Genomic DNA, 56,171 nt, shown 5'->3' with positions numbered 1-56,171 from the left:
ACTCCCGGTCGCGGTCCTGCACGCGGCGCTCGAGCGCGGCACGGAGCCGGTCGTGCGCGGCGAGCGACGGGTCCTCCGCGAGGAGCCGCTCGGCCAGCGCCCGCGCCTCCACGATCACGTCGGCGTCCTGCACCACCCGCAGCAGGCGGAGCGACGAGCGCCCGCCGGACTGCGAGTCGCCCAGCACGTCGCCCTCGCGGCGCAGCTCCAGGTCGACCTCGGCGAGCGCGAAGCCGTCGAGCGTCGCGGCGACCGCCTCCACCCGCTCGCGCGCGACCGTCCCCGCCTCCGCCGCCGTCACGAACAGGCACACCCCCGCGACGCCGCCGCGCCCGATGCGCCCGCGGAGCTGGTGCAGCTGCGAGACCCCGAACCGCTCCGCGTCGAGCACGACCATCATCGAGGCGTTCGGCACGTCCACGCCGACCTCGATGACCGTCGTCGACACCAGGACGTCGATCTCCCCCGCGGCGAAGGAGCGCATCACGGCGTCCTTCTCCTCCGTCGTCATCCGCCCGTGCAGCGCGGCCGACCGCCGCTTCCCGAGCAGCGGATGCGCGCGCACGCCCTCCAGCGTGGCCGCGACGGTCGTGAGCGGCGCGGCGGCGTCCTCCTCGGGCGGCTGCGCGCCCTCGGCGGGCTCCCCCGGCTCGATCGCCGGGCAGACGAGGTAGACCTGGTGGCCCGAGCGGATCTCCTCCTCGGCGCGCTCCCACGCCCGCGCGATCCACGCGGGATGGTCGGCGAGCGGGACCACGTGGCTCGTGATGCCGGGGCGCCCGGCGGGCAGCTCGCGGATGGTCGAGGTGTCGAGATCGCCGAAGACCGTCATGGCGACGGTCCGCGGGATGGGCGTGGCCGTCAGCACCAGCACGTGCGGCGGGGTGGCGCCCTTCCTGCGCAGGGCGTCCCGCTGGTCCACGCCGAAGCGGTGCTGCTCGTCGATCACGACGAGGCCCAGGTCGTAGAAGGAGACCGCGTCGCCGAGGAGGGCGTGCGTGCCGACGACGATCTTCGCCGTGCCCGAGACGATCCGGAGGAGGGCCGCGCGGCGCTGCGCCGCCCCCAGCCCGCCGGTGAGGAGGGTCGGCACCAGCTCGGCCGCGAGCTCCGGGCCGAGGGTCCTCGCGATCGAGCGGAGGTGCTGCCCCGCGAGCACCTCGGTGGGAGCGAGCAGCGCCGCCTGCCCGCCGCTCTCGGCCGTGGCGAGCATCGCCCGGAGCGCGACGAGGGTCTTGCCGGAGCCGACCTCGCCCTGCACCAGCCGGGTCATCGGGCTCTCGGCCGCCAGATCGGCGGCGATCTCGTGCCCCACCGCGGTCTGGTCGCCGGTGAGGGCGAAGGGCAGCGCGGCGTCGAAGCGCTCGAGCAGCCCGCCGGGGCCGGGCACGCGGGCGGTCGCGGGGCTGCTGAGCGCCGAGGCCCGGCGCTCGAGCAGGGCGAGCTGCAGGAGGAACGCCTCGTGGAAGCGCAGCGTCTCGCGCGCCTGCGCCTCCTCGCCCTCCCGCTGCGGGCGGTGGATCAGCTCCAGCGCCTCGCCGAGGCCCAGCAGCGAGCGGCCGGCGCGCACCTGCTCGGGCATCGGGTCGGGCACGTCGCGCAAGCCGTCCAGCAGCACGCCGATCGCGGCCTGGAGCTGCCAGCTCGAGATCGCGCTGGTCGCCGGGTAGATCGGGATCGGCCGCTCGGCCCAGTCCTTCGCGAGCTCACCGCCTCCCGTCTCCGTCGCGGCGGCCTCCTCGTCGTCGAACAGACGGTAGTCGGGATGCGTGAGCTGCGGGGTGTCGCGGAACATCGAGACCGTGCCCGCGAAGATCCCGCGCACGCCGCGGTGGAGCTTCGCCGCGCGCCAGGGCTGTCCGAAGAACGTCAGCGAGAGCGTGCCCGAGCCGTCCGAGATGACGACCTCGAGCAGGGTGCCGCGCCGGTTGCGCATCGGCCGCTCGCGCACCTCGCGCACCTCCGCCACGATCGTCACGCTCTCTCCCACGGGGAGACGCGAGAGCGCCGTCAGCTCGCCCCGCTTCGCGTAGCGGCGCGGGTAGTGGCCCAGGAGCTCGCCGACCGTGCGGTACCCGAAGGCCTTCTCGACCGCACTCGCCGTGCGCGGCCCGATCAGCGGCGCGAGCGAGGCGTCGAGGGGGTCCGGGATCACCTAGCGATCATAGGTCGGACCTCGGACGCGCGAGCCGGGCGACCGGGTCCAGCGCCGAGCGGGGCACGACCGACGCGAGCACCCGACGACCGGCACCCGCGGAGCCGCGGAGCGCGGCGGCCACGGCGGTCGCGTCGTCCCACGCCTCCGACTCGCTCGCGGACGGCGAGTAGCGCCGGCGCTCGACGCGCTCCCGGAGCCCCTGCAGACGTGCCGCCGCTCCGGGGTCGAGGGCGGGAGCCATGCGGGCCTCCTGCGCGCGCGGAGACTCCGTGTCCTCCACGGGGACGCCCAGGTCGCGGGCGGTCGCCAGCAGCTCGGCCCACGCGGCCTCGACGGAGCCGGAGCGCGCGGACCGGCGCCGCAGCGCGCGCTGGACGGCGCGCATCAGCCAGGGGACGAGCACGAGCAGCAGGAGCAGCACCCAGAGCGTCGCCGCGGGAGCCGCCGTGGTGCTCGAGGCGCCGACGGCGCCGGGGGTCGGCGTCGCCGACGCGGCCGTCGGAGTGGGTGTCGCGGCGGGAGCGCTGGTCGCACCGGGCGCGGTGGTCGCGGTCGAGCCCGGGGCGGTGGGGCCCGAGGACGCCGTCGCGCTCGGCAGGGTGTACGAGGCCGGAGCGCCGCGGCTGGGCGTCGGCTCGAAGGGCAGCCAGCCGACCCCCTCGAAGTACAGCTCGGGCCAGGCGTGCAGATCGGAGGAGAGGACGCGGTAGGTGGTCAGGTCGCTGCCGCCGGAGGGCACGACGGAGCCGGGCTGGTAGCCGATGGCGAGCCGCGACGGGATCCCGAGCTCGCGCGCCATCACCGCCATCGCCGAGGCGAAGTGGACGCAGTAGCCCTCCTTCGTCGTCAGGAACGCCGAGAGCACGCCGACTCCGTCGCCGTCGTAGCCCTCCTCCGCGGGGGTGTCCTCGGAGTAGCGGAACTCGGACGAGCGGAAGTACGTCTGCAGCGCGCGCGCCCGGTCGTAGGCGGTCGGAGCCTCCGCCGTGACCTCCTCCGCGGTGGTGCGGACGATCTCGGGCACGTCGTCGGGGAGCGAGAGGTACCGGTCGACGCCGGACGGCGCGGGCGCGGCGAGCAGCTGCTGCGGGTCGGGCTCGAGCCGCAGCGCCTGCACCTGGTAGTCGTCTCCGGAGCGGGTCGTCGCGTCGCCGCGGATCGAGCCGTCCTGCACGTCCTGGAGCCAGCCGTCGCCGACGCCCGTCAGCGACGAGACCGGATACGGCACGGGGAGCCACTGGCTCCGCAGCGTCTCCACCGAGACGTCGACCTCCTCCGCCTCGCGCGGCACGCTCTCGGAGAGCCCCTCGGGCGCGATCGGCGCCTCGATCGGAGCGGTCTGCTCCGTCTCGCTCGGCGCCCAGTCGTCACCGTCGAAGTCCGAGACGGTCAGCACGCGGAGGTAGACGGGCAGGTCGGAGTCGGTGGCGTAGCGCAGCACGGTCACGGGGTTCGGGCGGCGCAGGTCCGCGCCGAGGGCGACCACCGGGTCGATCGCGCCGTTGAAGAGGCTCCCGGAGACGCCCGAGGGGGCGGTGGTGCGCGCGTAGCCGGCCGCCGAGCCGGCGACGACTCCCGCGCCCAGGACGACGACGGTCACGGCCGCGAAGGCGGGCAGCACGGCCGAGGCCGCGCTCGGGCCGCTCGGGCGGCGGGGGGCGGCCGTGGCGGCGAGCACGCCCGCGTAGGCGAGCGCGGTGACGACGAGGCTCGCCCAGGACACCTCGGAGGGGTCCACGATCGCCGGCACCGCGAGCAGCGCCGCGGGGAACAGACCGGCCAGGGCGGGGAGGCGGACGGAGAAGGCGAACAGGTCGGCCGCCCAGGCGAGCACGACCACCCCGCCGATCAGGAGGAACGAGATGCCGTCGTCGGCGACCGCCGGGAGCCCCTGCTGCGCGATGGACTGGAAGCCGCCCTGCGCGAGCGCCTCCGCCTGCGCGACGGCGCCGGGCGTGGGGATCACGAACAGCAGGGCCCGACCGGGCACGAACATCGCGGTCAGCACGCCGACCATCGTCAGCGTGCCGAGGATCGGCGGGACGACGGGGTGCACGCGCAGAGCCCGGGCGGCGGCCGGGACGCCGAGCACCACGGCGACCGCGCTCGCGAGGAGCACCAGCCAGTCGACGCCGACGAGGAGCCGGCCGATCCCGGCGGCGGCGGCCGTGATCGCGAGGAAGAGCAGACCGCTCAGAGGAGCCGACCCGGCGCGCGGATCGCTCTCGGCGCGGCGGCTCACGCCACCACCCGCAGAGCGAGGGCCTGCGCCCACGCCTCCTCGACGGAGGCGCTCTGGTCTACGGACACGGCGTACCAGCCGAGCGAGGCGAGAGCCGCCTCCTCCTCAGCGGTGCCGGCGACGACGAAGGCGATCGCGGGGCGCGACTGCGCGGCCAGGGAGCCGAGGGCGTCGAGGTCCGACTCGAGGAGTCGGGTGAGCACGGCGAAGACCGGGCGTACTCCCCCCGTGTCGCGCATGTCGGCCGAGATCCGGGTCACCGCGTCGACCGACTCGCGCGAGGGCGCCAGCTCGGCCAGGCGCAGCAGCACGTCGTGCGCCACCTCGCGCTCGTCCTCCGAGTGCTCCGGCTCGCCGTCCGCACCCGTCTCGACGAGGTGGGTCTCGAAGCCGCGGTCGAGCAGGTGCACGGCGAGGGAGGCCGTCATCGACACCGCCCACTCGAGCCGGTCGTCGCCGCGCCGCTCGAGCACGCGCTCGGCCCGGGTCTCGAGGAGGATCCACGCGTGCGGATCGGTGTTCTGCTCGTCCTGGCGGACCATGAGCTCACCGGAGCGGGCGCTCGCCCGCCAGTGCACCCGGCGCATGGCGTCCCCCGGGCGGTAGTCGCGCGGGATCACGTCGTCCGTGCCGGCGCCGGCCGTCGCGTGCGCGACCGGGCTCGATCCGCCTGCTCCGTGCGCGTCCAGGACGTCGCTCTGGAGCGGCACGACCCGCGGAGTCACGACGAACGGCTGCGCAGCCCCCACGACGCTCTCGCGGAGCGCGAGCCCGAGGCCGTCGCCGCGCACCAGGCGCAGCGGGCCGATGCGGTGGATCCCGCGCCGCTCGGCGGGCAGACGGTAGCGGGCGCGCACGCGGCCGCCCGACGGGACGCCCGGCAGCCCGAAGACGCCCTCGGCGACCGGCCGGCCGACGACGACCCCGCGCTCCACGCGCTCGAGCCGGTCGTGGGCGCGCGCCCCGCTGCGGACGGCGCGGCCGCGGTTCTCGAGCAGCACGTCGACCTCCACCACGTCGCCGGCCGCGACGGTCTGGGGAGCGAAGCGGCGCTGCACCCGGAACGACGCCGGCGCCAGGAGCAGGGAGACGAGCGCGCCCAGGGGCAGGCCCAGCAGCACCAGGCCGACGAACAGCAGCTCGCGGAACTCTGTCAGCGGCGCGATCACCACTCCCGCGACGCCCAGCAGAACGAGCGCCCAGCCGCGCAGCGTCAGCGCGACCCCGCGGAGCGCGGGCAGACCGCCGAGACGGGACGACGGCGTCTCGGCGGGGCGGGCCTCAGTCGCCACGGTTGCCGAAGGGGACGGGGGTGGCCGCGACGATGCGCTGCACGATCTCGGTGACCGAGTGCGAGGATCCGGCGCCGGAGCGGCCGGGGAGGCGGGTGGCGGGCAGGAGGCGGTGGCCGAGCACGGGGACGGCGAGCGCGTCCACGTCGTCCGGCACCACGAAGTCGCGGTCGCTGAGGGCGGCAAGCGCCTTCGCGGCGGCGATCAGCTGGAGCGTGGCGCGCGGGCTCCCCCCGAGCCGCAGCTCGGGGTCCACCCGCGTGGCCTGCATGATCGCCACCACGTACTCCTGCACAGGCGGTGCGACGTACACGGAGCGCACGTAGGCCATCATCCGCTCGAGCTCGGCGAGGCCCACGACGGGCCGCAGCTCCTCGAGCGGGCTGGCCGAGTCGCGGGTGCGGATCATCTCGAGCTCGGCGCGCTCATCGGGGTAGCCGAGCGAGAGGCGGGCCATGAAGCGGTCGCGCTGGGCCTCGGGCAGTGAGTAGGTGCCCTCCATCTCGACCGGGTTCTGCGTCGCGATCACGGCGAAGGGGCGCGGGAGGAGGTGGGTGGTGCCGTCGACCGAGACCTGGCGCTCCTCCATGCACTCCAGCAGCGCCGACTGCGTCTTGGGCGAGGCCCGGTTGATCTCGTCGCCGATCAGGATGTTCGCGAAGACCGGGCCCGGCTTGAACTCGAAGTCGCGGGTCGCCTGGTTGTAGACCGAGACCCCCGTGACGTCGGAGGGGAGCAGGTCGGGCGTGAACTGGATGCGCGCGACGCTGCCGCCGACCGAGGCCGCCAGCGACTTCGCCAGGACCGTCTTGCCGGTGCCGGGGACGTCCTCCATCAGGAGGTGCCCACCGGCGAGGAACACCGTCAGCGCCATCGAGACCTCGGCCGACTTGCCGTCGATCACGCGGGTGAGGTTCCCGAGGACGGCGCCGCAGTGCGCCGTGAACTCCTCGCGGGTCAGGGGCGTCTCGGGTGCCGCTCGGCGGCCGACAGCGGAGCGGGTGTCTTCGAGCGACGTCATAGCTACGGATTCTCGCAGTCCTGACGGGAAAAGGGTCCAGGTTCCGCGAGTTCGCAGTGTGCCGCCAGGCAGGAGCCGCGCGGCGGCCACCGGACGCCGCAGGCAGGGGTGCCGCCCTATGCTCGGTCCGGTGACCAGGATCATCGCCGGATTCGCCGGCTCGCTCACCCTCCGGGTCCCGTGCGCGGGCACCCGCCCCACCAGCGACCGCGTGCGCGAGGCCGTCTTCTCGGCCCTCGAGGCCCGGGACGCCCTCGACGGCGCGACGGTGGTCGACCTCTACGCGGGCTCCGGCGCCCTCGGGCTCGAGTCGGCCAGCCGCGGAGCGAGCGCGGTCGTCCTGGTCGAGCGCGACCCGAAGGCCGCCCGGACCGCGGGCGAGAACGCACGGGCGATCGCGACCGCGGCTGCCAAGAACAAGCGGCCCGCCCCGCGGATCGAGGTGGTGACCGGCTCGGTCCGCTCCTTCCTCGACGGCTCCCCGGCCCTCAACACGGACACGGTGTTCCTCGACCCGCCCTACGACCTCGGCGAGGACGACCTCGCCGCCGACCTCGCCAGCGTCCTGCCGCTGCTGCGCGAGGACGCGGTGGTCGTCGTGGAGCGGAGCTCCCGCAGCCCGGAGCCGCGCTGGCCCGCGGGTCTGGAGCGGGAGCGGAGGAAGGACTACGGCGAGACCACGATCTGGTGGGCTTCGCCTGCGTCGCCCGCGCCGGCCGCCTCGCCCGCTTCCTCCCCGGCCGGCTGACCGGCCTCAGCCCGCCGCGCCGTCCCAGCCGAGGTACGGGTCCCAGCCCCCGCGCCCCTCGAGCGCGACCCCGCCCAGGCGCACCTCCGGGCCCCCCTCGCGGACGACCCCGAGCGGGACGAAGCCCTCCGGCAGCGCCGCGGCGGGCGGGAAGCACGCGAGCATCGCGTGGTCCTCGCCACCTCCCAGCACCAGCGCCCTCGCCAGGTCGAGGTCCACGCCCTCCACCCCCGTGAGCCCGCGCGCGTGCACGTCGACCGCCGCGGCATCGAGGTCGATCGCCACTCCGCTCGCACGCGCCATCCGACGGGCGTCGAGCACCACGCCGTCCGAGACGTCCATCATCGCGGTGGCGGTCCCGCCCGCGGCCTCGCCCGCGGAGATCGGCGCGGTCGGGCGCAGCTGCGCCTCGAGGAGGGACGGATGCCGCTCGCGGAGCCGGTCGGCGAGGTCGGCCGACGGCTCCCCGTCCCGCCGCGCCTGCTCGAACAGCAGGCGCAGCCCGAGCCCCGCTCGTCCCAGCGGGCCGGCCACGGCGAGCACGTCCCCCGGCCTCGCACCGCTGCGGAGCACCGGCGGTCGTCCGTCGAGCGAGCCGAACGCCGTGATCGAGAGCGTCAGTGTCGCGGAGGCGGACAGGTCTCCCCCGACGACTCCGCATCCCGGCGCCATCGCGGCGCAGCCGGCGGCGAGTCCGCCCGCGATCCCCTCCAGCACGTCGACGCCCAGCGACTGGGGCGCCGCGAGCGCGACGACGAGCCCGGTGGGACGGGCCCCCATCGCCGCGACGTCGGCGAGGTTCGAGGCCGCCGCCTTCCAGCCCAGGTCCGCCGGGCTCGACCAGGCCAGCCGGAAGTCGGGGCCGTGCACCATCATGTCCGTGGTCACCACGAAGCGGCCGTCGGGAGCCCGCAGCACCGCGCAGTCGTCGCCGGGCCCGACCAGGGTCTCCGCGCCCGGGCCGCCGAGCCGGGCCAGCACCCTCGCGAGCACCTCGCCCTCGCTGAGCTCGGCCAGGGTGGGACTCCGATCCTCTGCCATGGTTCACACGCTAGCGTTGACGGCGATGTCCCCCCGCCGACTCCGCTCCCCCCTCCTCGCCGCCGCCGCCGTCCTGCTGCTCTCGGGCTGCTCGGCCAGCGTCGCACTCGAGCCCGCCGCCGATGCGACGAGCACCGGCTGCGCCGAGGTCTCGGTGCGCCTGCCCGACGTGGTCGCGGAGCAGCCCGAGCGCGAGACGAACGCTCAGGGCACCGCCGCCTGGGGCACCCCGGCCGCCGTCATCCTCCACTGCGGAGTCGAGGTGCCCGGCCCGACGACGGACCTCTGCGTGAACGTCAGCGGAGTCGACTGGATCATCGACGAGACGCAGAAGGACGAGGACATCTACACGCTGACCACCTACGGGCGCGATCCCGCGGTGGAGATCACCGTCGACCAGAGCCGCGCGTCCGGATCCTCCGCGGCGCTCGACCTGGCGAACGCCGTCTCCTACGTCCCGCAGACGCGCGAGTGCACCGACGTCTCGGACGCCGACACCCTCGATCCGACGGACACGCCCACCGGCTGAGTCTCAGCGGTCAGACGCCGAGGGCTCGACTCGCTGCGGTGAGCGCACCATCGGCGGTCGCCCCCAGCTCACGCGCGCGCGACGCGAACACGGCGGCCGCAGCCTGCAGCTCACGCTCCAGCGCATCCACGCCTCCCGCGACGACCGTGCCCGCCCGGCCGCGCGTCTCGACCAGGCCCGCCGACTCCAGCTCCCGGTAGGAGCGGGCGACCGTCCCCGCGGCGACGCCCAGCGTCTCGGCCAGCGCGCGCACCGGCGGCAGCCGCATCCCGACCGGCAGCTCGCCCGCGGCGATCAGAGCGGTGATCTGCTCGCGGATCTGCTCGAAGGGCGCCGCGGCCGCGCCCGCCTCGACGCGGAGCGCGAGCGCCGGCGTCATCGGGCGGCGACCGGGACGCGGTCGAGCGCCGAGTCGAGCAGCTCGCTGATCAGGTCCGGGTAGTCCACGCCGCTCGCGCCCCACATGCGCGGGAACATCGAGACCGGCGTGAAGCCGGGCATGGTGTTGATCTCGTTGACGACGAAGCCGTCGGCGGTGAGGAAGAAGTCGACCCGGGCGAGGCCCTCGGCTCCGATCGCGTCGAAGGCGCGGATCGCGAGTGACCGCATCTCGGAGAGCTCGCCGTCGGTGAGATCGGCCGGGCAGACCAGCTCGATGCCGGACGCCCCGAGGTACTTCGCCTCGAAGTCGTAGAAGCCGCGGCCGGTGACGACCACCTCGCCGGCGACGGAGGCGCGGGCCGGAGCACCGCGGCGGCCGCCGAGCACGCCGATCTCTACCTCGCGGCCGACGATGCCCGACTCGATCAGTACCCGCGAGTCGTGCGCGAACGCCTCCTCCAGCGCGGCCTCGAGCTGCTCGCGCTCGTCGATCCGGCTGACGCCCACGCTCGAGCCGGCCCGCGCCGGCTTCACGAACGCGGGCAGGCCCAGCTCGTCGAGGGCCGAGGAGGCGTCGCCCGGGTCGGCGCGCCACTCCGCCTCGGTCACGAGGTACCAGGGCGCCACCGCGAGGCCCGCGGCCCGCAGCACCGTCTTGGTGAAGTGCTTGTCCATGCCGAGAGCCGACGCGAGCACGCCCGAGCCGACGTAGGGCAGCCCGACGAGCTCGAGCATCCCCTGGACGGTGCCGTCCTCGCCCCACGGGCCGTGCAGGATCGGCAGCACCACGTCGACCTCGCCGAGCGAGCACGTCGCGCCGTCCTCGGTCGTCACGGTGAGCTCTCGCGAGAGGGCGGACTCCGGCCAGCGCACACGGGAGCCGTCGTCCTCGACCCGGGGCAGCGACGCGGCGTCGAGAGCGAACTTCTCGGGACGGTCCTCCTCGAGCACGAAGGCGCCGTCGGAGGTGATCCCGACGGGGATCACCTCGAAGCGGTCACGGTCGATCGCCCGCAGCACCCCGGCCGCCGTTGCGCAGCTGATCGAGTGCTCGCTGGAGCGCCCCCCGAACAGAACGGCCACGCGGAGCTTGCTGGTCATCGAGGTTCCTCTCACCCTGTGGCTCGTCCGAATCCGTGGTCAGGTGCGGCGCGATGTCCTTCGGATCGAGCGTACCGGCGAGCACCTGCGACACCTGCTCGACGATGGGCATGTCGACTCCCCTGGCGCGCGCCAGCTCGAGGACCGGCGCGACGGAGGCGAGCCCCTCCGCCGTCTGCTGCATCGACTTCACCACGTCGGTGAAGCTGTAGCCCTGGCCGAGCAGGCGCCCGGCCGTGTTGTTGCGCGAGAGGGACGAGCTCGACGTCGCGATGAGGTCGCCGAGCCCCGCGAGTCCGGCCATCGTCTCGGCCCGTCCGCCGTACGCGACCGCGAAGTCCGTCATCTCGGCGAGACCGCGCGTGATGATCGACGCCTTCGTGTTCTCGCCGTAGCCGACGCCGTCGACGATGCCGATCGCCACGGCGATGAGGTTCTTCAGCACGCCGCCGAACTCGGTGCCGATCACGTCGGTGTTGACGTAGGAGCGGAAGTAGCGGTTGGTCGCCGCGAGAGCCACCTCCTGCGCGGTGACGAGGCTCTCGGAGGCGATGACCGCCGCGGTCGGCTGCTCCTTGGCGATCTCGAGGGCGAGGTTGGGCCCGGAGGCGACGGCGATCCGGTCGAGGGAGACCGGCAGCATCTGCGCGATCACCTCGCTCATCCGCTGGCCGGTGCCCTTCTCGACGCCCTTCATCAGGCTCACCAGCACCGTGCGCTCGGTGAGGAACGGCGTGATCGCCTCGAGGTTGCTCCGCAGCGACTGCGACGGGATGGAGAGGTAGACGTGGTCCGCGCCCTCCAGCGCCTCCTCGATGCGCGGCGTGGCCCGGATGTTGCGCGGGAGGTTGATGCCGGGGAGGTAGTCGCTGTTGCGCTTGGCCTCGGTGATCTCGCGGGCCAGCTCGGCGCGGCGCGCCCACATCACGACGTCGGAGCCGCCGTCGGCGAGGATCTTCGCGAACGTGGTGCCCCAGCTGCCGGCGCCGAGGACGGCGACGCGGCGGGGCACGGGGATGGGCGCCTTCCTACTGCTCGGACTCAAAGCGACCCGTGCCCTTCTGGTTGTGCTCGGAGGGGTTCCAGCGCTTCTCGGGCGCCGCCTCGCCGCGCAGCTCCTCGAGCAGGGCGGTGATCGCCGCCATCACGACCGCGGAGGCCTCGTTGAGTGTGGCGGAGTCGAGGCTGCGTCCGCGGAAGGCGGACAGGTCGACGGGGTCGCCGACGATCACGTCGACGCGCTTGCGGCGGAAGAGGGTGATCCGCTTGGAGTAGCGGCCCATCAGCTGCTGCGCGCCCCAGTGCGCGACCGGGACGACAGGCAGGCCGTACTGCAGCGCCATCCGCACCGCTCCCGTCTTGCCGCGCATCGGCCAGAGCTCGGGGTCGCGGGTGAGGGTGCCCTCGGGGTAGATGATGACCGAGCGGCCCTCGTCCACGAGAGCCTTGGCGGTCTTCAGCGGCTCGCTGCCGCGGACCGAGCCCGAGCGCTCGACGGGGATCTGCCCGGAGCCGCGCAGGATCGAGCCGAGCACGGGCACCGAGAACAGCGAGGCCTTGGCGAGGAAGCGCGGTGCGCGGCCGGCGCGCCACAGGGTCCAGCCCGTGATGATCGGGTCGATCTCGCTGTAGTGGTTCGGCGCGAACACGAAGGCTCCGGTGCTCGGGATCTTGTCGCCGTTCCGGATCCGCAGGTCGACCGAGGCGGTCATCACGGGGATCACCGCCGCCGCGAGGAACCAGAAGATGGACGGACGGCTTCGCTCAGACACCCGCCCATCCTCGCATCCCGCATCGGAGGGGCCGCGTCCCCACGCCCGGGAGCAGCGGGGCCCCGCGGTGGGAGGAGCGGCCCGGCCGCCGGGTACGGTACCGGCACGCCCCGTCCGCGTCGCCGCCCGTCGCCGTGGGACGCCGTCGGCCGAGCGCTCGGCCGCCTCGCCGACTCGCCGATCGCGCAGTCCGGCCTGGTGCTCCTGCTCGTGTGGGGAGTCGTGCTGCTCGCCACGCAGGCCGGACGCGACGCGGCCGCGCTCGGCGACGGCCTCCTGCTGACGCTCGCGGTCCTCGTCGGCGGCTCGGCGGCCGTCGCCCTCGTGATCGGCGGGGTCGACGCCCTCTGGCGCGTGGCGGTGGCACCGCTCGCCCACGTCGAGGCGGAGGCGACCGGCGGCGTCGCGGTCCTCGGACGCGGCCGGCTCGGAGCGGGCCTCCGTCGTGTCGAGCCGCGGTTCCCGCTGCCGACGCTGCGGCCCTACGCGGTGGTCGTGCCGCGCCGCCGGGGACTGACCGTCTCCTTCGGCGACTGGGGCGTCGTCGTGCCCTGGGCGCGGATCGCGCGGCTGGAGCGGCGGTGGGTGCTGGTGGGCCTGCGTCCGCGCGAGGCCCTCGAGGTCGTCCTGGCCGGCACGCGGCGCGGACGCCTCACGCTGGTCCTGGTCGAGTCGCCCGGACCGCTGAGCCTCCGGCCCGCGCCGGAGACGACGCTCGCGCTCCTCGAGAAGCGGATCCGGGGACGCCTGGAGGAGGACGCGGAACCGCCCGCGTGGGGCGCGCCCGGGCGCGACAGGACCCTGGGCCGCTGAGGACGGTCGTCCTCAGCGGCCCGGGGTCCCGGTGGGCGGCTACGCGTCGAGCGAGAAGTCGGCGCCCAGCAGCTCGAGCTTGGTGAGGAAGTTCTCGTAGCCGCGGCTGATGATGCCGACGTTCGAGACCGTCGAGGTGCCCTCGGCCGAGAGCGCCGCGATCAGGTGCGAGAAGCCGCCGCGCAGATCCGGCACGACGATGTCGGCGCCGTGCAGCTTCGAGGGTCCCGAGATCACGGCCGAGTGCATGAAGTTGCGCTGCCCGAAGCGGCAGGCCTGCCCGCCGAGGCACTCGCGGTGGATCTGGATGGTCGCGCCCATCTCGACGAGCGCGTCGACGAAGCCGAAGCGCTGCTCGTAAACGGTCTCGTGCACGATCGAGACGCCCTTGGCCTTCGTGAGCGCCACGACCAGCGGCTGCTGCCAGTCGGTCATGAAGCCGGGGTGCACGTCGGTCTCGATGATGACCGGCTTGAGCTCGCCGCCCGGGTGGTAGAAGCGGATGCCGTCCTCGGCGATCTCGAACGCGCCGCCGACCTTGCGGAAGACGTTGAGGAAGGTGGTCATCTCCTGCTGGCGGGCGCCGCCGACGAAGATGTCGCCGTCGGTCGCGAGGGCCGCGGCCGCCCAGGAGGCCGCCTCGTTGCGGTCGAAGAGCGCGCGGTGGGAGTAGCCGGTGAGCCGGTCCACGCCCTCGATGCGGATCACGCGGTCGGTGTCGACCGAGATGATGGCGCCCATCTTCTGCAGGATGTTGATCAGGTCCATGATCTCGGGCTCGATCGCCGCGCCCGAGAGCTCGGTGATGCCGGAGGCGCGCACCGCGGTCAGGAGGACCTGCTCGGTCGCTCCGACGCTCGGGTAGGGCAGCGACACCTTGGCGCCGTGCAGGCCCTCGGGTGCCGACATCCGGATGCCCGAGGGCAGCTTCTCGACGACGGCGCCGAAGTTGCGCAGCACCTCGAGGTGGTAGTCGATCGGGCGGTCGCCGATGCGGCAGCCGCCGAGGTCGGGGATGAACGCCTCGCCCAGGCGGTGCAGCAGCGGGCCGCAGAAGAGGATCGGGATGCGGCTGGAGCCGGCGTGCGCGTCGATGTCGGCGAAGTGCGCGGACTCGACGTTGGAGGGGTCGAGGATCAGCTCGCCCACCTCGGCGCCCTGCTTCACCTTGACGCCGTGGACTTCGAGCAGGCCCTTCACGACGCGGACGTCGCTGATGTCGGGCACGTCGCGGAGGGTGGAGGCGGTCTCGCCGAGCAGCGCCGCGACCATCGCCTTGGTGACCAGGTTCTTGGCCCCCTTGAGCTCGATCCGGCCCACCAGCGGTCGCCCGCCGTTGATGGTGATCCGCTCGGTCGTCATTCCCACCCGTGCTCCCGACGCCTTGGCGTCCTGCAGGGCCTTGGCGTCCTGAAGAAGTGTGTTCACGCTATTTCACCGGCAATGTCTTGGGCCGCCAGCTCTCGCGGCGGGTCTCGAATTCGGAAATGAGCGCTTCGTCGCGCAGGGTCAGGCCGATGTCGTCCAGGCCCTCGATCAGGCGCCATCGAGTGTAGTCGTCGATCTCGAAGTCGAAGGTCTCGCCACCGGCGGTGACCGTACGCGCAACCAGATCCACCGTCGGTTCTATTCCCGGGGTGCCCTCGATGATCTCCCACAGCCGCTCGACGTCGGGCTCCGAGACGACGGCCGCGAGCAGTCCCTGCTTGCCGGCGTTGCCCCGGAAGATGTCGCCGAAGCGGGGGGAGATGACGACCCGGAAGCCGAAGTCGCGCAGCGCCCAGACGGCGTGCTCGCGGCTGGAGCCGATGGCGAAGTCGGGGCCGGCGACGAGGATGCCGGCGCCGCGGTAGCGCTCCTGGTTGAGGACGAAGTCCGCGTCCTGCCGCCAGCCGTGGAAGAGCGCGTCCTCGAAGCCGGTCTTCGTGATGCGGCGGAGGTAGATGCCGGGGAGGATCTGGTCGGTGTCGACGTTGGCGCGCTTCAGGGGCGCGGCGATCGCGGTGACGGTCTCGAACTTCTGCACGGTCAGACTCCTGCTCTCTCGCGGACCGGCTCCAGATCGGAGGGACTGGAGAGGGTGCCGCGCACGGCCGTGGCCGCGGCGACGAGGGGCGAGACGAGGTGGGTCTTCGCCCCCTTGCCCTGACGACCCTCGAAGTTGCGGTTGGACGTGGAGGCCACGCGCTCCCCCAGGACGAGCTGGTCGGTGTTCATCCCGAGGCACATCGAGCAGCCGGCGAAGCGCCACTCCGCGCCGAACGCGGTGACGATCCGGTCGATCCCCTCGGCCTCGGCCTCGAGCCGCACCCGGGCGGAGCCGGGGACGACCATCACGCGGACGCCGGGGGCCTTGGTGCGCCCCTCGACGACGGCAGCGAAGGCCCGCAGGTCCTCGATCCGCGAGTTGGTGCAGGAGCCCATGAAGACCACGTCGACCGGGATCTCCTTCATCGGCGTGCCGGGCTCCAGCGCCATATACTCCAGCGCTCGCAGAGCGCTGGCGCGCTCGTTCGGATCGTCGAGGACGTCAGGGTCCGGTACCGCCTGCGAGAGCGAGACGCCCTGGCCGGGGTTCGTGCCCCAGGTGACGAACGGCTCGAGCGCGTCGGCGTCGATCACGACCTCGGCGTCGAACACGGCGCCCTCGTCGCTCGGCAGCGTCCGCCAGTAGGCGACCGCGGCGTCCCAGTCCTCGCCCGCCGGAGCGTGCGGGCGGCCGTGCAGGTAGGCGAAGGTCGTCTCGTCCGGCGCGACCATGCCGGCCCGCGCACCCGCCTCGATCGACATGTTGCAGATCGTCATCCGGCCCTCCATCGAGAGCGCGCGGATCGCGGAGCCGCGGTACTCGAGGATGTAGCCCTGGCCGCCGCCGGTGCCGATGCGGGCGATGACCGCGAGGATGATGTCCTTGGCCGTCACCCCCTCCTTCAGCGTGCCCTCGACCGTGATCGCCATCGTCTTGAAGGGTTGCAGCGGCAGCGTCTGCGTCGCCATCACGTGCTCGACCTCGCTCGTGCCGATGCCGAAGGCGATCGCGCCGAACGCGCCGTGCGTGGAGGTGTGCGAGTCGCCGCAGACCACCGTGACGCCGGGCATCGTCAGGCCCAACTGGGGGCCGACGACATGCACGATGCCCTGCTCGACGTCGCCCAGGGAGTGCAGGCGGACGCCGAACTCGCCGGCGTTGCGGCGCAGCGCGTCGATCTGGGTGCGGCTGATCGGATCCTCGATGGGGCGTCCGATCTCGAGGGTCGGCGTGTTGTGGTCCTCGGTGGCGATGGTGAGGTCCGGCCGGCGCAGCGGGCGCCCCGCGGCACGCAGGCCGTCGAACGGCTGCGGGCTGGTCACCTCGTGCAGCAGGTGCAGGTCGATGTAGAGCAGGTCGGGAGCGCCGTTCTCGCCCGCGACGACCACGTGGTCGTCCCAGACCTTCTCGGCGAGGGTGCGCGGCTTCTCGGCTCTCCTGCCGGTCCCTGCTCCACTCGACGCGGGCGCGGCTGTGCCGGGTGTGGTCTCGATCATGACGGTTCCTTCTCCTCCTGGAGTCGCTGCTCGGCCGGGCGAGGCACCGCGACGAGGGAGGCCGTCAGTTCGAGGTCTCGTCGCGGCACGGAAGGAGGTGCGGGCCACTCAGCATGGACCGAGAATAGCACCGCGCTCCCCCGCCTCCCGGGCGGGCGCGGCACGGAGTCGCCCGGCTCAGGCGCGGGCGTCGAGCACGGCGTCGACGACGACGACGGTGACGTTGTCCCGTCCGCCGGCCTCGACCGCCGCACGCACGAGCGCCTGAGCGAGGTCGGCAGGGTCGCCGGAGTCGCGGCGGGCGAACAGGGCGGCGATCCGCTGGTCGGAGAGCTCCTTCGTCAGCCCGTCGGAGCAGAGCAGGTAGCTGGCGCGCGGCACGACGGGCAGCGTCCAGACGTCCGTCTCGACCTCCTCGTCGGCGCCGAGGGCGCGGGTGACGATGTTGCGGTCGGGATGCGACTCCGCCGACTCGGGGGTGAGCAGGCCGGCCGAGACGAGCTCCTGCACGGCGGAGTGGTCCACCGTCAGCTGCTGGAGTTCGGCACCGTCCCAGCGGTAGACGCGGGAGTCCCCGACGTTGAACAGCGCCCAGCGGGCCGGGCCCGCGGGCTCGGGGAGCACGAGCATCAGCCCGGTCAGCGTCGTGCCGCAGAGCGCACCGCCCACGTCGAGCGCGCGCACGGCCGTGTTGGCGCCCTCCACCAGGTCGAACACCGCGTCCACCGGACCCAGGCTCGTCGGCCGGTTCTCGCGCAGCGCCTCGACGGCGGCTGCGCTCGCGAGGTCCCCTCGTGCGTGCCCGCCCATCCCGTCCGCGACTGCCAGGAGCAGCTCGTCGGCGAGGAGGGCGTCCTCGTTGACGCGGCGGACGGCGCCGACGTCGGTGCTGCTGCTGACGGCGAGCCGCAGCGCCCCCTGGGGCAGGTCGACCGTGGTCGTCGTCATCGCGGGATCACTTCTCCTCGGCGGAGGACCGGGCGTCGTCCGCGACGACCTCGGGGTGCCCGTCGTGCAGCTGGATGTGGCGGTGCTCGCGGCGCATCTTCGCCAGGCTCGCCAGCGTCGCCACGGTCATGCTCAGCACGATGACCACGAGCGAGGTGATCGTGTCGATGTCCCACACCGGCACCGGCTCGCCCCCGTTGAGGAAGGGCAGGTCGTTCTCGTGCAGGGCGTGCAGGACGAGCTTCACGCCGATGAAGGCGAGGATGAACGCGATCCCGTACTTGAGGTACTCGAGCTTGTCGATCAGCCCGCCGAGCAGGAAGTAGAGCTGGCGGAGCCCCATCAGCGCGAAGACGTTCGCGGTGAACACGATGAAGGGGCTCTCGGTGATGCCGAAGATCGCCGGGATCGAGTCGAGCGCGAAGAGCAGGTCGGTCGAGCCGATCGCGAGGAACACGATCAGCATCGGCGTGAAGTGGCGCGTGCCGTCGATCGTGGTGCGGATCCTGGAGCCGTCGAACGAGTCCGAGATCTTGACGCGGCGGCGCAGGAGCCGGATGAGCAGGTTGTCGGTGCCCTCGTCCTCGTCCTCCGCGCCGAACGCCTGGTTCCAGGCCGTGTAGACCAGGAACGCGCCGAAGAGGTAGAAGATCCAGCTGAAGCTCTCGATGAGCTGCGCGCCGAGCAGGATGAAGACGCCGCGGAAGACCAGCGCGATGATGATGCCCACCATCAGCACCTCCTGCTGGAGCTTCGCCGGCACCGCGAAGCGGCCCATGATGATGACGAAGACGAACAGGTTGTCGACCGAGAGGCTGTACTCGGTCAGCCAGCCTGCGACGAACTGGCCGGCCAGCTCGCCGCCGCCGAGGATCAGCATCAGCAGCGCGAACACGAGCGCCAGCGACACGTAGAAGCCGACCCACAGCCCCGACTCCTTCAGGCTCGGCACGTGCGGGCGCTTGTAGACCAGCAGCAGGTCGGCGGCGAGGATCAGGCTCAGGACGACGAACGAGCCGATCACGAACCAGACGGGCAGATCGAGCATGAGGGCCTTCCGAGTGGGTGGGGGCCGAAAGTCTCTCCCCGGGGAGCGGACGGCCGTGCCGGTCCGCGTCACCCGTCCCGCCCCCGGCGCCGCGCAGGGGCGGTGCGTACTGACGGGAGCGGAAAGGCGGGATACTCCCCTTCGCGGATGCGATCCTAGCGCCGATCCGGCGGGATGCGGCCCCGGGGAGGCGGAGCGGGAACGAGGCGATCGGCGCGATGCGTCGAGCGGGTGCCGCGTGGCGAGCACCCGGGTGTTAAACGAGAAGAACCCCCGGTCAGACCGGGGGTTCTTCTCGTGTTGCCGTGGTGACCCCAGCGGGATTTGAACCCGCGTTACCGCCGTGAGAGGGCGACGTCCTAGGCCGCTAAACGATGGGGCCGCGTTTTTGCAACTCGAAGAGTGTTGCACACGGATCCGCATCGACGCAAATCGAGCGCCCGGCCCATCCGGTCTCCGCTCGGCCCCGGCCTTGCCCGCCGCCCGCCGAGGCGGTTGGCTCGGGGCATGAGACTGACGAAACTCGAGCACGCCGCCGTCCTGATCGAGGAGGACGGCGCCCGGCTGGTGATCGATCCGGGGTCCTTCACCCGGCCCGTCGAGGGGACGACCGACACCGTCGCCGTGGTGCTCACCCACGAGCACGCCGACCACTGGACCCCGGAGCAGCTGCAGCGCCTGCGCGACGCGGCCCCGTCGCTGCGGATCCTCGGCCCGGCCGGGGTCGCCGCCGCCGCCGAGGGCTTCGACGTCGAGACGGTCGCCGACGGCGATGTCGTGACGGTGGGCACGTTCGAGCTGCGCTTCTTCGGCTCCCGTCACGCGGTGATCCACCGCAGCATCCCCGTGATCGACAACGTGGGCGTCCTGGTGAACGGCCGGGTCTACTACGCCGGCGACTCGTTCACAGTGCCGGAGGGCGTCGATGTCGAGATCCTCGCTGCTCCCTCGGGAGCACCGTGGATGAAGATCGCCGAGGCGATGGACTACGTGCTCGAGCTCGCCCCGCGGCACGCCTTCGCGACCCACGAGCAGGTGCTCTCGGAGGCGGGGCGCTCGCTCGGCCACGACCGGCTCGGCTGGGCGGTGCGCGAGGGCGGCGGCGAGTACCACGCCCTCGAGCCGGGCGACGTGCTGGAGCTCTGACGGCGGGACTCGCCCGCGATCACTCGTACCATCCGGGCGCCCGCTCCTCGTGCCGTGGCTCACCGGACCGGCGGAGCCGCCGTCGCCCGAGCGCGAGAAGCAGCAGGGAGAGGCCCAGAGCGAGGATGCTCGGCGGGACGGCGACGAGGAGCGCCGGGCCCGGAGCGACCGCCTGCAGGACACTGCTCGCGCTCGGCTGCCCGTCGGCCTCGCCGACCACGAGCGCTATCGACGGCGACACGACGATTAGGGCTGCCAGCCACGCTGGAACCAGGACGAGGGCCGGAGCGAGCGACGGTGTCGACGTCGATCGCCGAAGTGCCAGCGCCGCACACGGGAGGACGAAGACGAGCGCTCCAGGAAGGAGCCCGACCGCCGCGAGGAAGAGGAGGAGGGAGGCGAAGCCGGGTTCCACGAGCGCTCCGAGTCCCGCCAGCGCCGCCGTCACGCCGACCGGGAGGAGGGCGACGGCTGCGGCCCACCCGAGAACGCGCAGCGCGCGGGGCTCCGCGCCATCGGAGACGTCGATCACGAGGTCCTCGAGGGGGCCGGCGAGCGTCGGCCGCCGGTGAAGCGAGGGGTCGACGACCCCTCACGGCCTGCTGGAGTCCTGGCGGTGCAACGACGACGGCCGGGCCGGGGGCGCGCCCCGGCCCGGCCGTCGATCCGATCCCTCACCGGATCAGTAGTACTCGCCCTGGCGGTAGTCCCAGGAGTTGAACTGCTCGGCGAGGTTCAGCATGATGCGCTCGTAGTCGAGGCCGCGGCGGATCAGCACGGGGCCCGGGGTGATCGAGCGCTCGCCGCCCTGCACGGGGATGAGGGCGCCCGAGGCGTCCACCATCGAGACCATGACGCCCTGCTCGTGGCGGGAGTCCTCGTCCTTGTCCGGCTGGATCGAGGAGACGTAGGAGTCGGCAGAGACGATGACGTCGGCCTCGTTCTCGATCCGCTCGCCGATGTTCGCGACGCGGCCGCGGTTGCCCACGCCCGAGGGGTTGGCCGAGCTGGCGAAGGTGAGGGTGCGGTCGCGCTCCCACATGGTGGCGACCAGCTGCTCGGCCGGGCGGCCGAAGCGGATGACGAAGCAGCTGGTGCCCCGTCCGTCGCGGACCAGCTCGCGGGCGTCCTCGTCGATCAGGTCGACGGCCTCGGCCTTCCACGGGAGGATGCAGCCGAGCAGGACGTCCTGGTCCCAGTGCTTCTGGTAGAAGGCGAGGACCTCCTCGTTGAGCTCGGCGAGCTCGGTGAGCTGCTCGATGCTGGAGCAGAGCACGACGCCCGGCTTGTTGCGGTTGCGCTGCTTGGCCGAGAACTTGCGCTCGAGGCCCGCTCCGTCGGTCGTCATCAGGATGTAGCCGACCTTGGTCGCGCAGACGACCAGTCCACCGGGGGCGTAGAGCGCGTCCACCGCTTCCGCAGGAGCCTGCTCACGCCATTCGATCACCGTCGTGCTGGTCATTCTTTCCCTTTCGTGGTGTCCAGAGACGCCATGGGCGGGGCCCCGGCCGAGCGGAAGCCTAGCGGATCGCCTCCCGTCGTCCGCGGCGGTGATGCCGCGAACGGACGCGCACCGGGCTCCGGATCGACTCCGGTGCCCGGTGCGCGCCCGTCCGCGCCGCGCGCGCCGACGGGACGGCTCAGGCGAGGGCCGTGAGCGAGCCTCGCGCGAGCGTGTTGACGGTCAGATGGAAGCCGACCAGCGAGGCCGGAGTCGACTCGTCGACCGGCAGCGTCGGCACTCCGAGCGCGTGCACCGTGAAGAGGTAGCGGTGCGGGCGGTCACCGGGCGGCGGGGCCGCACCGGCGTAGGCGAGCGACCCGAGGTCGTTGAGCGCCGGGCGCCCCACTTCCGTCGAGCCGGCGGCCAGCTCGGTGACCTCCTTCGGGATGTCGACCAGGACCCAGTGGTGGATGCCGCCGAGGGTCGGCGCATCGGGGTCGAACACGGTCACGGCGTACGACTGCGTGCCCTCGGGGCCGGCGCTCCAGCGCAGGGACGGGCTGGTGTCGCCGCTCCCCTGGGCCTCGGCGAGCCGCTCGCCGTCGGTCACGTCGTCGCTGGACACCTCCAGGGGCGCCGTCGCGGGCAGGAAGTCGAGCGGGTGCGGGGGCGTGCTCCTGGTCAGATCGGTCATGTCGTTCTCCTTCTCTCTCAGTCGGTGACTCGGCCGCGGACGCCGTCGAGCCAGTAGTCGGAGTGGCGGTCCGCGGTCGCCGCGTCGCGGAACGAGTACGTCTTCAGCAGCCAGCGGAAGCGGGTCTTGTCGCGGTCCTGGACGTCGACGAGCTGACGGCTGTGCAGGCCGTCCTGGTTCGCGATGATCAGCAGGTCCGCGTCGCGGATCCGGTGGTACTGCTCGCTGACCTTCGAGAGCGCATCGCGGAACTGCCAGAGCGCCCACAGGTGCGGCAGGTCGTCCGGGTCGGCCGGCACCGTCCGGGTGTCGTAGTAGCGGAAGCTGTGCTCGTTCTCGAGCAGAGCGTGCTGGTCCGACACGATCTGGTTCTTGTTCTGGGCGCGCGAGAGCTCGTCGAACGGGGTGATGTAGACCGCCTCGCGCAGGAGCGCCTGGTTCTCGGGTGAGATGAAGCGCAGGATCTCGCGGCCGTCGACGTACTTCGTGTAGACGAGGTCGGTCTCGGGCGTGCGCAGTCCCAGGAGCGAGATGAAGTCGGCGCGCACCGGGTGCGCGGTCCGCTCGTTGTGCCAGTACAGCTCGCCGTCGGTCTTCTGCGTCTGGGTGTTCGAGAAGCGGTTGTCGGCGTAGACGTCCTGGAAGAAGTCGCCGTTGTTGCGGGTGGCGTACGCGAGCAGCGGCGAGCCGAGGTACTGCGACTGCAGCTCGAGCAGGCCCTCGCCGACGAACGTCAGCTTCTTGCGGTACTTGTCCTCGAGCGCGTCGTCCTGGTCGAGCCAGGGGATCTCGTCGTCGACCGGGTTGTTCGAGATCAGGTGCGCGTAGGTGATCTTCTCGTCGCGCTCGCGCCGGATGCGGGCGAGCGCGTCGACGAAGCCCTGCGGGACGTCGCCGCTGTCGATCAGCGCGGCGATCGCGTCGCGGAAGCGGTCGTAGTCCTTGTAGGGGTCGATGGCGACCGCCAGCAGCGACTGCTGGAGGGTCGATCTGTCGGAATCGGAGAACGTGTAGATGGGCTGCATTGCTTCACTCCTTGCACGTGGATGAGGGACGCCGCCGGCGGACTCGTCCCGGACTTCCTCTGTCACTCCGCTTCCGCGGTGACGGCCCTCCTCTCCTGTCGTCGCATCGAGACGGCCCCGATCGTCTGCGCGAGGACCGCGAGGACGACGAGGACGATGAGGGTCGGCGCGGTCCCTCCCGTGAGGGGGACGAGTATCCCGGCGCCGACGAGCAGGACGGCCTGGAGGATCCCCTGGTTGCGCTCCAGTCCGCGCATCACCGCGACCCGGGCGCCGTCCTCGAGCCCGTTCATCGCCGGCGCCAGGGCGATCATCGTCGCGGGCCGCACGAAGCCGCCCGCGATCCCGAGCAGGGCCAGGCCGGCGATCGCGGCGCCGAGCACCCCGAGGGTGGTCAGGGCGAGGCCCAGCACCTGGGTGAGCGCCGTCAGCCGGAAGACCAGGGGCGTGCCGGCGATGAGCGGCGAGAGCCGGGCGGCGGCCAGGCCGGCGAGCGTGTAGAGGCCGAGCACCAGGCCGAACGCGGGCAGCGTCAGACGCAGCTCCTGGAACAGCAGCAGCGGGATCACGAAGGTGTAAGCGGCGAGCAGGACGGCGCGGTTCACGGAGTAGTAGAGGGACCAGAAGCGCACCGCGGCGGGCAGGACGGCCGGCCGCACGGCGCGCGCCGCCACTCCCGAGGCGGCGCTCGCGCCGAGCGGCAGGCGGGCAAGGAGCACCACGGCCAGCGCGGCGCACGACACGAGCGCGCTGAGGAGGAACGGCAGCCGGTCCCAGAGCGCGAGCGAGGCGGCCCCGAGCACTCCCGCGCCGAAGGAGGCGAGGAACATTCCGCTCTGCACCCGCGTCTCCTGGCGGCGAGCATCGGCTCCGGCGCGCAGCGAGGAGGCCAGCGCGGCGTCCCGCCCGGCCGTCAGCGAGAAGCCGCAGCCGGCGAGCAGCTGGCTGATCACGACGGCGACCGGATCCGCGTCCAGAACGATCACGACGAGGCCCAGTGCCTTCACGCCCTCGCCGACGACGAGCGCGCCCGCCGAGGACAGGCGGCGTGTGAGCGGCGAGAGCGGGCCGTCGGCGAGCGCCGCCACCACTCCGTAGAGCGCCAGCAGCAGCGCCACGGCCAGGATCGGGTAGCCCCGCGCCAGCAGGAACACCGCGACCACGGGCAGGTGGAAGTAGGCGCGCGAGACGATCCGGTAGACCGTGATCAGCCCGGCGGCGCTGCGGCCGCGCGGGGCGTCCCCGCGCCCGAGGTCAGACAAGGGAGGGCACGACGACGCGCAGTGCGTCGGCGCCCACGTCGCCCTGACGGACGATCGACGCGCCGCCCACGAGGGAGACGATCGTGCTGCTCATCGTGGAGTCGGGGGCGGTGGTGCTGCGGATCAGGTAGTCGCTGTCACCGCCGAGGTGCTCCGCGGCGAGGTCGAAGTCGACGAGTCCGGTCGACACCGTGCCGCTGATGTTGGCGGAGGTGGCCGCGAGCGGCAGGCCCGCGAATATCGAGAGCAGGTTGATCGGGGCGCTGAGGTTGTGCACGACCGACACCGTGTCCTGGCCCGAGGTGACCCAGTCCGGGACGACGGGCTTGCGGCGCAGGATGACGTTCAGCGGCCCCGGCCAGAACGCTGCGACGAGCGCGTCCATGTCGGCCGTCTCCGGGGCGAAGGCCCAGGTCGCCCAGTCGCGGGGCGCGGAGACGAAGAGGGTGAGCGGCTTCGCGCCGTCCCGCTTCTTCATGTCGTAGAGGCGGAAGCAGGCGCTGCGCGAGAAGGGGCTGGCGAACACGCCGTAGTTCGTGTCGGTCTGCGCGATGACGGTCGCGCCCTCGCGGAGCTCCTGCCCGACGCGCCGGAGCTCGTCGAGATCGGTCGCGTCGATGATCTGTGCCGTCATGGGTAGTGCTCCTGCTGCGCTCGGGCGCGTCCGGGCGGGGCCGGATCGCGTCGCTGTCGTGTGGCCCGCTGACGGCGGCGCCCCACGGAGGGCGCCTGGCGGGTCGGACGGCGGAGGCCGTCCGGATGCGGGTGACCACGGAGGAGAGATGCGGCTGCGTCCTCCCCCCGAGGACGTCTGCCCGGTGAAAGTAGCAGGGTGCGCATCCGGCCCGCGTGTTCGCGACGCTGCATGACGAAGGAAGTCGTCGACGTCGGGGAGCAGGGTCGGGGATCGGTATGTTCCGCTGACGCGCCGCATCTCCGCGGCGTTCTCCCGGCTCCGCGGATCCGCGCGATCGTCCGTCTGGCGGCGCACCACGGCCGGGGCTGGACGGCTCGCGGCGACCCGGTCTCCGGGCCCTCCCGCTCCTCGACAGAAGGACCGCCCATGACCGACTACTGGCCCGTGCTCCTCATCCTGCTCACGATCGTGGCCGTCGTGGTCCTGATCGTCGTGCTGAAGGTCGAGCCGGTGATCGCCCTCCTCGTCTCGGCCCTCGGGCTCGGCCTCGTCTCGGGGCAGGGCGGCGAGGGGACGGTGACCGCGATGACGTCCGGATTCGGCGCGGTCCTCGGCGACATCGGCCTGCTGATCGCGCTCGGCCTGCTGCTCGGATCGCTCCTGGAGGCGCTGGGCGTGGCCCCGCTGCTCGCCCGCTGGCTCGTGAAGCGCTTCGGTCGGCGCGCGCTCCCGGTCGCCTACGCGCTGACCCTGGGCGTCGCCTTCCCCTCGATCTACTCCGACGTGCTGGTCGTGATGAGCGCACCGCTGACTCGTCTGGCCTCGCGGGGGCTCGGTGCCGGTGGCTACGGGCTGCTGGCCGGCTCCTCCATCGTCGGGATGATCGTGGGCGTGGTCTTCGTCGTCCCCGGAGCCGCCGCGCTGGCCACGGCAGGCATCGCGGGCGCTCCCCTGCCGTCGATGGTCGCCATCGGCGCCCCGCTGGGCATCGTCACCATCGTGCTGACCGTGCTGGTGTACAGCGCCCTGGTGAAGCGCGGCGGCTGGCGGGACGAGCGCGACCTCGAGGGCGGGGCGGTCCCGGGGCCCGCTCTCGAGCCCGAGGCGGGCGCGGCCACGGGAGGCACGGCGCTCGCGACGCGGCGGGTGCCGCTCGCGCTGGCCGTCGCTCCGATCGCCCTCACCATCGTGCTGATCGCCGCGAACTCGCTCACCCAGCTGGCCGAGCTCGACGTCCCCCTCCTGCGGTTCCTCGGCGACGCGCACATCGCGCTGCTGGCCGGCTTGGTGCTGGCCTACGCGACGGCACTGCGGACGCTCCCGAAGGGCGCCGTGGCCATGGCACTGGGCGGAGCACTGACCCGCAGCGGCCCGATCGTCGTCCTGACCGGGGTCAGCGGCAGCCTCGCCGCCGTGGTCGGAGGAACCGGGGTCGGCGACGCGCTCGCCGGCGCCTTCGACGGGCGGGCCCTCTCGCCGATCCTGCTCACCTGGGTCGTCGCGGCCGTGCTGCACGCGGCGATCGGCTCGGTCTCGACGGCCGCGATCACCGCGGTCGGCATCGTCGCCCCGCTGATCCCCGTGCTCGACGTGAACCCGGCGCTGATCGCCTTGGCCGCCGGCTCCGGCGCTCTCTTCCTCGGGATGGTCAACGCCAACGCGTTCTGGCTCTTCAAGTCCGTGCTCGGCCTCACCGTGCGGGGCACGTTCACCGCCTACTCGCTGACGCTCTCGATCGCCTCGGTGATCTCGCTGCTGGCGCTGCTGGTGGCGGGAACGTTCGTCTGAGCGTCGGCCGGCCCCCACGAGGCCACGCTCGCGAGGTCGGCGCCGAACTCGACCCGGAGGCGCACGGGCGCGCCCCCGCGCAGCACGCCCGGCAGCCAGAGGCGGGCGTCATCCCACATCCGCTCGAACGGCACCTCCTCGACCGGGACGAAGGCGGCGGCGAGCTCGCTCGACTCGGTGACCTCGCCGGTGACGCGGCGGCAGAGGAAGACGTGCGAGCGCTGGCTCCAGGCCGGCCGGTGCGGGAAGGAGTAGTCGAGCACGCCGCGCGGCTCCAGATCAGCCGCTCGGGCGACGAGCCCGGCCTCCTCCTGCAGTTCGCGGACGGCGGCGGCGACGGGCGACTCGCCGGGCTCGAGCTTGCCGCCGGGGGCGACCACGCGGCCCTCGCCGAGGCCCCTGCGCTTGCGGCCGAGGAGCACCTCCGCGCCCCGCGGGCCGTCGCGGAGGACGTAGACGACGCAGACCTCGGGCAGCCCCACCGCGCACCTCCGCTCCGACGGGCCGGGGGCCCGGCACCGCCGTCGTAGGCTAGCCCGGTGACGACGACCGCGCTCGAGCGCTTCCAGGCCCTGCTGCGCGTCGACACCGTGTCCCACTCGGACGAGTCGGCGACCGACTGGAGCCGCTTCCACGCCTTCCGGGAGCTCGTCGCCGAGCTCTACCCGGCGCTGCACGCGGCGCTGGAGTCCGAGACCGTCGCCGGCCACTCCCTCCTCTGGCGCTGGCGCGGTGAGGAGCCGGGCGAGCCGGCCGTGCTGATGGCCCACTACGACGTGGTCAGCGTGACGGCGGCGGAGTGGTCGCACGACCCGTTCGCGGCCGAGACGGTCGTCGCCGCGGACGGCCGCACCTCCGTCGTGGCGCGCGGCGCCCTCGACGACAAGGGCTCCCTCGTCGCCCTCCTCGAGGCGGTCGAGGCGGCCGTCCTGCGGGGCGAGCGGCCCCGGCACGACGTGTACCTCCTCTCCACGCACAACGAGGAGACGGCGGGCGACGGCGCCCCCTCGGTCGTCGCCCTGCTCGGCGCGCGCGGGGTCCGCCCGCGCCTCGTGCTCGACGAGGGCGGGAACGTGCGGCGCGGCATCCTGCCCGGCGTCACCACCCCGATCGCCGTGATCGGCGTCACCGAGCGCGGGATCATGAACCTCGAGCTGACCTGCCGCGACGTCGGCGGCCACGCCTCCGCTCCGCCGCCCCCGCCCGGGCTGCTCGCCACCCAGCGGCTCGCGAGGGCGATCCACCGCCTGACCGAGAACCCGTTCCCCTCGACCCTCCCGGAGCCGATCGCCCAGCTGGTGCGCGCGGCGGCCGACCACGCGGACGCGGCCCACGCCGTCTGGTACGCCCGCCCGCACGAGCACCCGGACGCCGTCGTCGGCGCGCTCGCCGCCCACTCCAACCGCTCGGCCGCGATGCTGCGGACGACGGTCGCGATCACCGAGCTGCGCGGCAGCACCGGAGCGAACGTCCTCGCCTCCAGCGCCAGCGCCACCGCGAACGTGCGGATCAACCCGGGCGGCACCGTGGCGGGCGTGGTCGAGCGCATCCGCGCCGTCATCGACGACCCGGAGGTCGAGGTCGAGGTGAAGGTCGCCCACGAGCCCTCCCCCGTCTCCCCCACCGGCGAACCCGGCGACGGCGGGCCGTATGACCTGCTCCGCGCGGTCGTCCAGGAGTCGTTCCCGGACGCGGTCGTCGCCCCCTACGTGCAGACCGGCGGCAGCGACGCCCGGCACTTCCACGCCATCAGCGACCACGTCTACCGCTTCATCCCGTTCGAGATCAGCCCGCGGCAGCAGCTCGGGATCCACGGGGTCGACGAGTCGGTCGAAGCCGACCAGTTCGAGCGCGCCATCGAGTTCTACGCGCGGCTGCTCGCCCGGCTCTGATCGCGGCGGTCCTCCGGGGTCCGGGAGGACCGCGCAGCGACCGGCAACCTGGGAGAACCGTTCGATGACGCGCCGACCGGTGTTGGCCCGGAGTTCACCCCGCGATGATGGACTGATCGCAGCGGGGTCGCCTCCGCTGGAGCAGTGCGCAAGTGCCGACGCCGGGTCGCGTGATCCGGCTCCCGCCGATCGTGGAACCCGAGGATCATGTCCCTCCGCCAGGCCGAGTACCCCCGGCCCAACCACTTCATCCTTCACCTGAGCGACACCCACTTCATCGCCGGAGACGGCGGCCTGTACGGCTCCGACGTCGACAGCGAGGCCCAGCTGCGGCTCCTGTTCGACGAGCTGGAGGCGTCCGGCGGACGTCCGGAGGCCATCGTCATCACGGGTGATCTCGCCGACAAGGGCGAGCCGGAGGCGTACGCGAAGCTGCGCGCCGTCGTCGAGCCCGCTGCCGCACGCCTCGGCGCCGAGGTGATCTGGGTGATGGGCAACCACGACGACCGCGGCGCGTTCCGCTCGGGGCTGCTCGACCAGCTCCCGACCACGCAGCCGGTCGACCGCGTGCACGACGTGAACGGGCTGCGGATCATCGCGCTGGACTCCACCGTGCCCGGCGCCCACTACGGCGAGATCTCGGACGCGCAGCTCGACTGGCTGGCGGAGGAGCTCTCCAGCCCGGCCCCGCACGGCACGATCCTCGCGCTGCACCACCCGCCGGTGCCGAGCGTGCTCGACCTGTCGGTCCTCGTGGAGCTGCGCGACCAGCCCGCCCTCGCGGAGGTGCTCGAGGGCTCCGACGTCCGCAGCATCATCGCGGGCCACCTGCACTACTCGTCGACGGCGATGTTCGCCGGCATCCCGGTCTCGGTCGCGTCGGCCACCTGCTACACCCAGGACCTCAACGTGCCGGTGGGAGCGACCCGCGCCCGCAACGGCGCCCAGGCGTTCAACCTGATCCACGTCTACGACGGCACGGTGCTGCACTCGGTGGTGCCGATCGGCGCCTCGACCGAGGTGTCCTACGTCTCGGCGAACGAGACGCAGCGGATCCTCGCGGACCACGGCGTCGAGATCGCCGCGGCGACGGCGGCCCCCGTCGCCCGGGACGAGGAGCTCTACCCGCCGCTCGTGGAGCGGGTGGGCGTCAGCGCGTAGCGGCGCGGCGGGGCGTCGGGGTCGCTCCCACGCCTCCGGGCGCCGCGTCGACCGCGTCCTCGGACACGGCCGGCGGTGTCAGCGCCCGCCGGCGCGGTCCCGTGCGAACAGCCACCCGGCGAACGCCAGCGCCGCGGCCAGCGCGACGCCCACGCCGACGCCCGCTCCCACTCCGATGCCCGGGAACACGAGCGAGCTCGCCAGGCCGAGCAGCAGCCCGGCCACCGCTCCCCCGACGGCCCAGCCCACGGTCAGTCCTCGCGCTCCCACGGAGCCGGGATCGGGTAGTACTCCTCGAGGAACCCGATGACGGCCTTGGTGCGCGCCTCCGCCGAGATCTCGGGGAAGCTGCCGTCGTTGAGGCAGAAGAAGTCGACTCCGCGGTTCTTGAGGAGCTTGCGCATGTCCTTCAGCCCCTGGTGCATCGTCGTGTCGACGTACTTCACCGAGGCGTTCTCCTGCACGACCGCGCGCCCGGTCATCAGCGCGTAGTAGTGGTAGAGCGAGTTGGTGACGGAGACGTCGCTCGCGGAGCGGAAGCGGCTCGCGGCGGTCGCGGTGAACTCCGGCTCGAACTCGGCCTCGAGCTCGGCCATCACGGTCTTGCGGAGCGGCGTGGCGGCGTGCTCGAGGTGACGGGTCGTCATCGCGCCGAAGCGCTCGCGGAGCAGGCGCCGGTTGACGCGGGCCGCGTTCTCGAAGCCGCTGCGGGAGGCGTTGGAGTCGCCCATGCCGATGCGCGTCGTCGCCTCGATGAACTTCGTGATGCCCCCGGGCGAGAAGAAGATCGACGGGTCGACCGGGCGCCCGAAGAACATGTCGTCGTTGGAGTAGAGGAAGTGCTCCGCCAGCCCCGGGATGCGGTGCAGCTGGCTCTCGACCGCGTGGGAGTTGTGCGTCGGCAGCACCGAGAGGTCGCGGAAGTGGTCCTCGCTGCGCACGAGGGTGACGTCCGGGTGCTCGTCCAGCCAGCGCGGGCGCGGGGAGTCGGTGACGATGTAGATGTGCCGGATCCACGGCGCGTACATGTAGACGCTGCGCAGGGCGTACTTGAGCTCGTCGATCTGACGGAAGCGCGCCGGAGCGTCGTCGCCCTCCCCCACCACGTAGCTCGCCATGCGGGCCGCCCGGGCGCGCTGGAACTCCAGGTCGGTGCCGTCGACCCACGAGAAGACGATGTCCACCTCGAAGCGGATGTCGCTGACGAGCGGCTCGAACATGCCCTCGAACGTCGGCCAGGTGCGGCCGTACGCCTCGACGTGGGCGTCGATCGCTTCGGCGACGGGGAGGCTGTTGCGCATGAGCGCGTTCTCGGCGGGAGTGATGATCTCCTCCTCGCCCACCTTCCACAGCTCGAGGCGGACGCCGCTGCGGGCGCCGTAGCGCAGCGATCCCGTCGAGGAGACGCGCGGGCGGAAGAGCTTGAAGACGGAGGCGCGCGGATACGGCGCGAGCACGCCCTCGGCCAGGAGCTGAGGCGGGGTGCCCCGCTTGTCGACCGTCTTGGCGTAGAAGGGCTCGGTCGCGAAGGCGCGCGCCAGCAGCGTCGCCAGCTCGGCGCCGAGCACGCGGTCCACCGCGAGGAAGGGCGAGCCGTCGGTGCCGCGGATGAGGCGGTAGGGGAATTCGGCGGCGTCGAGGACCTCGCCGATGGCGATCAGGTCCTCGGTCCAGGCCGCGCGGGGCGTCGTACTCGAGTTCACCAGCGAGAACAGGCCGGCATGGACCACGACGTCGTCGCGGTCGAAGTGGCGCGGGCGCAGGAGCGGTGACGGAAGAGCACGGACGGAAGGCATGATTCACATTATCCGCCGTGGATTTCGTCCGTGTGACCGGGCCGTCGGCTTGACAGCGACCGCGGGGCCGCGCGGTCAGCGCGAGAGCGACTCGAGACGGTCTCGCGCCTTCTCCGCGGCCTTCGCGGCCCGTCTGGCGCGGTGCCGCTCCTCGGCGGCGACGACCCCCAGCGCGAAGGCCCCCTCCCCGCTGCGATCGGCCTGCTCCAGGATCAGCGCGCGGGCGGCGAGCGCGTCGCGCTCCTCCCCCAGGGCGTCGGCGAGGTCCTCGCCCGCTTCGGCGAGCGAGCGGCGCCGGGCGCCGACAGCCTCGGGGACGACCGCCCGCCACGCCTCCACGGTGTAGCGGAGCCGCTTCGCCGCCTTCCGCAGGTCGTGACGAGCCTCGAGCGAGCCGCCGGCCGCCGCGGAGCCCGCCGCGGAGATGCGCGCGAGGTCCTTCGCGACGGAGCGGCGCACCAGCGCCGTCGCGCTCGAGCCCGCCCGCGCGGTGCGGGGCGGATCCGCGAGCAGGGCGTCGAGCGAGGCGAGGAGCGCGAGGTAGCGGCCGCCGCGCAGAGTGCGGTCGACGCGGCGCAGCGCCGAGGCGTGCCGGTGCTCGACCTCCTCCAGCAGGGCGGTGGGGGTGCTCGGGGCGCCCTCGACGGCCGCCAGGGAGGCGCGGAACCGCTCGGCGAGTATCTCCTGGTCGCGGGCCGCGCCGAGGACCCCTCCCAGCCAGCGCAGCTCGTCCCGCACGGGGTCGGTCGCCGCACGGTCGAGCACGGAGCGGGAGGCGGCGAGGACGGACCGGAGCCGGCGCGCGAGCACGCGCATCCGGTGCAGGGCGTCGTCGGCCTCGAGGCGCACCCGCGGGTCGACGGCGCGCAGCTCGCGCAGGAGCGAGCGGACCGCGGCGAGCGCCGCCTCCCCGCCGTTGCGCGGATCCGGGACCGTCTCCTCGATCGGGCCGCCGGTGGCCCGGGCGAGCTTGGAGGCGCTGGCGGCCGGGCGGGCGCCCGCGGCGAGGAGGCGCTGCTCGATCGCGTCGAGGACCCGCTCGCCCTCGTCGCCCGGGACGTCGACGAGCTCGACCTCCCACTCCCTCCAGCGCCGCTCGCGGCCGGTGCGCTGGTCGCGCGCGGTCACCAGGTCGTCGGCGATCTCGGCGAGCTCCCGCCCGTGGGAGTCGAGGGCGCGGGTGATCGAGCGGACCGTCTCGAGCAGCGCCAGCGGCTCGAGCGGCGCGCGCCCCACCTGCCCGAGCACCGGCTCGCGGACGGCGGACGGGACCGTGCGCGAGGCCGTGAGCTCCGCGTGGATCTCGGTGCGGCCGGAGGAGCCGGGCAGCTTGACGTGCCAGCCCTGGTCGGATCCGCCCTCGCGGCGGCGCAGCGTGATCCGCGCCCGGGACAGAGCGCGCTCGGCGGTGTCGAAGTACTCGGCGCGGAGGGTCACCGGCTCCTCCGTGCGGACGCTCGCGACGCTCGCGGTGCCGGTCAGGTCGGGCAGCCGGGTGCCCGCGTCGACGTCGTACTTGCGCTCGACCTCGGTCTGCACTCTCCGCGCACCGCCCGCCAGGGACGTCGCCGACTCGTTCTCCGCACCGCTGGCCATGGTCCATTGTGATCACGCCCGGCGCCGCTGCGGCACCCCGGGGCGGCCAGGGGCGCCCTCGCCCTAGGCTGGAGCGATGACCGCGCCCGTTCCGCCCGTCGCCCGCCGCGTCCCCCTCGAGCGCCGCCACCACGGCGACGTGGTGGTCGACCACTACGAGTGGCTGCGCGAGAAGGAGAGCCCCGAGGTGCTCGCGCACCTCGAGGCCGAGAACGCGTACACCGAGGCGGTGCTGGCTCCTCTCGCTCCGCTGCGCGAGCGCCTGTTCGAGGAGATCCGCTCGCGGACGAAGGAGACCGACCTCTCGGTCCCCGTCCGGGAGGGCTCCTGGTGGTACTTCTCGCGCTCCTACGAGGGCCGCCAGTACGCCGTGCACTGCCGGGCGCCGATCAGCGGGCCGGACGACTGGACGCCGCCGTCGATCGCCGAGGGCGGTCCGCTCGAGGGCGAGCAGGTCGTCCTGGACGGCAACGCGGAGGCGGAGGGGCACGACTTCTTCTCGCTCGGCAGCTTCGACGTCTCGGCCGACGGCCGACGGCTGCTCTTCGGCACCGACGTCGAGGGCGACGAGCGCTACACCCTCCGCATCCGCGACCTCGAGACCGGCGAGGATCTGCCGGACGTCATCGAGGGCACCGGCGGCGGAGCGACCTTCGGCGCCGACGCGCGCTTCGTCTTCTACCCGACCGTCGACGAGTCCTGGCGCCCCGACACGATCTGGCGGCACGAGGTCGGCGCCGGGACCCCGGACGAGGTCGTCTTCGCCGAGCCCGACGAGCGCTACTGGATCGGCGTGGGCCTCACCCGCAGCCGCCGCTTCCTCGTCATCGAGATCGGGAGCAAGATCACGAGCGAGTGCCTGCTGCTGGACGCGTCCGACCCGACCGGCTCCTTCCGCTCGGTGTGGCCGCGCCGCGAGGGCGTGGAGTACGAGGTCGAGCACGCCGTCGTCGACGGGCGCGACCGCCTGCTGATCGTGCACAACGACGGCGCCCTCGACTTCGAGATCGTCGAGGAGCCGGCCGACCTGTCGCTGGACGCCGACGCCCGGGCCCGCGAGCGCCGCGTGGTGGTACCGCACCGCGAGGGCCGCCGGATCGAGGGCGTCGACGCCTTCGCCGGTCACGTGGTCGTCTCCTACCGGGCCGACGGAGCCACCCGGCTCGGGCTGCTCCGCGAGGACGGCGCCGGAGCGCGGCTCGAGGAGATCGTCTTCGACGAGCCGCTCTACGACGCGGGCCTGGCGGGGAACCCGGAGTGGGAGCAGCCCTCCCTCCGCCTCGCCTACACCTCGTTCGTCACCCCCTCGACCGTGCTCGCGCTCGACGTCGCGACGGGCGAGCGCACGGTGCTCAAGCAGCAGCCGGTGCTCGGCGACTACGACCCCGCGCTGTACGTGCAGAGGAGGGAGTGGGCCGTGGCGGAGGACGGCACGCGGGTGCCGCTCTCGCTCGTCTGGCGCCGCGACGCCGCCGATCCGGACTCGGCCCCCGCGCCGCTCCTCCTCTACGGCTACGGCTCGTACGAGGCGAGCATCGACCCTGGCTTCTCGATCGCGCGCCTCTCGCTGCTCGACCGCGGCGTCGTCTTCGCCGTCGCGCACGTCCGCGGCGGCGGGGAGATGGGCCGCTCCTGGTACGAGAACGGGAAGACGCTGGCGAAGCGGACGACCTTCACCGACTTCGTCTCCGCGGCGCGGCACCTGGTCGACGCGGGCTTCACCTCTCCGGCCCGCCTGGTCGCGCAGGGAGGGTCGGCCGGCGGCCTGCTGATGGGCGCGGTCGCGAACCTCGCCCCGGAGGCGTTCGCCGGCGTCCTCGCGCAGGTCCCGTTCGTCGACGCGCTCACCTCGATCCTCGACCCGTCGCTCCCGCTCACGGTGATCGAGTGGGACGAGTGGGGCGACCCGCTGCACGACGCCGAGGTCTACGCCTACATGAAGTCGTACTCGCCCTACGAGAACGTCCGCGAGGGCGTGCAGTACCCCCGGATCCTCGCGACGACGAGCCTCAACGACACCCGGGTGCTCTACGTGGAGCCGGCGAAGTGGGTGGCCAGGCTCCGCGAGGTCGGCGCTCCCGCGCTGCTGCGCACCGAGATGACAGCGGGACACGGCGGGGTGAGCGGACGCTACGAGCGCTGGCGCGAGATCGCGTTCGAGTACGCCTGGACGCTGGACGTGCTCGAGCTGGCCTGAGCGCCCCGCCGCAAGCCCCTCCGCCCGTCGTCCGCGGCCAGTAGGGTTCGGGGTGCCGACGGAGGGAAGACCATGAGCGCAGGCCTGTCGATCGACCGCATCGCCGCATGGGTGGCGGACCAGAGGTGGTACGCGAGCAAGGGGCGGCGCCCCGAGCTGGAGGTCCGCGGCGCCTGGTCGCTGCACCCCGGCGAGGCGGAGGTGGTGGACCACCTCTTCATCGACCGGGCAGGCACGAGCCCGGTGCTGTACCAGGTGCCGGTGACCGTCCACGCGGCTCCGGTGCCCGGGCTCGAGGACGCCCTCGTCTACTCCGACGACGCGCACTACGTGTACGACGCTCCGCGCGACCCGGTGTTCGCCCGCGCCCTGCTCGGCATGATCGCCGACGGCGGCCGCTCCGACGAGGACGGCGCCCAGGGCGGCGCCCGCGCCGAGGGCCACCGGCAGCCGGGTGCCGCGATCGGGGCGTTCGCGTCCTCGAAGGTGCTCAGCGGCGAGCAGTCGAACACCTCGGTGATCGTTCGCACCACCGCCGACGACGGATCCGACGCGACTCCGGTGATCGTCAAGGTCTTCCGCGCCCTCCACCACGGCGACAACCCGGACGTGACGGTGCAGTCGGCGCTCAACGCCGCCGGGAGCGCCCTCGTCCCGCCCGTGATCGGCAACGTGACCGGCGAGTGGGACGACGAGGGCGAGGAGACGGGCCGCGCCTTCGGGCACCTCGCCTTCGCGCAGGAGTTCCTCCCCGGGGTCCAGGACGCGTGGCGCGTCGCCCTCGAGGCGGTCGCCGCCGACTCCGACTTCACCGGACCCGCCCGCGAGCTGGGCCGCGCCACCGCCGAGGTGCACGCGACGCTGGCGGAGGTCATGCCGACCGAGGACACCACGTCCGAGGTCGTCGACCGGATGGTCGCGGCCATGCGCCGTCGCCTGCGCATCGCCTCGGCCGAGGTCCCCGTGATCGCCGAGGACTCGGAGGCGATCGAGGCCGTGTTCCGCGCCGCCGAGACCGCGCCGTGGCCGAGGCTCCAGCGCATCCACGGCGACTACCACCTCGGGCAGGTCCTGTCCGTGCCCGGTCGCGGCTGGGTGCTCCTCGACTTCGAGGGCGAGCCGCTGCGGCCCATGCACGAGCGCCGTCTTCCCGACGTGGCCCTTCGCGACGTGGCGGGGATGCTGCGCTCCTTCGACTACGCGGCGGGCGCGCACGAGCAGGCCGAGCCGGGCGCCTCGAGGGCGGCCTGGGCGGCGGCGAGCCGGGCCGCGTTCCTCGAGGGCTACACCGAGCGGGCGGGCGACGCGGTCACCGCGCACCGGGCGGTGCTCGACGCGTTCGAGCTCGACAAGGCCGTCTACGAGGCGATCTACGAGGCGCGCAACCGGCCGGAGTGGCTGTCGATCCCGGTCGCCGCGGTGCAGCGCCTCGCCGGACGCTCGTAGGGTGGCAGGCATGAGCGACGACACCGACGACAAGAAGCCCCTGGACCCGCTGAGCGACTTCAGCATCCCGGGCGACACCGATCTGCACACGACCGGCGACGCCTCGGGCGCGGACGGCGACGAGGTCGCGGAGCCCGGAGCGGACGAGGACTGAGCCGCCTGCTCCGCGGGGCCTGCCTCGGCCGTCGGCTCCGCTGAGCCGGCGGCCGTCCTAGTCCAGCGGGGCGAGCGGCTCGACCGCCGGCCCCTCCAGCACCGTCCCGTCGGCTGCGAAGCGGGAGCCGTGCAGCGGGCAGTCCCAGCTGCGCTCCGAGTCGTTCCAGGTGACGATCCCGCCCAGGTGCGGGCACACCGCCGACACCGCGCAGCGCCTCCCCTCCACGGTGGAGACAGCGACGGGCTGCAGGCCGTCGCGGGCGAGCGAGCCCTGGCCCTCCGCCGGCACCACCCCGGCCGAGCGGGGCGCGCGGAGCGCTGCCGACCAGCCGCGGGCGTACCAGGCGCCCACCGCCAGCCCGGCGCCGAGCCCCTCCGCCATCACCCGCGGCAGCGTGGGCCGGCGGTGCAGCGTCCTCGCCCAGGCCGGCGTCCTGCCCTCGAGGTCGGCGACGAGCGTCATCGCGGCCTGCACCGCGTTGGTCATCCCCCACTTGTCGTAGCCGGTCGCCAGGAAGATCCGTCCGCGGCCCCGCGGCAGCCAGCCCACGAACGGCACACGGTGGAACGGCTCGTAGTCCTGGGCGCTCCACTGCGCGACCGGCTCCGCCCCTGGGAAGGACCGCCGCGTCCAGGCGACCAGGTCGTCCACCGCCTCCGAGGTGACGGGCCTGCGCCCCACCGGGTGGCCGTTGCCGCCGATCAGGAGGAGCCGCTCGCCGTCGCGCTCGGCGTCGCGCACCGAGCGGGACGGCTCGTCGACCGAGAGGTACATGCCGTCGGGGATCGGCGCGTCGGTGCGGAACGCGACCGCGTACGAGCGCAGCGCTGCGATCTTGGCGAAGTAGAGGCCGCGGTCGAGGATCGGCGCCCCCGTGAGCAGGTAGGCCCGGTCCCCTGTCACCGGGCCCGCGCTGGTGCGCACCCGGACGGGAGCGGTCGCTCGCATCCCGAGGGCCCGGACGCCCTGCACCAGCGTGCCCCCGGCGGCGCGGAAGTCGGCGGCGAGCGCCGTGAGGACGTCCATCGGGTCGAACTGGGCCTGGTCGTCGAGGGCCACGGCCGCCGTGCTGGGGAACGGCACGTCGAGCTCGCCGACGAGGCGGGTCGCGAGGCCGAAGCGGCGCGCGGTCGCGTGCTCCTTCAGGACGGCGTCCACGCCCTCGGGCGTCTGCGCGTAGCTGTAGGCGGTGCGCCTCTGCACCGGCACGCCCGCGCCCTCGCAGTAGGCGAGCAGCCAGCGGAAGCCCGCGAGGTTCGCCGCGACATAGGCCTCGGTCACCGCGGGGATGTTGCGCTCCGCGATCCGGGAGAGGTGCGCTCCCTGCAGGAGGCTGAGCTTCGCCGTCGTGTTCCCGGTCGTGACCGCGCCGACCTCCCGCGCCTCCAGCACCAGCACACGCCGGCCGGTCCGCTGCAGGAGGAGCGCGGTGACCAGCCCGGTGAGCCCGGCGCCGACCACGACGTCGTCGTAGTGCGCGCCCGGGACGAACTCGTCGGAGGGGATCGGAGCCGCGCCCGCCCGCCAGAGGGAGCGGGGCCGCGGGGCCGTCGTGGTCGTGTCCTCCGGAGTCATCGGGAGTCCCTCCGCTCAGGGGCCGGACGGCCCGCGACCGACGCTACGCGGAGCCTCCGGGACCGTCACGGTGTTGACACGTCGCGGGACGCGGGCTCAGAGCCAGCCCCACCGCTTGAAGAGCCGGTGCAGCACCACGCTCGAGGCGAGCATCGCCGCGAGCGCCGCCGGGTACCCCCACGCCACGTGCAGCTCGGGCATCACGTCGAAGTTCATGCCGTAGATGCTCGAGATCATGGTCGGCGCGAAGAAGATGGCCGCCCAGGCGGAGATCCGCTTGACCTCGTCGTTCTGCTGGTTGCCCACCTCCGCGAGCTTCTTCATGTCCTCGTTCTGGCGCTGGGCGACGAGGGTCGCGTTCACCGCCAGGATCTCCCGCAGCGTGGTGCGGAAGCCATCGACCCGCTCGGTGACGAGCGCGACGTGGTCGGCGACGTCGCGGATGTAGCGGCGCAGCTCCACATCCGACTGGAACACCTCGAAGTCGGTGACGAGCCGCCCGAGCATGCCGGTCAGCGGAGCGACCGCACGCTGGAAGTCCAGCACCTCCTGGCTGAGCTCGTAGATGCGTCGGGACACCGCCGGGTCGCCCTCGAAGACCTGCGCCTCGATCTCGTCGATGTCGTTCTCGAGACCGGCGACGACGGGCGAGTACTGATCCACGACGGCGTCGAGGATCGCGTACAGCACGGCGACCGGGCCGACGCGCAGCAGCTCCGGATCGGCCTCCATCCGCCGCCGCACCAGCGAGAGGTCGGGCTTCTCGGAGTGGCGGACCGTGACGACGAAGTTCGACCCCACGAACAGGTGGAGCTCGCCGAAATCGACCTCCTCGCGCTGGTCGGAGTAGCTGGCGGCGCGCAGCACCACGAACATGTCGCTGCCGTACCGCTCGAGCTTGGGCCTCTGGTGCGCGCTGATCGCGTCCTCGAGGGCGAGCGGGTGCATCGAGAACTCGTCCTCGAGCGCGGCGAGCTCGGCCGCGTTCGGCCGGTACAGCCCGATCCACGCCATGGCGTCGGGCAGCTTCTGCAGGGCGGCGAGCGCCTCCGGGATGCTGCCGGGTGAGACGACCCGGCGGCCGTCCTGGTAGATCGCGTTGTCGACCGTGCTGGTGCGGGCCGGCTCGTCGTCCGGGCGCAGACGCTGGATGGGAGCGGTGTCCTCGGCGGCGGCGCGGGTGCGCGAGCCCAGACCCAGGATCGTCGCGGGGACGCGGGGCAGCTTCACGACCATCTCCTCTGCTCGACCGACGCCCTATTGTGCACCTCCCGGTGAACGGGAGGTGTCCGCTGCGCCGCCGGTGTCGGAGGGCCTCACTAGCCTGGAGTCGCTCCCCCGGACGACGCAGAGGAAGGACGACCGTGAAGCTGCTGCACACCTCGGACTGGCACATCGGCCGCACCTTCCACGGGCACTCCACGACGGCGGCGCTCGCGACCGTGCTCGAGGCCCTGGTCGAGACGGTGCGGGCCGAGCGCGTGGACGCGGTGCTGATCGCCGGCGACGTCTTCGACTCCGCCGTGCCCGCCGCAGAGCACTACACCCTCCTCACCCGCACGCTCGAGGCGATCCGCGCGGCCGGCGCCGAGGTCGTCCTCACCAGCGGCAACCACGACTCCCCCGCCCGGCTCGGCTTCCAGGCCGGGCTCCTGCGCGGAGCGGGCGTCCACGTCCTCACCGACCCCGAGGCGTACGCCGAGCCGGTCGTGCTGCGCGACGCGTCCGGCCTCGAGGTCGGCGTCCACGGCATCCCCTTCCTCGAGCCCGCCCTCTACCGCCACCGGCACCCGGAGGAGCAGCTGCGCCGCCACGAGGACGTGCTCGCCTTCGCGATGGCGCGGGTGCGCGCCGCCGCCGAGGCGGCGGGCCGTCCCTGGGTCGTGCTCGCGCACTGCTTCGCGGTCGGAGCCCCGGCCGCGGTCCTCGAGCGCGACATCACGGCGGGCGGGCTCGACTACGTCTCGGTCGAGCACTTCGCCGCGGCCGACTACGCGGCGCTCGGGCACATCCACGGACGCGCCGAGCTGCTGCCGGGAGTGCGCTACTCCGGAGCGCCGCTGCACTACTCGTTCGGCGAGGCGTCGAAGCCGCGCGGCGCCTGGCTGGTGACGATCGGGCCCGAGGGGCTCGAGGGCGTCGAGTGGTCGCCGCTCCCCGTGCCGAGGAGGCTCAGCGTGATCGAGGGCGAGCTCCAGCAGCTGCTGCGCGATCCCTCCCTGGCCGAGGTGGAGGGCGACTGGGTCTCGGCGGTGCTCACCGATCCCGTGCGCCCGCTCGACGCGATGGCGCGCCTGCAGTCGCGCTTCCCCGGCTGCGCCACGCTCGAGCACCGGCCCCCGCACGCCGCGGCCGAGCCGCGCGCGTACGCCGAGCGGATCCGCGGGCGGAGCGACGTGGAGGTCGTCGACGACTTCCTCGCCCACGTCCGCGGCGGTCACGGCGCCACGGAGACCGAGCGCGCCCTCACCCTCGACGCGCTCGCGGCCATCGAGGCCGAGGCTCTGCGGTGAGGATCCGCCGACTCGCCTTCGCCGGACTCGGACCGTTCCGCGCCGAGCAGTGCGTCGACTTCGACCGGCTCGAGGACGTGGGCGTGTACCTCATCGCCGGGCGCACCGGAGCGGGCAAGTCGACGATCCTCGACGCGATCGCGTTCGCACTCTACGGCTCGGTCCCCCGCTTCGACGGCACCGCCTCGCGCCTCCGGAGCGACCACAGCGGCCCCGAGGACGAGACCTTCGCCGAGCTCGAGTTCGAGGCGGCGGGGCGCGTCTACCGCGTCCGGCGCTCGCCCGAGTACGAGCGGCCGAAGCGGCGCGGCACCGGCACCACGACCCAGCCGGCGAAGGTCGAGCTGCTGGAGCAGGTCGACGGCGCCTGGGTAGGGCTCTCGTCGAGCGCGAAGGAGGTGGGCGCCGACATCGGCCGGATCGTCGGCCTGACGAAGGACCAGTTCCTCCAGGTGATCCTGCTGGCGCAGAACCGCTTCCACGAGTTCCTGCTCGCGAAGAACGACGACCGGCAGCGGCTCCTGCGCACGCTCTTCGCGACCGAGCGCTTCGATCTGCTCCGCCGCCGCCTGCTCGAGCAGCGCGACGCGAGCGCCGTCGGGCTCGAGGAGGAGCGCGCGGCCGTGACGGCGCTCGCGGACGAGGCCGTCCGGCTCCTCGATGACGGAGCCGAGCCGCCTCTGCCGGACGCCGCCTGGTTCGCCGGGCTGCCGGCGCGGCTCGCCGCTCCGCTCGAGGCGGCCCGGGCCGGCTCCGCCGCGGCCGACGCGGCGCACGAGGCCGCGGGCACCGCTCTCGACGAGGCACGGCGCATCGCCCGGGGCCAGGAGCGGCGCCGGCGCGCCCTCATCGAGGCGGAGGAGCTCGTGGTCGCCGAGGCGCACGTCGAGCAGCAGCGGGCCGCGATCGAGCGCGCGCGCCGGGCCGACGGCGTGCTGCCGCTGCTCCGCTCCGCCCGGGCAGCCGCCGAGAAGGAGCGGGCCGCCCGGCAGCAGCGCGACCTCGCCGCCGACGCCTACGGGGACGCGTCCGGGGGCCCGGCCGCCGAGACGGCCGAACGGCTCGCCGCTGTCCTCGGCGCCCTCGCCGAGGCGCTGGCAGAGGAGCGCCGGCTCCCCGACGCGGAGCGCGTCACCGAGCGGTCCGCACGCGCCGAGCAGGCGGCGGCGACCGCGCTCGCGGGGATCGAGGCGGAGCTGCGCGAGCTGCCCGCCCGCGTCGACGCGCTCGCCGCCGAGGAGGAGTCCCTGGCCGGGGAGGCCGCCGCTGTCCCCACGCGCGTCGACGAGCTCGCCGCGCTCGAGCGGAGGATCGCCGCGGCCCTCGAGCGCGATCTCACTGCGGCGGGTCTGCAGCGGCTCGGCACGGCCTACGCCGACGCGGCGCGCGTCCACGGCGAGCGCGCCGCGGAGCAGGCCGCCCTGATCGCGCGCCGGTTCGCCGGGTTCGCCGGGGAGCTCGCCGAGCGGCTGGAGCCGGGGGAGCCCTGCCCCGTCTGCGGCTCGCGCGAGCACCCCCGCCCGGCCGAGCACGACGGCCCGACGACGGTCGGCACCGACGACCTCGACCGGGCCCGCGTCGCGGTGGAGCGCGCCGCCGCCGCCCTCGACGGCGCCCGCGAGCGCGAGGGAGCCGCGGCTCGGGCTCTCGCGGCGCTAGAGGAGCGCGTGGGCGAGGACGCGGATCCGGAGTCGCTCCGCCCGGCGCACGAGGAGCGGCTCGCCTCGGCGCGCCGCGCCGCCGCCCGCATGGAGGAGCTGCGGCGCGAGCGCATCCGGCTGCGCACCCGGATCGACGCTCTCACGACCGGGCGGGACGCCGCTCGTGAGGAGCACCGCGCCCGCGCCGACGAGTCCGCCCTCGCCGCTGAAGCGCTGCGGCTGCTGCGGGAGCGCGTCGAGGCCTTCCGCGACGGCGCGACGAGCGTCGCCTCGCGCGTCGAGCAGCTGAACGCCCAGCGCCGTCGTGCCGTCGCCCTGGTCGAGGCCGAGGAGGCGGCCGTCTCGCGGTCCGAGGCCGCCGCCGCCGCCCGGGAGGAGCTCGCCGAGGTCCTCGCCGAGCGCGGCTTCACGACCGCCGAGGAGGCCGAGTCGGCCGCGCTGGCCAGCGGGGACCGGGCGCGGGCCGAGGCCGTCGTCGCCGAGCACGAGCGACGGCGGAGCGCGACGGAGGCGGTGCTCGCCGACCCGGAGCTCCGCGGACTGCCGGGCACGGCCTTCGACCTCGCCGACGCCGAGGGGCGCTCGCGCGAAGCCTCCGCCCGTCGCGACGAGGCGCGAGCCGGCCTCTCCGTGCTCGAGCACCGCTCGGAGCGCCTGGCCGAGCTCACCGCGACGGCCGCGGGCCGCCTCGCGGTGCTGGGTGAGCGCCTCCGCCGCCACGAGGAGCTGCGCGCGCTGGCCGAGACCGTCTCCGGCCGGGGGCAGAACACGCGCCGGATGGACCTCGAGGCCTTCGCCCTCGCCGGACGCCTGGAGGAGATCGTGACCGCGGCGAACCTCCGCCTCGACGCGATGACCAGCGGCCGCTACGCCCTCGCCCACGACGACTCGCTCGCCTACCGCGGCGCCGCCTCCGGCCTCGGGATCGACGTGCTCGACGCCTTCACCGGCGTCCGCCGGCAGCCCGCCTCGCTCTCCGGTGGCGAGACGTTCCTCGCCTCGCTCGCCCTCGCCCTCGGCCTCGCCGATGTGGTGACAGCGCAGTCCGGCGGCATCTCGCTCGAGACCATGTTCATCGACGAGGGCTTCGGCTCGCTCGACGCCGAGACGCTCGAGACGGCGCTCAGCACGCTCGACGAGCTGCGGTCGGGCGGTCGGACGATCGGCCTGATCAGCCACGTCGACGCGATGCGCGAGCGGCTGCCGATCGGCCTCCGCGTCGCGGTGGGGCCGCGCGGCGACTCGACGATCCTCACCGGCTGAGCGGCCGCTCCCGGGCGAAGGGGCGACGACGGCCCGCTCCCTCCTCTCGCACTGCAGAAGCGAGCGCGCCCGCGCCCGCTGCTAGGGTCGTGCGCAGTGACACGGGGTGCCCGCCAGGGCTGAGAGAAGACCCGTTGAACCTGATCTAGTTCGTACTAGCGAAGGGATGTCGCGAATGAGCATTCGCACGCCTGTCCACCCGACCCTCCCCGCCGACACGGCGCCCGACCCGGCCTCCGTGGGTCGCGATCTCGCCGAGCTCCGCGCCGCCGGGCCCCTGGTGCAGTGCATCACGAACGCGGTCGTCACCGGCTTCACCGCCAACAGCCTTCTGGCCCTCGGCGCCAGCCCGGCGATGTGCGACCTGCCCGGCGAGGCGGGCGTCTTCGCGGGCCTCGCCTCCGCGGTGCTCGTCAACCTCGGCACGCCCGGAGCGGAGCAGCGCGAGGGTGCTCGCGAGGCGGTCGCCGCGGCCGGACGCGCCGGCACCCCCTGGGTGCTCGATCCGGTCGCCGTCGGCCCTCTGCCCGTCCGCACCGCTCTGGCGGTGGACCTGCTCGAGGCGCGGCCGGCGATCATCCGCGGCAACGCCTCCGAGATCCTCGCCCTCGCGGGAGCCGGTGCGGGCGGCCGCGGTGTGGACGCCGTCGACACCGCCGAGCAGGCGCTCGACTCCGCCCGCGTCCTCGCCCGCCGCACCGGCGGCGTGGTCGCCGTCTCGGGAGCGGTCGACCTCGTCACCGACGGCGAGCGGATCGTTCGGGTCACGGGGGGCCACCCGCTGCTGACCCGCGTGACCGGCGGCGGCTGCGCGCTCGGCGCCGTGATGGCGGCGTTCCTCGGCGCGGGCGCCCGCCCGCTCGACGCGGCCGTCAGCGCCTCCGCGGTCTGGGGCCTCGCCGCCGAGCGGGCCGCCGCTGCGAGCAGCGGTCCCGGGTCCTTCGCCGTCGGCCTCCTCGACGGCCTCGCTGCCCTCCAGCCGGCCGACGCCGAGGCCGGGGCGCGGATCGCATGAGCCTCGACCTCTCGCTCTACCTCGTCACGGACACCGCCCAGTGCGGCCCGCGCGGCGTGCCCGCCGTGGCCGCTGCCGCCGTCCGAGGCGGAGTCACGACCGTGCAGATCCGCGATCACGACGCCTCCGCCGCCGAGCTCGTCGCCCTGACCCGGGCCGTCGCCGCCGTCCTCGACGAGCGCACGACCCTGCTGGTCGACGACCGCGTCGACGTCGCCCTCGCCGCCCGCCTCGCGGGCGCCCGCGTCCACGGCGTCCACCTCGGGCAGTCCGACCTCCCCGTCACCGCCGCCCGCTCGCTGCTCGGTCCCGACGCGGTGATCGGGCTCACCGCGAACACCCCCGAGCACCTCGCCGCCGTCCGCGCCCTGCCCGCGGGGACGGTCGACTACCTCGGCGTCGGCGTCATCCGGCCCACCGCGACCAAGCCCGACCACCCCGCTCCCCTCGGTGTCGACGGGTTCGCCGCCCTCGCCGCGGCCGCGGCGCTGCCCTGCGTCGCCATCGGCGGAGTCGGAGCCGCGGACGCGGGGCCACTCCGCCTCGCCGGTGCGGCCGGGCTCGCGGTCGTGTCGGCGCTCTGCACGGCCGCCGACCCCGCGGCGGCCGCCCGCCTGATCCGAGCGGAGTGGGACCGATGACCGCCGGCGCCCGCGTCCCCCGTGTCCTCAGCATCGCCGGCACCGATCCGACCGGCGGTGCCGGCGTACAGGCCGACCTCAAGTCGATCGGCGCGCTCGGCGGCTACGGCATGGCGGTCGTCACCGCGCTCGTCGCGCAGAACACGCACGGGGTCCGCTCCGTGCACCTGCCACCCGCCGTGTTCCTCCGCGAGCAGCTCGACGCGGTGAGCGACGACGTCACGATCGACGCGGTGAAGATCGGGATGCTCGCCACGGCCGAGTACGCCGGAGTCGTCGCCGAGTGGCTCGACGAGGTCCGCCCGCCCGTCGTGGTCGTGGATCCGGTGATGGTCGCGACCAGCGGTCACCGGCTGCTCGCTCCCGAAGCCGAGGACGCCGTGCGCGACCTGCTCCTCCGCGCCGACCTGGTGACGCCGAACCTCCCCGAGCTGGGCGTGCTCGCCGGAGAGCCGACCGCCTCCGACTGGCCGGCCGCGCTCGCGCAGGGGGCGATGCTCGCCCGCGCCCTCGACGCCGCCGTGCTGGTGAAGGGCGGCCACCTCGACGGCCCCGCCACCCCGGACGCGATCGTCACCCCCGACGGCCTCGTGCGCGAGGTCCCCGGCGAGCGTGTCGCCACCTCGAACACGCACGGCACCGGGTGCTCGCTCTCGTCCGCGATGGCGACGCTCCTGGCCGGGCGCGACACCTCCTCCGACGCCCTGGTCGAGGCGCTGACGGAGGCCAAGGAGTGGCTGACCGGCGCCCTGCGCGCCGCCGACGCTCTCGAGGTCGGCTCCGGCAACGGCCCGATCGACCACTTCCACCGGCAACGTCCTCCGGCGTTCTGCGCGGACGTCTGGGAGAGGACCCGGACCCTCCGCGACGAGATCGACGCGCTCCCGTTCGTGCGGGCCCTCGGCGACGGCTCCCTCGGGCGGGAGGACTTCGAGTGGTACCTCGAGCAGGACGCTCTCTACCTCACCGAGTACGCCCGCGTCCTGGCCGTGGCGGCGCAGCGCGCGCCGACCACCGCCGAGCAGGTCTTCTGGGCCGAGGGCTCGGCGTCCGCCCTCGCGGCGGAGGCGCAGCTGCACCGCGACCGGCTCGGGACCAGGGACGCGGCTCCCGCGCCCGCGACCCGCGGCTACACCGACCACCTGCTCGCGGTCGCCGCGGGCGGCGGCTACGGCGAGATCGTCGCCGCCCTGCTCCCCTGCTTCTGGCTCTACGCCGACGTCGGGTCGCGCCTCGCCGCCTCCGGGCACCCCGAGCACCCCTACGCGGACTGGCTGCTCACCTACGGCGACCCGGTCTTCGCGACGGCCACCGAGCGGGCGATCGAGTTCACGGAGCAGGCCGCCCGCGACGCCTCACCGAGGGAGCGCGCCGCGATGAGGGACGCGTTCCTGCGGTCGAGTTCGTTCGAGAAGGACTTCTTCGCCGCACCGCTCGCCCGGACCGGCTGAGCTCTCAGCCGGCCCGGCCGGGTGCGCTCAGCCGATCGCCTCGCGCAGGACGTGCATGAGGGCGTCCAGCTGCACCGTGTCGGCCGAGGCCGTCTCGGCGTCCGCGCCGTCGAGCGCCCGGGCGGCGAGACCGGCCTTGGCGTCGATGAGCTCCGCGATCTTCGCGTCGATCGTGTGCGCCGCGATGATCCTCCACGCCGTCACCGGCTCCTCCTGGCCGATGCGGTGCACGCGGTCGATCGCCTGCGTCTGCTCGGCCGAGGTCCACGACAGCTCGGCGAGCACCACGTTGGAGGACGCCTGCAGGTTCACGCCGACTCCCGCCGCGGTGAGCGAGCAGACGGCGACAGAGACGTCCGGGTCCTCGTTGAAGGCGTCGATCTGCGTCTGGCGGAACGCCGCGGTCTGGTCGCCGCGGATGGAGACGGACGTCAGCTCGCGCTTCTCGAAGGTGTCCTCCGCCTGGTCCATCACGTCGATGTGCTTCGCGAAGAAGACGACCTTGCCCACCGAGCGGGCCAGCTGCGAGGCGTAGTCGGCGGCCAGCGCCGCCTTGGCCTGGCCGATCCGGCGCACCATGGTGAAGACGTTCTCGCCGGTCTTGGCCGACTTCGACTCCTCGAGCTCGCTCTGCGCCACGATGCGGATGAACCGCTCGCGCTCGTCGTCGTCGAGCTCGTGCGTGATCGAGGAGGTGACCGCCCTGAAGCGCTGCAGCATGCGGGCGCCGAGCTCGCGCTCGGCCTTCTGGATGGAGCGGCCGAGGTCGTCGTCCAGCTCGACGGGCAGATCGACGATCCGCTTCGACGGCAGGTCGGCGGCGACGTCGATCTTCTTGCGCCGGACGATGCCGAGGTCGATCACGGCCTCGCGCGCCTCCGGGTAGAAGCCCGTGTCGGCGGGGGTGAGGCCGGTCTCCTCGAGGCGGCCCATCAGCTCCGGTCCCGGCTTGGTCTCGTCGATCCAGCCGAGGAAGCGCCAGATGGCGCGGAAGTCGTCGACGTCGTTGATCAGCGGGGTGCCGGTCAGCGCGATCATCAGCGGATCGTGCCCCGGAGTGGTCTCACGGATCCTCGACGCCAGCGCGAGCACGCTCTGCGAGCGCTGCGAGCGGAGGTTCTTGATGAAGTGCGCCTCGTCGACGACCATGCCGCGGAAGCCCAGGCTCCCGAGCCAGCCGATGTGCCGGTCGAGGATGTCGTAGTTGACGATGACCACGTCGGCGAACGCGTCGAGCGTGCCGCCGTCTCCGTGGATGACCGTGGCGCGCCGCTGCGGGGTCCAGTGCTCGACCTCGCGCGCCCAGTTCATCTTGACCACGTTCGGCACCACCGCGAGCAGCGGGTACGCCCCGACCACCGAGGCGGCGAGGAGGCTCTGCGCGGTCTTGCCCAGACCCGGCTCGTCGGCGAGCAGGAAGCTGCGGTGCCCCTCGCGGGCGCTCTCGATGAAGCGCGCCTGGTGCGGCATCAGCTCGCGGCCGCGCGGCGAGACCCGGTCGAGCTTCGGCGGCTCCGGGAGCTCCATGCTCGCGGCCCGTCCGCCCGCTCCGTACTCGAACGCCTTGAAGAGCGGCCCGAGCAGCTCCCAGTCGTCGAGCCGGCGGCGCGGCGCCGGGGCCGAGGCCTCGGCGATCGAGAAGTCCGGCGGGAGGAAGGGGTTCGCCAGCTGCCGGGCGCGCACCGACTGCGGCACGACCTGGTTGACCGGCACCTCGGGCTTGGGCTCCGGCTCGGTCACGATGAGCAGCTCGTCGGGGCTGAGCTCCGCGCCCGCCTCGAGCAGCCAGTCGCGGCGGAGCTTCTGCGCGGCCGCCGTGACGCCGGCCTCCGATTCGAGCAGCGCGATCAGGCTGGTGTCGCGGGCGGCCGTCTTGGCCAGGATCGTGGCGATGCCGTCGAGGCGCTTCATCTCCTCGGCGCGCTGCGCGTCGCTGAGCGAGGGATCGACCTTGACCCGCTTGCGCTCCTCGCGCATCAGGAGGGCGATCACCAGGAACTTCGTCCGGTTGGTCGGTCCGACCTTGCCGGTCTGGGCCTTCGCCTCCACCTCGCGGACGCGGCGGGCGAGGATCGGGATGATCCCCGCGTTGTCCACGCCGCGCGAGCGCGATCGGGGTCGGCTCCCGGCGGCGTTCGACGCTCGTCGCGTCTGACCGGACTGACGCTGGCCGCTGCGAGCCATGCTCCTCCTCGATGTGTGACGGGGGGCGGAGGAGGGGTTCCCGCGCGCTGCCGTCGCCGTGCATCCGCCGGATCGCCTCCGGAGAGGCGTCGGGCGTCGGTGCATCCGGTGGCCGTCGGGAGCTCCGAGCAACGGGTCTGGGACCCGGTCGCAGCATCCCCGGCGTGCGGGTGCGCCGCCAGTCTACTCCTCGGGGCGGTCCGGTCGGCGCTCCGCCGCGCGGACGGTCGCGCTCGTCGTCATTCCGGGGTCGGGACGCGGATGACGAGGCCCGCCGCCACGAAGACGCCGACCGCGGCGAGGCTCAGCGAGGACCAGATCGCGTCCGGGAAGGCGAACGGCAGCACCGGGTTCCACAGCACGAGCACCGGGACGAGCCCGATCAGCCAGAGGAGTGCGCGCGCCTGGATCGCGAACCAGCCGATGACCGCCGCGAGGATCGCGACCGGGTAGCGGATGAAGTCGTAGGCGTCGGAGCCGACGAGGGCGAGCCCTGCCAGCAGCACGATCGCGCCGAGGATCCCGGGCGCGAGCGCCATGCGGGCGCGGTCGCGCGAGGGGTAGCGGGCGGCGGTCGCGCGGGACGGCTTGCGGGTGCTCACCCCTCGATCGTAGGCGCGCATACCCCGCCCGGGTACCGCCTGCGGCGCGTAGGCTGGAGGAGTGATCGAGGACCTCAAGAAGCGCTCGCTGCACCGTGCCCGGATTCTGGGCGGCCAGATGCGCGGCCTCGAGCGGATGATCGAGAACGAGGACTACTGCGTCGACATCGTCACGCAGTCCCTCGCGATCCAGAAGTCGCTCGGCTCGCTCAACAAGCTCATCGTCGAGAACCACCTCCGCACGCACATCACCGCGATGTTCGAGGAGGGCGGAGACGCCCGCGAGGCGGCGATCGCCGAGCTCGTGAAGATCTTCGAGCTCTCCAACAACCGCTCGTGACCGCAGGCCTCGTCGCCGCGGCGCGGGTGCGCCCGCTGCTGCTCGACGGGGGCCTGGGCACGGAGCTGGAGGCGCAGGGCGCCGCGGTGGACTCCTCGCTCTGGAGCGCCCGGGTCCTGCTGGAGGAGCCCGGCCGGGTCGTCGCCGCGCACCGCGCCTTCGCCGAGGCGGGCGCCCGGGTCGCGGTGACCGCGAGCTACCAGGTGTCCGCGAGCGGATTCGCGGCCGCGGGCCTGGCCCCGGGCCTCGCGGAGCGCGCCCTCCGGGAGAGCGTCGACCTGGCCCGGCGCGCGCAGAGCGGCTGGGTCGCCGCCTCCGTCGGCCCTTAAGGCGCGAGCCTCGGCGACGGCTCCGAGTACCGCGGCGACGACGGCCTCACCGGCGGCGAGCTCGCCGCCTGGCACCGCCCGCGCCTGGAGACCCTGGCCGCGGCCGGGCCCGACCTGCTCGCTGTCGAGACCATCCCGTCGGTGCGGGAGGTGCGGGCCGTCGTGAAGGCCCTCGCGGGCTCCTCGGTCCCCGCCTGGATCTGCGTGAGCGGCCGTTCGGGCCGCACCGCGTCCGGCGAGCCCCTGGCCGAGGCGCTCGCCGTCGCCGCCGCCTCCGAGGAGGTCGTCGGCGTGGGAGTGAACTGCTGCCCGCCCGGCGACGTCGCCGAGGCGGTCCGCATCGCCCGCTCCGTCACCGGCAAGCTGGTCGTCGTGTACCCGAACAGCGGCGAGGAGTGGGACGCCGTCGAGCGTCGCTGGGCAGGCGACGCGGCCTTCGACCCCGCGCTGGTCGCCTCCTGGCGCGCGGCGGGAGCGGATCTGATCGGCGGCTGCTGCCGCGTGGGACCTGCGGCGATCGCTGCCCTCGGACGAAGCCTGGAGGAGGAGTCGTGATCACCCTGAGAGCCGTGCGCGGCGACCTCACCCGCGAGCACGTCGACGCGATCGTGAACGCGGCGAACTCGTCGCTCCTCGGCGGCGGCGGCGTCGACGGCGCGATCCACCGCGCGGGCGGGCCGGAGATCCTCGCCGAGTGCCGCCGGCTCCGCGGGGCCGAGCTGCCGGACGGCCTGCCCGCCGGCTCCGCGGTCGCCACGACCGCCGGCCGCCTCCCCGCCCGCTGGGTCGTGCACACCGTCGGTCCCGTCCACTCGTGGTCGGAGGACCGCAGCGCCGTCCTCGCCTCGGCCTCCCGCGAGTCGGTGCGCACCGCTGTCGGCCTCGGCGCGCGGACGCTCGCCTTCCCGGCCGTCTCGGCAGGCGTCTACGGCTGGCCGATGGACGACGCGGCGCGCATCGCGGTGGAGACGGTCCGCGAGGCGACCGCGGACGGCGCACTCGACGAGGTCCGGTTCGTCCTCTTCTCCGCGGACGCCCTCGCGGCCTTCGAGGCCGCCCTGGCCGCGGAATGACGGAGGGGGAGCCGACCCTGCGGTCGACTCCCCCTCCACTGTGCTGCGCTAGGCCGTCTTCGGCCGCGCGAACTCGTCGTAGGGCAGCGTGATCGGGCGGGTCCGCGGAGGCATCCGCACGACCGCCTCGAGCGCCGGGCCCAGTGCCTCGCGCCAGGCGCGGTAGCCGTCCTCGTTGAGGTGCAGGCCGTCCGGCGAGTACTGCTCGAGCAGTCCGCCGTCCTCCCCCGCGAGCACCGGCCACAGGTCGAGGTAGCCTGCGTGCGCCGTGGGCGCGAACTGCCACAGGTGGCGGTTGATCTCGCGGATCTGCGGTGCGAACTCGTGTCCGCGCGGCAGGACCGAGGTCACCAGGATGCGCACGTCCGGAAGATCGCGCCGGAACGTCGCGACGATCGTCTCGATGTTGCGCACGACGTGCTCCGTCGTGCGGTGCCAGGCGAGATCGTTGGTGCCGATCAGCAGCACCACCGTGTCCGGCTCCTGCGCGACCAGCTCGGCGAGCCGCGCGACGACGTCCGCCGTGGTGGCCCCTCCGACTCCCTCGTCGACGACCGTCGACTCCGTCAGCCACTCGCCCCAGGCTCCCGCCTGGATGATGCTGTCCCCGATGAAGAGGACCTTCCCCAGCTGGAGTCCGCGCCCCGCGTCCGTACTCGACCGTTCGCTCATCGTGCTCCTCTCGTCGGCGTCCCGGGCGGCCTCGCGGCCGCCGGACCCCTCCATTGTCACCGCTGCACCCGGCGCCCGCCAGGGGAGCGCTCGTCGCCGGAGTCCGGCAGGTCGGCCGCGGTGGCCGTGATGCGGTTGGCCATGCCGTTGAAGATGATGCCGTGGAAGGGCAGGATCGCGAACCAGTAGAGCCTGCCCGCGAGGCCCTGCGGGAAGAAGACCGCACGCTGCGTGTAGACCGAGCCGCCGTCTACGGAGGGCTCGGCGCGCATCTCGAGCCAGGCCCCGCCGGGCACCTTCATCTCGGCGCGCAGGCGCAGGAGCTTCGGCCGCTCGATCTCCTCGACGCGCCAGAAGTCGAGGGCGTCGCCGGCGTGCAGGCGCGCGGAGTCGCGGCGCCCGCGCTGCAGGCCCACTCCCCCGACGAGGCGGTCCATCCAGCCGCGGATCACCCATGCGAGCGGGAAGGAGTACCAGCCGTTGGTGCCGCCGATGCCCTCGATGACGCGCCAGAGCTTGGCCGGGTCGGCCTGGGTGCGGCGCTCCTTGAGGTCCACGTAGACCGTGTGGCCGGCCCACTCCGGGTCGCTCGGCAGCGGATCGCTGGGAGCGCCGACGACCTCCGCGTTCTGCCAGCTCGTCTCGATCTCGCCCGCCTGCATCTTTCCCAGCGCGAGCCGGACGGCGCGGCGGTAGGAGGTCAGCCCGCCCTCGGGGTCGGGGATGAGCGCGCGGATGTCCTGCTCGTGCACGACGCAGTCGTACTGCAGCGAGGCGATGATGGGCACCGCGAGCGAGCGCGGGATCGGCGTGACCAGGTTGACCCACTGCGAGGCCAGCCACGGGGTGAACACCGGCAGGGACGCGATCGGCCGCTGCGGGAGCCCGGCCTCGACCGCGTAGCCGTTCATCATCTGGCCGTAGCGGAGCACGTCGGGCCCGCCGATGTCGAAGGTGCGGTTGAGCGTGGCGTCCTCGAGCGACGCGGAGCCGATCAGGTAGTGCAGCACGTCGCGCACGGCGATCGGCTGGATGAAGTTGCGCACCCACTGCGGCGCGGGCATGTACGGCAGCACGTCGGTGAGGTGGCGCACCATCTCGAACGAGGTCGACCCGGAGCCGATGATCACGCCCGCCTGCAGGGCGATCGTCGGCACTCCCGACTCCATCAGGATCCGGCCCACCTCCGCGCGCGAGCGGAGGTGCTTAGAGAGCTCCTGGCCCTCGGGGTGCAGGCCGCCCAGGTAGACGATGCGGCCGACGCCGGCCGACTCCGCGGCCGTGGCGACGTTGTGCGCGGCGCGGCTCTCGACCTCCTCGAAGTGGGCGTGATCGTTGCCCGAGCCCATCGAGTGGACGAGGTAGTAGAGGACGTCGACGCCCTCGACCGCGGCCTCCAGCGACTCCGGATCGCCGAGATCGCCCTGGGCGACCTCGACCTCCTCCGCCCACGGCACGTCGACCAGCTTGCGCGGGTCGCGCACCAGGACGCGCACCCGGAAGCCCGCCTCGAGGAGGCGCGGCGTCAACCGGCCGCCGATGTAGCCGGTCGCGCCGGTGACGAGCGCGAGGGGGCGCGCCGAGTCGGAGGGGGTTTCGCTCATGCGGCCACGGTACGCCGATGGCCCCGGGACCTCTCCCGCTGGTGCGGGCCCGCGGCCCCTGCTAGGCGGCGCCCGGCATCCCGCTCAGTCGATGCCGAGGACCTCGCGGACCTGCACCACGTCGTGGTTCATCTGGCGGATGAGGGGCTCGACGCCCTCGTAGGCGACCTGGCCGCGGATCCGGCCGACGAACGCCACGTCGACCACGCGATCGTAGAGGTCGAGGGTGTCGAGCGTCTGATCGAGCACGTACGCCTCGACCTGCTTGGGCGGCACTCCGACGAAGGTCGGGTTGCTGCCGACCGAGATCGCGGCGGGATGCGTGACGCCGTCGGTGGTGAGCCGGCCCGCGTAGACGCCGTCGGCCGGGATCAGGCCCTGCGACTCCGGCGAGAGGTTCGCGGTCGGGAAGCCCAGCTCGCGGCCGCGCTTCGCTCCGTGCACGACCACGCCGCGGACGACGGGCTCGTGCCCGAGCAGGCGCGTCGCGTGCTCCACATCGCCCTCGGCCAGCAGCTCGCGGATCCAGGTGGAGGAGACGCGGCGCCCGTCCTCGGGCCGCACGTCGTCGATCAGCTCCACCTCGAATCCGTGCTGCCCGCCAAGCACGCGCAGCAGGTCGACGTCGCCCGCTCCCCGGGCGCCGAAGCGGAAGTCGGAGCCGACGAGGACCACGCGGGCCTCGAGCGCCTCCACCAGCACCTGCTCGACGAACTGCTCGGGCGAGAGCGCCCGGAACGCCTCGTCGAAGGTGAGCAGCAGCGTCGCGTCCACGCCGGTCCCGGCGAGGAGCTCGAGCTTCTGCTCGTTGCCGACCAGGACGGGCGGGCACTTCTCCGGCGCGATCACGCTGAGCGGATTGCGGTCGAAGGTGACGACGACGGCGGCGAGCCCCTGCTCGCGGGCCCGCTCGTGCAGCCGGCCGATGACGGCCCGATGCCCGGAGTGGACGCCGTCGAACTTGCCGATCGTGACGGCGGAGGGTCCGATCCCGGCCAGGTCGCCGGGGCGGGTCTCGACGCGCATCAGGCGGCCGCCCGGGCCGTGCGCCGCCCCTGCACGCGGAGCCACCAGAGACCGAGCACGGGCAGGACGAGCGGGATGAGCAGGTAGCCGGCGCCGAAGGCCGCCCACACCGTCGACTGGCGCCCGAACGGGTCGGCGCTCGCGAGCCCGAGGAGCTGCGGAGCGAGGAGGCTGAGCGCGCCGACCACGAGCACGCCCACCAGCTCGAAGGTGATCGTCACCCACGCGACCCGCTGCCAAGCGCGGCCCGGGACGATCAGGGCGATCGTCGCGACGATGTACACGACGGCCGAGAGCGCCGAGAGCGAGAACGCCAGCGGCGCCTCGTCGAACCGGTCGATGATCTGGAAGACGGAGCGCCCCGTCGCGGCGAGCGCGAGGATCCCGTAGACCACGACCAGGAGGCTGCCGATCCCGCGCGAGCGGGCGGAACGGGTCGGCTCTCCGCTCCCGGGGGCCGAGGGGACTGAGGGGTCGTGAGCGGCCCGTCCGGACGCATCGCTGGCTGGTTTCGACATCGCACGTCCATGCTAGGCGCTCGCCGGGCCGGGCCCGGTGGCGGGCCCGATCAGGCGCTCTGGAAGAACCAGATCTGGTGCATCCGGTAGACCATGACCGCGATCGAGAGGCAGGCGACGCCCAGGATCACGGTGCTCCAGCGGCTCCGCTCGATGAGCGCCCAGAACCCGGCAGCGAGCGGCAGGAGCAGCGCCGAGATCAGGTAGATGTAGTACTCCGGCAGGCTCCCCGACGGGCGGTTGCCGACCAGCGGCGACACGATCGCGACCGCCAGCTGGACGATCAGCAGCAGCTCGACGATCGCCGTCGCGCCGACCGAGACGTCCGAGGGACGGCGGGCGAGCAGCCCGAGCACGAGGCAGAGCAGGCCGGCCGCGACGGCGATCCCCACCTGGAGGATCGTGAACCACTCGATCACGAGGCGGCCGTCCGCAGGTCCTCGGTCGGGAAGTTGACGACGCTCTTGAGCTGGGTGCCGCGCCGCTCGGCGAGGCCGATCAGCCGCTCCCCCGGGCCGACCGCGGCGAGGAGGCCCTTCGCGCCCGCCACCGCCTCCGGGGCCGGGATGCGCTTGCCGTTCGCGAGATCGCCCGCCTCCTGGGCGTCGAGGCGCAGCAGGGGGAACAGCTCGCCCGCCACGAGCGTCGGCGGCAGGAGCGCGGCGGGGACGTCGAGCTCGTCGATCTCGCCGGCCTGGGCCACGGAGAAGGGGCCGACCGCGGTGCGCCGCAGCGCGGTCAGGTGGCCGCCGACTCCGAGGGACGCGCCCAGGTCGCGGGCGAGCGCGCGGATGTAGGTGCCGGAGGAGCAGGTGACGCGCACGTCCAGGTCGAGGAACCCCTC

General features: G+C 73.6%; 50 protein-coding genes, 1 tRNA gene, 2 pseudogenes and 1 riboswitch (1 of these 54 running past the window's edge). Of the genes and pseudogenes, 18 read left to right on the top strand and 35 right to left on the bottom strand.

Translation table 11 applies throughout. The features are described 5' to 3' along the window. The 4 genes in view from C5C82_RS00255 to C5C82_RS00240 are tightly spaced (at most 7 nt apart) and all read right to left on the bottom strand, a layout consistent with a single transcriptional unit that may run on beyond the window. Positions 1–2,155 carry the 5' portion of an ATP-dependent DNA helicase RecG gene (locus tag C5C82_RS00255; protein ID WP_374953764.1) on the bottom strand. Its footprint begins 17 nt before the window's first position, so 2,155 of the gene's 2,172 nt are visible here — the first part of the coding sequence; its start codon is at positions 2,153–2,155; its stop codon lies beyond the left edge, outside the window. A gap of 7 nt (positions 2,156–2,162) precedes the next feature. After that, positions 2,163–4,400, bottom strand: a complete 2,238-nt coding sequence (locus C5C82_RS00250) for a DUF3488 and transglutaminase-like domain-containing protein (protein WP_104295029.1) — start codon at positions 4,398–4,400, stop codon at positions 2,163–2,165. Beyond that, on the bottom strand, positions 4,397–5,692 hold the full coding sequence (locus C5C82_RS00245) for a DUF58 domain-containing protein (RefSeq protein ID WP_104295028.1): 1,296 nt from the start codon (positions 5,690–5,692) through the stop codon (positions 4,397–4,399). The genes C5C82_RS00250 and C5C82_RS00245 overlap by 4 nt, the downstream gene beginning before the upstream one ends. Beyond that, the gene (locus tag C5C82_RS00240) at positions 5,682–6,713 is read right to left on the bottom strand and encodes a MoxR family ATPase (protein WP_104225624.1); all 1,032 of its coding nucleotides are present in this window, start codon (positions 6,711–6,713) and stop codon (positions 5,682–5,684) included. The genes C5C82_RS00245 and C5C82_RS00240 overlap by 11 nt, the downstream gene beginning before the upstream one ends. Before the next feature lie 130 nt (positions 6,714–6,843). On the opposite strand from C5C82_RS00240, the gene C5C82_RS00235 reads away from it, so the two are divergent. Beyond that, positions 6,844–7,461, top strand: a complete 618-nt coding sequence (locus tag C5C82_RS00235; protein ID WP_104354473.1) for an RsmD family RNA methyltransferase — start codon at positions 6,844–6,846, stop codon at positions 7,459–7,461. 6 nt (positions 7,462–7,467) lie between these two features. Here C5C82_RS00235 and thiL read toward each other — a convergent pair whose 3' ends face one another. Next, entirely contained in the window at positions 7,468–8,502 is a 1,035-nt protein-coding gene (thiL, locus tag C5C82_RS00230; protein WP_104295027.1) for a thiamine-phosphate kinase, read from the bottom strand. 25 nt (positions 8,503–8,527) lie between these two features. On the opposite strand from thiL, the gene C5C82_RS00225 reads away from it, so the two are divergent. Further along, positions 8,528–9,031 carry a DUF3515 family protein gene (locus tag C5C82_RS00225; protein WP_104223096.1) on the top strand — a complete coding sequence of 168 codons (504 nt, stop codon included), beginning with the start codon at positions 8,528–8,530 and terminating at the stop codon, positions 9,029–9,031. Positions 9,032–9,041: 10 nt separating this feature from the next. Here C5C82_RS00225 and C5C82_RS00220 read toward each other — a convergent pair whose 3' ends face one another. Genes C5C82_RS00220 through C5C82_RS00205 form a run of 4 tightly spaced genes read right to left on the bottom strand, consistent with a single transcriptional unit; the run spans position 9,042 to position 12,285 of the window. Next, complete coding sequence (locus C5C82_RS00220; protein WP_104249623.1) at positions 9,042–9,410, bottom strand: GntR family transcriptional regulator; 369 nt, start codon at positions 9,408–9,410, stop codon at positions 9,042–9,044. After that, positions 9,407–10,513 carry a D-alanine--D-alanine ligase family protein gene (locus C5C82_RS00215; protein WP_104295026.1) on the bottom strand — a complete coding sequence of 369 codons (1,107 nt, stop codon included), beginning with the start codon at positions 10,511–10,513 and terminating at the stop codon, positions 9,407–9,409. Before C5C82_RS00215 ends, C5C82_RS00220 begins: the two co-directional genes overlap by 4 nt. After that, on the bottom strand, positions 10,410–11,525 hold the full coding sequence (locus C5C82_RS00210; protein ID WP_181027083.1) for an NAD(P)H-dependent glycerol-3-phosphate dehydrogenase: 1,116 nt from the start codon (positions 11,523–11,525) through the stop codon (positions 10,410–10,412). Before C5C82_RS00210 ends, C5C82_RS00215 begins: the two co-directional genes overlap by 104 nt. 16 nt (positions 11,526–11,541) lie before the next feature. Further along, entirely contained in the window at positions 11,542–12,285 is a 744-nt protein-coding gene (locus tag C5C82_RS00205; protein WP_244229445.1) for a 1-acyl-sn-glycerol-3-phosphate acyltransferase, read from the bottom strand. Between the two features lie 198 nt (positions 12,286–12,483). Between C5C82_RS00205 and C5C82_RS00200 the strand changes: the two genes are divergently transcribed. Next, a complete protein-coding gene (locus C5C82_RS00200) occupies positions 12,484–13,098 on the top strand; it encodes a hypothetical protein (RefSeq protein ID WP_104354433.1) in 615 nt (204 codons plus the stop codon). 39 nt (positions 13,099–13,137) lie between these two features. Here C5C82_RS00200 and murA read toward each other — a convergent pair whose 3' ends face one another. The 6 genes from murA to C5C82_RS00170 all read right to left on the bottom strand — a co-directional run bounded on the left by murA (position 13,138) and on the right by C5C82_RS00170 (position 19,001). After that, positions 13,138–14,460 (bottom strand): UDP-N-acetylglucosamine 1-carboxyvinyltransferase, encoded by a 1,323-nt coding sequence (gene murA / locus C5C82_RS00195; RefSeq protein WP_181067970.1) that lies wholly within the window; start codon positions 14,458–14,460, stop codon positions 13,138–13,140. Positions 14,461–14,527: 67 nt separating this feature from the next. Then, positions 14,528–15,124: a 3-isopropylmalate dehydratase small subunit gene (gene leuD, locus C5C82_RS00190; protein ID WP_104223089.1), complete on the bottom strand. Its 597-nt coding sequence runs from the start codon at positions 15,122–15,124 to the stop codon at positions 14,528–14,530. A 2-nt stretch (positions 15,125–15,126) separates the two neighbouring features. Further along, a complete protein-coding gene (leuC, locus tag C5C82_RS00185; RefSeq protein ID WP_104223088.1) occupies positions 15,127–16,623 on the bottom strand; it encodes a 3-isopropylmalate dehydratase large subunit in 1,497 nt (498 codons plus the stop codon). A gap of 177 nt (positions 16,624–16,800) precedes the next feature. Beyond that, positions 16,801–17,571, bottom strand: a complete 771-nt coding sequence (locus C5C82_RS00180; RefSeq protein ID WP_104223087.1) for a PP2C family serine/threonine-protein phosphatase — start codon at positions 17,569–17,571, stop codon at positions 16,801–16,803. Positions 17,572–17,578: 7 nt separating this feature from the next. Next, positions 17,579–18,619, bottom strand: a complete 1,041-nt coding sequence (locus C5C82_RS00175; RefSeq protein ID WP_104223086.1) for a TerC family protein — start codon at positions 18,617–18,619, stop codon at positions 17,579–17,581. A gap of 306 nt (positions 18,620–18,925) precedes the next feature. Continuing rightward, positions 18,926–19,001, bottom strand: a tRNA-Glu gene (locus C5C82_RS00170). Between the two features lie 125 nt (positions 19,002–19,126). On the opposite strand from C5C82_RS00170, the gene C5C82_RS00165 reads away from it, so the two are divergent. Beyond that, complete coding sequence (locus C5C82_RS00165; protein WP_104295025.1) at positions 19,127–19,765, top strand: MBL fold metallo-hydrolase; 639 nt, start codon at positions 19,127–19,129, stop codon at positions 19,763–19,765. A gap of 19 nt (positions 19,766–19,784) precedes the next feature. Here C5C82_RS00165 and C5C82_RS00160 read toward each other — a convergent pair whose 3' ends face one another. From C5C82_RS00160 to C5C82_RS00135, 6 genes are all read right to left on the bottom strand, one after another. Further along, positions 19,785–20,297 carry a hypothetical protein gene (locus C5C82_RS00160; protein WP_104295024.1) on the bottom strand — a complete coding sequence of 171 codons (513 nt, stop codon included), beginning with the start codon at positions 20,295–20,297 and terminating at the stop codon, positions 19,785–19,787. A gap of 150 nt (positions 20,298–20,447) precedes the next feature. Continuing rightward, on the bottom strand, positions 20,448–21,227 hold the full coding sequence (locus C5C82_RS00155) for an L-threonylcarbamoyladenylate synthase (protein WP_104223084.1): 780 nt from the start codon (positions 21,225–21,227) through the stop codon (positions 20,448–20,450). A 178-nt stretch (positions 21,228–21,405) separates the two neighbouring features. Next, positions 21,406–21,903, bottom strand: coding sequence for a YbhB/YbcL family Raf kinase inhibitor-like protein (locus C5C82_RS00150; protein ID WP_104223083.1), 498 nt, complete (start codon positions 21,901–21,903; stop codon positions 21,406–21,408). A 17-nt stretch (positions 21,904–21,920) separates the two neighbouring features. Further along, the gene (locus C5C82_RS00145) at positions 21,921–22,928 is read right to left on the bottom strand and encodes a TauD/TfdA family dioxygenase (RefSeq protein WP_104223082.1); all 1,008 of its coding nucleotides are present in this window, start codon (positions 22,926–22,928) and stop codon (positions 21,921–21,923) included. A 62-nt stretch (positions 22,929–22,990) separates the two neighbouring features. Next, positions 22,991–24,190, bottom strand: a complete 1,200-nt coding sequence (locus tag C5C82_RS00140) for a hypothetical protein (RefSeq protein ID WP_104225617.1) — start codon at positions 24,188–24,190, stop codon at positions 22,991–22,993. Further along, the gene (locus C5C82_RS00135; protein WP_104225616.1) at positions 24,183–24,824 is read right to left on the bottom strand and encodes an L-threonylcarbamoyladenylate synthase; all 642 of its coding nucleotides are present in this window, start codon (positions 24,822–24,824) and stop codon (positions 24,183–24,185) included. Before C5C82_RS00135 ends, C5C82_RS00140 begins: the two co-directional genes overlap by 8 nt. Positions 24,825–25,253: 429 nt before the next feature. Here C5C82_RS00135 and C5C82_RS00130 point away from each other — a divergent pair, with 429 nt between their 5' ends. Further along, complete coding sequence (locus C5C82_RS00130; RefSeq protein ID WP_181072716.1) at positions 25,254–26,615, top strand: GntP family permease; 1,362 nt, start codon at positions 25,254–25,256, stop codon at positions 26,613–26,615. On the opposite strand, the gene C5C82_RS00125 is transcribed toward C5C82_RS00130, so the two are convergent. Further along, positions 26,543–27,097 (bottom strand): 8-oxo-dGTP diphosphatase, encoded by a 555-nt coding sequence (locus tag C5C82_RS00125; RefSeq protein ID WP_181072714.1) that lies wholly within the window; start codon positions 27,095–27,097, stop codon positions 26,543–26,545. The genes C5C82_RS00130 and C5C82_RS00125 overlap by 73 nt on opposite strands. A gap of 57 nt (positions 27,098–27,154) precedes the next feature. Here C5C82_RS00125 and C5C82_RS00120 point away from each other — a divergent pair, with 57 nt between their 5' ends. Together C5C82_RS00120 and C5C82_RS00115 are read left to right on the top strand one after the other, a co-directional pair. Then, on the top strand, positions 27,155–28,507 hold the full coding sequence (locus tag C5C82_RS00120) for a M20/M25/M40 family metallo-hydrolase (protein WP_104295021.1): 1,353 nt from the start codon (positions 27,155–27,157) through the stop codon (positions 28,505–28,507). A 207-nt stretch (positions 28,508–28,714) separates the two neighbouring features. Next, positions 28,715–29,668 carry a phosphodiesterase gene (locus C5C82_RS00115; RefSeq protein ID WP_104249612.1) on the top strand — a complete coding sequence of 318 codons (954 nt, stop codon included), beginning with the start codon at positions 28,715–28,717 and terminating at the stop codon, positions 29,666–29,668. Between the two features lie 78 nt (positions 29,669–29,746). On the opposite strand, the gene C5C82_RS17405 is transcribed toward C5C82_RS00115, so the two are convergent. The 3 genes from C5C82_RS17405 to C5C82_RS00105 form a co-directional block, all read right to left on the bottom strand. Then, on the bottom strand, positions 29,747–29,917 hold the full coding sequence (locus C5C82_RS17405) for a hypothetical protein (protein ID WP_159939285.1): 171 nt from the start codon (positions 29,915–29,917) through the stop codon (positions 29,747–29,749). Positions 29,918–29,919: 2 nt separating this feature from the next. Next, positions 29,920–31,464 carry a stealth family protein gene (locus tag C5C82_RS00110; RefSeq protein WP_104233778.1) on the bottom strand — a complete coding sequence of 515 codons (1,545 nt, stop codon included), beginning with the start codon at positions 31,462–31,464 and terminating at the stop codon, positions 29,920–29,922. A 75-nt stretch (positions 31,465–31,539) separates the two neighbouring features. Next, entirely contained in the window at positions 31,540–33,060 is a 1,521-nt protein-coding gene (locus C5C82_RS00105) for a CYTH and CHAD domain-containing protein (RefSeq protein ID WP_104295020.1), read from the bottom strand. Between the two features lie 76 nt (positions 33,061–33,136). Here C5C82_RS00105 and C5C82_RS00100 point away from each other — a divergent pair, with 76 nt between their 5' ends. The 3 genes from C5C82_RS00100 (at position 33,137) to C5C82_RS17400 (ending at position 36,857) form a co-directional block, all read left to right on the top strand. Further along, positions 33,137–35,257 (top strand): S9 family peptidase, encoded by a 2,121-nt coding sequence (locus C5C82_RS00100; RefSeq protein WP_104325309.1) that lies wholly within the window; start codon positions 33,137–33,139, stop codon positions 35,255–35,257. 72 nt (positions 35,258–35,329) lie between these two features. Continuing rightward, a complete protein-coding gene (locus C5C82_RS00095) occupies positions 35,330–36,703 on the top strand; it encodes a phosphotransferase (RefSeq protein WP_104233781.1) in 1,374 nt (457 codons plus the stop codon). 10 nt (positions 36,704–36,713) lie between these two features. Further along, the gene (locus C5C82_RS17400; RefSeq protein WP_159914626.1) at positions 36,714–36,857 is read left to right on the top strand and encodes a hypothetical protein; all 144 of its coding nucleotides are present in this window, start codon (positions 36,714–36,716) and stop codon (positions 36,855–36,857) included. Between the two features lie 57 nt (positions 36,858–36,914). Here C5C82_RS17400 and C5C82_RS00090 read toward each other — a convergent pair whose 3' ends face one another. Then, on the bottom strand, positions 36,915–38,435 hold the full coding sequence (locus tag C5C82_RS00090; RefSeq protein WP_104295018.1) for an FAD-dependent oxidoreductase: 1,521 nt from the start codon (positions 38,433–38,435) through the stop codon (positions 36,915–36,917). 96 nt (positions 38,436–38,531) lie between these two features. Next, positions 38,532–39,671 carry a magnesium and cobalt transport protein CorA gene (locus C5C82_RS00085; RefSeq protein ID WP_104223070.1) on the bottom strand — a complete coding sequence of 380 codons (1,140 nt, stop codon included), beginning with the start codon at positions 39,669–39,671 and terminating at the stop codon, positions 38,532–38,534. Between the two features lie 128 nt (positions 39,672–39,799). On the opposite strand from C5C82_RS00085, the gene C5C82_RS00080 reads away from it, so the two are divergent. From C5C82_RS00080 to thiD, 5 genes are all read left to right on the top strand, one after another. Next, positions 39,800–40,948, top strand: coding sequence for an exonuclease SbcCD subunit D (locus tag C5C82_RS00080; RefSeq protein WP_104295017.1), 1,149 nt, complete (start codon positions 39,800–39,802; stop codon positions 40,946–40,948). Next, positions 40,945–43,872 (top strand): AAA family ATPase, encoded by a 2,928-nt coding sequence (locus C5C82_RS00075; protein WP_104295016.1) that lies wholly within the window; start codon positions 40,945–40,947, stop codon positions 43,870–43,872. The genes C5C82_RS00080 and C5C82_RS00075 overlap by 4 nt, the downstream gene beginning before the upstream one ends. A gap of 92 nt (positions 43,873–43,964) precedes the next feature. Then, a riboswitch (TPP riboswitch) is annotated at positions 43,965–44,056 on the top strand. Further along, positions 44,048–44,887 carry a hydroxyethylthiazole kinase gene (thiM, locus tag C5C82_RS00070; RefSeq protein ID WP_104295015.1) on the top strand — a complete coding sequence of 280 codons (840 nt, stop codon included), beginning with the start codon at positions 44,048–44,050 and terminating at the stop codon, positions 44,885–44,887. It overlaps the preceding riboswitch by 9 nt. After that, on the top strand, positions 44,884–45,528 hold the full coding sequence (gene thiE, locus C5C82_RS00065; RefSeq protein ID WP_104233786.1) for a thiamine phosphate synthase: 645 nt from the start codon (positions 44,884–44,886) through the stop codon (positions 45,526–45,528). The genes thiM and thiE overlap by 4 nt, the downstream gene beginning before the upstream one ends. After that, the gene (thiD, locus tag C5C82_RS00060) at positions 45,525–46,979 is read left to right on the top strand and encodes a bifunctional hydroxymethylpyrimidine kinase/phosphomethylpyrimidine kinase (RefSeq protein ID WP_104233787.1); all 1,455 of its coding nucleotides are present in this window, start codon (positions 45,525–45,527) and stop codon (positions 46,977–46,979) included. The genes thiE and thiD overlap by 4 nt, the downstream gene beginning before the upstream one ends. A 27-nt stretch (positions 46,980–47,006) precedes the next feature. On the opposite strand, the gene C5C82_RS00055 is transcribed toward thiD, so the two are convergent. Both C5C82_RS00055 and C5C82_RS00050 read right to left on the bottom strand, forming a co-directional pair. Next, positions 47,007–49,163 (bottom strand): DEAD/DEAH box helicase, encoded by a 2,157-nt coding sequence (locus C5C82_RS00055; RefSeq protein WP_104225603.1) that lies wholly within the window; start codon positions 49,161–49,163, stop codon positions 47,007–47,009. 239 nt (positions 49,164–49,402) lie between these two features. Next, complete coding sequence (locus C5C82_RS00050; protein ID WP_244229446.1) at positions 49,403–49,765, bottom strand: DUF6804 family protein; 363 nt, start codon at positions 49,763–49,765, stop codon at positions 49,403–49,405. Positions 49,766–49,826: 61 nt separating this feature from the next. On the opposite strand from C5C82_RS00050, the gene C5C82_RS00045 reads away from it, so the two are divergent. From C5C82_RS00045 to C5C82_RS00035, 3 genes and pseudogenes are all read left to right on the top strand, one after another. After that, the gene (locus tag C5C82_RS00045) at positions 49,827–50,105 is read left to right on the top strand and encodes a metal-sensitive transcriptional regulator (RefSeq protein WP_104223062.1); all 279 of its coding nucleotides are present in this window, start codon (positions 49,827–49,829) and stop codon (positions 50,103–50,105) included. Next, positions 50,102–50,989 (top strand): annotated as a pseudogene (gene mmuM, locus C5C82_RS00040) (homocysteine S-methyltransferase). The gene C5C82_RS00045 and the pseudogene mmuM overlap by 4 nt, the downstream one beginning before the upstream one ends. Then, the gene (locus tag C5C82_RS00035) at positions 50,989–51,507 is read left to right on the top strand and encodes an O-acetyl-ADP-ribose deacetylase (protein ID WP_374953766.1); all 519 of its coding nucleotides are present in this window, start codon (positions 50,989–50,991) and stop codon (positions 51,505–51,507) included. Before mmuM ends, C5C82_RS00035 begins: the two are co-directional and overlap by 1 nt. A 48-nt stretch (positions 51,508–51,555) precedes the next feature. Here the strand turns inward: C5C82_RS00035 and C5C82_RS00030 are convergent, their stop codons facing one another. The 6 genes and pseudogenes from C5C82_RS00030 to C5C82_RS00005 all read right to left on the bottom strand — a co-directional run. Further along, positions 51,556–52,179, bottom strand: a complete 624-nt coding sequence (locus C5C82_RS00030; protein ID WP_104225671.1) for a GDSL-type esterase/lipase family protein — start codon at positions 52,177–52,179, stop codon at positions 51,556–51,558. 56 nt (positions 52,180–52,235) lie between these two features. Then, positions 52,236–53,783 (bottom strand): SDR family oxidoreductase, encoded by a 1,548-nt coding sequence (locus C5C82_RS00025; RefSeq protein WP_104295013.1) that lies wholly within the window; start codon positions 53,781–53,783, stop codon positions 52,236–52,238. Positions 53,784–53,867: 84 nt separating this feature from the next. Next, positions 53,868–54,809 carry a bifunctional riboflavin kinase/FAD synthetase gene (locus C5C82_RS00020; protein ID WP_104233805.1) on the bottom strand — a complete coding sequence of 314 codons (942 nt, stop codon included), beginning with the start codon at positions 54,807–54,809 and terminating at the stop codon, positions 53,868–53,870. Beyond that, complete coding sequence (locus C5C82_RS00015; RefSeq protein ID WP_258062831.1) at positions 54,809–55,327, bottom strand: hypothetical protein; 519 nt, start codon at positions 55,325–55,327, stop codon at positions 54,809–54,811. The genes C5C82_RS00020 and C5C82_RS00015 overlap by 1 nt, the downstream gene beginning before the upstream one ends. A 50-nt stretch (positions 55,328–55,377) precedes the next feature. Then, positions 55,378–55,746, bottom strand: a complete 369-nt coding sequence (locus C5C82_RS00010) for a hypothetical protein (RefSeq protein WP_104223058.1) — start codon at positions 55,744–55,746, stop codon at positions 55,378–55,380. Continuing rightward, positions 55,743–56,171, bottom strand: a pseudogene (locus C5C82_RS00005) (tRNA pseudouridine(55) synthase TruB); the annotation flags it as partial. The pseudogene C5C82_RS00005 and the gene C5C82_RS00010, both read right to left, overlap by 4 nt.

The organism is Rathayibacter sp. AY1D5 (assembly GCF_002932515.1).
GTDB lineage: Bacteria > Actinomycetota > Actinomycetes > Actinomycetales > Microbacteriaceae > Rathayibacter.
Note: the sequence above shows the minus strand (reverse complement) of the source record. Positions and strands in the feature narration are given on the sequence as shown.

Bases quoted from the DNA above. Each gene is read 5' to 3' on its own strand.
- C5C82_RS00240 (WP_104225624.1), bottom strand. From the start codon at position 6,713: ATGACGTCGCTCGAAGACACCCGCTCCGCTGTCGGCCGCCGAGCGGCA.
- thiL (WP_104295027.1), bottom strand. From the start codon at position 8,502: ATGGCAGAGGATCGGAGTCCCACCCTGGCCGAGCTCAGCGAGGGCGAG.
- C5C82_RS00225 (WP_104223096.1), top strand. From the start codon at position 8,528: ATGTCCCCCCGCCGACTCCGCTCCCCCCTCCTCGCCGCCGCCGCCGTC.
- C5C82_RS00220 (WP_104249623.1), bottom strand. From the start codon at position 9,410: ATGACGCCGGCGCTCGCGCTCCGCGTCGAGGCGGGCGCGGCCGCGGCG.
- C5C82_RS00215 (WP_104295026.1), bottom strand. From the start codon at position 10,513: ATGACCAGCAAGCTCCGCGTGGCCGTTCTGTTCGGGGGGCGCTCCAGC.
- murA (WP_181067970.1), bottom strand. From the start codon at position 14,460: ATGACGACCGAGCGGATCACCATCAACGGCGGGCGACCGCTGGTGGGC.
- leuC (WP_104223088.1), bottom strand. From the start codon at position 16,623: ATGATCGAGACCACACCCGGCACAGCCGCGCCCGCGTCGAGTGGAGCA.
- C5C82_RS00180 (WP_104223087.1), bottom strand. From the start codon at position 17,571: ATGACGACGACCACGGTCGACCTGCCCCAGGGGGCGCTGCGGCTCGCC.
- C5C82_RS00175 (WP_104223086.1), bottom strand. From the start codon at position 18,619: ATGCTCGATCTGCCCGTCTGGTTCGTGATCGGCTCGTTCGTCGTCCTG.
- C5C82_RS00165 (WP_104295025.1), top strand. From the start codon at position 19,127: ATGAGACTGACGAAACTCGAGCACGCCGCCGTCCTGATCGAGGAGGAC.
- C5C82_RS00155 (WP_104223084.1), bottom strand. From the start codon at position 21,227: ATGACCAGCACGACGGTGATCGAATGGCGTGAGCAGGCTCCTGCGGAA.
- C5C82_RS00150 (WP_104223083.1), bottom strand. From the start codon at position 21,903: ATGACCGATCTGACCAGGAGCACGCCCCCGCACCCGCTCGACTTCCTG.
- C5C82_RS00145 (WP_104223082.1), bottom strand. From the start codon at position 22,928: ATGCAGCCCATCTACACGTTCTCCGATTCCGACAGATCGACCCTCCAG.
- C5C82_RS00135 (WP_104225616.1), bottom strand. From the start codon at position 24,824: ATGACGGCACAGATCATCGACGCGACCGATCTCGACGAGCTCCGGCGC.
- C5C82_RS00130 (WP_181072716.1), top strand. From the start codon at position 25,254: ATGACCGACTACTGGCCCGTGCTCCTCATCCTGCTCACGATCGTGGCC.
- C5C82_RS00115 (WP_104249612.1), top strand. From the start codon at position 28,715: ATGTCCCTCCGCCAGGCCGAGTACCCCCGGCCCAACCACTTCATCCTT.
- C5C82_RS00110 (WP_104233778.1), bottom strand. From the start codon at position 31,464: ATGCCTTCCGTCCGTGCTCTTCCGTCACCGCTCCTGCGCCCGCGCCAC.
- C5C82_RS00105 (WP_104295020.1), bottom strand. From the start codon at position 33,060: ATGGCCAGCGGTGCGGAGAACGAGTCGGCGACGTCCCTGGCGGGCGGT.
- C5C82_RS00100 (WP_104325309.1), top strand. From the start codon at position 33,137: ATGACCGCGCCCGTTCCGCCCGTCGCCCGCCGCGTCCCCCTCGAGCGC.
- C5C82_RS00095 (WP_104233781.1), top strand. From the start codon at position 35,330: ATGAGCGCAGGCCTGTCGATCGACCGCATCGCCGCATGGGTGGCGGAC.
- C5C82_RS17400 (WP_159914626.1), top strand. From the start codon at position 36,714: ATGAGCGACGACACCGACGACAAGAAGCCCCTGGACCCGCTGAGCGAC.
- C5C82_RS00090 (WP_104295018.1), bottom strand. From the start codon at position 38,435: ATGACTCCGGAGGACACGACCACGACGGCCCCGCGGCCCCGCTCCCTC.
- C5C82_RS00085 (WP_104223070.1), bottom strand. From the start codon at position 39,671: ATGGTCGTGAAGCTGCCCCGCGTCCCCGCGACGATCCTGGGTCTGGGC.
- thiM (WP_104295015.1), top strand. From the start codon at position 44,048: ATGAGCATTCGCACGCCTGTCCACCCGACCCTCCCCGCCGACACGGCG.
- thiE (WP_104233786.1), top strand. From the start codon at position 44,884: ATGAGCCTCGACCTCTCGCTCTACCTCGTCACGGACACCGCCCAGTGC.
- thiD (WP_104233787.1), top strand. From the start codon at position 45,525: ATGACCGCCGGCGCCCGCGTCCCCCGTGTCCTCAGCATCGCCGGCACC.
- C5C82_RS00055 (WP_104225603.1), bottom strand. From the start codon at position 49,163: ATGGCTCGCAGCGGCCAGCGTCAGTCCGGTCAGACGCGACGAGCGTCG.
- C5C82_RS00030 (WP_104225671.1), bottom strand. From the start codon at position 52,179: ATGAGCGAACGGTCGAGTACGGACGCGGGGCGCGGACTCCAGCTGGGG.
- C5C82_RS00025 (WP_104295013.1), bottom strand. From the start codon at position 53,783: ATGAGCGAAACCCCCTCCGACTCGGCGCGCCCCCTCGCGCTCGTCACC.
- C5C82_RS00020 (WP_104233805.1), bottom strand. From the start codon at position 54,809: ATGCGCGTCGAGACCCGCCCCGGCGACCTGGCCGGGATCGGACCCTCC.
- C5C82_RS00015 (WP_258062831.1), bottom strand. From the start codon at position 55,327: ATGTCGAAACCAGCCAGCGATGCGTCCGGACGGGCCGCTCACGACCCC.